This is a genomic window from Methanofervidicoccus abyssi (assembly GCF_004310395.1).
GTDB lineage: Archaea > AGJL01 > Methanococci > Methanococcales > Methanococcaceae > Methanofervidicoccus > Methanofervidicoccus abyssi.
In genome coordinates, this window is sequence record NZ_BFAX01000001.1 from 115,344 (window position 1) to 173,014 (window position 57,671).

Consider the following 57,671-nt stretch of genomic DNA (forward strand, 5'->3'; position numbering starts at 1 on the left):
CAAGACACTGTTGTAGATAACAGTTGCAGTATCTGTAATACTGGCCCTTCCCTGGACCTCTTTCTCTACTGAAAAACATATTTTACATAACTCTTTCTTTGGAATGGAGATGGCGTTGGTAGATAGAAAAGATTTTATCGTAGTAGCTACCACAGAAGCAGAAGATCCCAGCCCACAACTTATAGGGATATCGGAGGATATGTCTAACTTAAATGGTTTAAAATCTTCGTACCCCCTATCTTTTAAGTAATTTACTATGGATTTAATGGCGCAGAGGACGTATTTTACACCACTATTGTAATTCTTTAGATCTAATTTAGGGATATTCTCTATATCCAAGGTAAGAGATCTTCCTAAATCCTTAAGATTTATAACTATATCCTTCTCACTTTCAAAGATCTTCCCCCTGGTTCTTAGATCTACAGCCATGGAGATGGCACCGTAACCTTCAACTACAGCATGTTCTCCAAAGAGTATAACCTTAGAAGGTGCCTCAACTGTGCCCACAAATGCCCCTTTTATCATTTCCACCTTATCAACCTCCTTAGGATAACTTCATCCCTATTTTCCACCTCCTCATCAAATTCTGCCACTAAGTATCCCTTGGTTCCAAAGGTTCCTTTTATTCTTCCCTTAATATTTTTTTCAGGGATTACTACTTCATATCCAATGAATCTCTCAGCTTCTTCCTTAGAGTTAGCCAAACCTACGACAAGTATTCTATTTTTATCTATCTTAATCCTACCTCTCTTGAAGATCATTCTTTTAATATTCAACTCCTCAACTTTTCTAAAATCTACTATCTCACCTTTACCACATATCCTTAAGGTTGTAGGTGGTAGATCCAGCCTGGTTATAAGTATATCCTCTCCTATCTCTGCTACAGCCTTTTCCTCCAATTGAAATACACAGTAGCACTCCTCTCCTCCTTTAATCTCTCTTAAGATGATGTTTTCCATACTTCCATCTATTTCCATCTTCTTAAAAGGTATCATCCTTGCAGGTATTACCAACATCCCTATATTTAAATGTATTCTCATCCTAGGTTTCAAAGGATACTTAAATAGAGGAGATATTTTTATCCTTGCAACTATACTATCTACAACCTTTAACTTAGTATCTAGGGACGTTAGGACACATCCCCTAAACAACTCCTTTGAATCTACTCCCTGAACAGCCATCCCTATCCTATCCCCTGAATAAGCTTCATCCACATTCTCCTTACATTTCTGAATACTTTTAACCTTTACAGTACTATTCAGTGGTAGTATCTTTAACTCATCCCCTACTTTCACCTTTCCTCTAAGTACAGTACCTGTGATAACTGTACCGATACCTTTTATTGGAAATGCATGATCTATGGGCATTTTAAAGTAGTCTTCAGTGTTCCTTACTATTTCCATTTTATCTAGCATTTCCCTTATAGTATCTTTTAACACCTCTATCCCAATACCTTCCTTTGCAGATATCTTGAGAATTTTACTTCCCTTTAAATTCTCCGTTGAGCTGAGTATAGCCTTCATGAACTCTTCAGTTCTTTTAACTTCTTCCTCGGAAGCGATATCTATTTTGTTTATAACTACTATAGTAGGTATGTTGAAGTAGTCCAGTATTAGGAGGTGTTCTCCAGTTTGGGTTTTTGGCCCTTCTTTAGCATCCACTACCAAAAGAGCTAGATCTATGATCTCGGCAGCACCAACTACCGCCCTTATGAGATCTGCATGCCCAGGAGCATCTACTAAAGTAACTAGATAATTCTTCAATTTAAAGAAGGAGAAACCAAGATCTATGGTAATGCCCCTTCTCTTAGATTCTGGTAATCTATCTAAGGAAGATGTTGAAGGTATCTCTGTTAGGATCTTTGCCAAGGTTGTCTTCCCATGGTCTATATGTCCAAATATACCTACGTTTATATTCTTCACCATTGATATCACCATAATTCTTTATAGTACTTCTATCTGGTGATTGATTAAAAAATACTTAAGTTCCTAATAGGAATCGTGATAAAAATTAATAATTATAAGAATAAAAAAATAAAGATAAATAAATCAAAAAACAGACATTCTTAAAATACCTAAACACTGAAAAAGAAATACCTTGAGAGATAAGTATGGATTTTATTCCCCTTTTTATGGTAATTTATTATTTTATTTTTCTATTCTATCATAAATATATAAGGCTTTTATTTATTTTTTAAATTGTTACTTTTAGTAGCTATCAATAATCATTGTACACAATGTTATATTAATTATTTACAGGGGAGATATTATGGAGATTATCCCAGTATTGGATATAATGAGTGGTATAGCAGTTTGTGGTAGAGGTGGAGATAGGAAAAACTACAGGCCCTTAAAAACAGTTTTATGCAACTCATCAGACCCTCTGGAGGTGGCAAGAAGATACAGAAGGGAAGGGGCAGAAAAGATATATATTGCAGACTTAGATGCTATAACGAAGAAGGGCAACAACTTCTGTATAATAAAGAGTATAGAGGGATACAAAATTTTAGATGGGGGTATTACCTCGAAGTTGGAACTGGAAAATCTTAGATCTTTAAATATATGTGATAAGGTCGTTGTAGGAACAGAAACCTTAAGAGATTTAGATCTGTTAAATGAAGACATAATACTTAGTTTAGACTTTAAGAATGGCGAGTTGTTAAGTCCCATAAACTATACCTTAGAAGAGATCTTAGATAGATTAAATAGCTCTATACCTTTAATAATACTGGATATATCTTCTGTAGGTACCCAAAGAGGTATAAATTGGAATCTGGTGGAAGAAGTTATGAAGAAGGTGGAAAATCCTATATACGTTGGTGGTGGGGTAAGAGATGAGAAAGATCTTAAAAGATGCTACGATATGGGTATTCAGGGCGTACTTATAGGCACTGGGATACACAGGGGCACTTTAAATCTAAGGGAGATAATTGAGAGATATAGGGATTAAGGTGGTATGTTGCTAAGAAGAATAGATGCAATAAGGATACTTATGGAATATATAAGAGATGAAATAGTAGTCTGTAATATAGGATTTCCCAGTAGGGAGTTATACCATATAAAAGATAGACCGGAGAACTTCTACATGTTAGGATCTATGGGTCTCTGTTCTTCTATAGGCTTAGGTTTAGCTCTATCCCTGAATAAGAAGGTAATAGCTATAGAAGGGGATGGATCTCTACTTATGAACTTAGGTGCCTTATCTACCATAGGCTATACACAGCCAAATAACTTTATGCTCTATATTATAGATAACTCAGCCTATGGTTCTACAGGTAATCAAAAAACACATACAGTAAATACCAGTCTATGTGGAATAGCAAGGGCCTGTGGAATAGATGCTGTGGAGGTATCCCAGGAAGAAAATCTAAGAAGAATAATAGAAGAAGCTCTCAATGATAACAAAACTAAGGTTATAGTAGTTAAGGTGGAACCCTACAACGAGAAGGTTGAGAACGTCCCCCTACATCCTATGTATATAAAATTCAGATTTATGGAGAGTATTAAACGCCATAGAAAAAGCTAAGAATAAAGTTAAAATTTTCTGCCTATTTATCTTTTAGTATTTTTAGGTAAAGAAAGGGAAAAAAATCTACAGTGGTAGGAGATATCACTATCTATCTCTAAAATATTAATGAAGTTCGTAATGGTAGATTTACTCTCAAAAAAGTAAGATTTTAAAAATAAAAAAACTCTTATCCCAAATATAAAATTTTAAAATTTTCTGGTAAAAACTGTTGACATTACCGTATTTTCGGTTTATTATTATACCATTTCATAAATCTATCTTATCTTGTAGTCTTATCTTAACAGTTTTGGCATGATTGTGTAGTCCCTCGATCTCTGCAAGGGTTATAACAGTCTCAGATATACATTCCAATCCTTCTTTACTAAGTTCCTGTATTGAAATCTTCTTTAAAAAGTAATCTACACTTAAACCTGAGTATATCCTTGAGCAACCTCCAGTTGGTAGGACGTGGTTTGTTCCAGTAGCATAGTCCCCAACAGGTACTGGTGTGTACTCCCCAAGGAATACACTCCCTGCATTCTCGATATATTTGAGAATCTCTCTGGGATTTTCAGTGATGATCTCTAAATGTTCAGGAGCGTACTCGTTGGAGAATTCAATACACTCCGTAATATCTCCGTAGAGTATAGCCATATTTTTAAGGGATCTCTCTAAGATATTCCTACGTTCTGTATTCTTCATCAACTCTAAAATCTTATTCTTTATAGAAATAGCCTTCTCCCTGGAAGTGGTAAGTAATATACAGGAGGAGTTGGGATCGTGCTCTCCCTGGGCTAGGAGATCCATAGCGACATACTCATCTTTTGCCTCTTCATCGCATATTATCAACACCTCAGAAGGTCCTGCAGGGAAGTCTATCTTCACCTCACTACCACTTACCAACATCTTTGCACATGTTACATATATATTTCCAGGTCCAACTATTATATCCACTTTAGGTATTGTTTCAGTACCGTAGGCTAAGGCCCCTATAGCCTGGGCACCTCCTACTTTATATATCTCATCTGCCCCTGCAATATGGGAAGCCACTAGAGTAACAGGGTTTATCCCCTTTCCATAAGGTGGAGATACAACCACTACCCTTTTAACTCCTGCTACTTTGGCAGGTACAACAGTCATAAGTACAGTAGAAGGATAAAACGCCCTTCCTCCAGGTACATAACACCCTGCACTCCTTACAGGCCTTACTATCTGTCCAGTTTTTATTCCATCTTTTTCAATCTCCCATTCTTTAATGCTTTCTAACTGTATCTCGTGGAACCTCTTTATATTTTCGTACGCCCTCTCTATGGCAGATACAACCTTATAATCTACTTTCTCGTACGCCTCTTCTATCTCTTCTTTATAAACCTTAAAGTCCTCAATATCTACTCTATCAAACTTCTTAGTGTATTCCCTTAAAGCTTCATCCCCCCTATTTTTAACGTTGTCAAGTATCTCCTTAACTGTTGGTATTATTTCCTCTAGGTTCATCTTATTTCTATTTATTATACTGTATTTTTCCTCTTCTGTTAATTCCTTAATTCCCTTAACTATCATACTATCACTTTATTATCTCCATAACACTTATCTTCTCACAAACTCTTTTAATAATATCTTCCTCATTTTTGAAGTACTCTTCTTTAATGTTGTATATTTTTCTAATCTTCTCCAACTTTTCAGGGCTTAGGTCCAATACAGAGTTATCTATCCTTCCACCTGTATGTTTTAATATCTCCCTCAATGTACTTTCATCTTGACATACTATGCAGATATTTCTTCCCTCTCCAGTTTTCACTCCTATCATCTCTATGGCGGTAGATATCTGTCTCTGTGCAGAAGCCCTTACAAGGATCTCCATCCAGAAACTGTTTGTAATAGGTTCTTTAGACTTCACCTGATTTATAACATGTAGAATGTGTTTTTCTGTTGCTATAACTTCTCCGTTTAATATTTGAAAGGGGAGATCCAATTTAAATATATCTTCCTTTATAACACAGTCCCTCACACCTACGACTATCATAGTTATCACAATCCTAGTTCTATCAGAGTGGTATCTTCTAACCCCATTAGTATATATAGAATCGCTGTCCTTTGATGAATCCATATAATCAATGTTATTTGAAGATCTATTTCATCTCTTAAGTGTTCAGGATATTCAAGGAGAATATTTAAAATTTTACATTTATTTGTGTTTTAAAGATCTTATGATTTTTAACAATCTTCTTTGTACTATTATTATTTTATAATTAAATTTATTTAATTCTATTTTGAAATTTATTATTTTATTTAAAACACCCTAGATGAACTGTTGGTTAGTGTAAACAGCTGTAATACACATACTTATATTTTTATAATAAATTGATCATAAGATGTATATATGGTGCATATTAAGGACGAAATAGGAGTGTTAGGAATAGATGATGGACCTTTCAACAAGGGAAGTAAAATAGTAATTCTGATAGGTACTTACTTCAGAGGCAATAAGATATTAGATGGCGTTTATTTTAAAAGGATTAAAAAGGACGGTATGGATTCTACGGAAAAGATTGTTGAAATTGTAAAAGGAAAACATAGGAAAAAGATAAATGTAATTTTTTTAGATGGTATAACTTTTGGAGGTTTTAACATTGCTGACATTCATGAGATATACGAGAAAACTAACATCCCAGTAGTCGCCATAATGAACAACCTACCAGACTATGGGAAGATAGAGAAAGTTTTAATGAAATACTTTAAGGACTACGAAGACAGAATATCTATATTAAGATCTATGCCAAAACCTGAGAGATTTGAAGATATATATGTCCAGTATGTAGGAATAGAGAGAGAAACCCTGGAATTGATTATTAAAAAGACTAGATTGAGAAGTAAGGTTCCCGAGTGTTTAAGGGTTTCTCATATCATAGGAAGGGGATTTCTCCACCTCTAAAATTCCAATCTTAGTAGTAGGGATTTTACATCTAAGTTGTGAGTATGAGCATCTTCTCCGTGTCCAGGTAGTATCTTAGATATACCTTTCTCTTGAATTATTCTGTGGAGTTTTAAGATTGAAGATTTTAACTCCTCTAAGTTTCCAGTGGGAAAATCCCATCTACCTACACTATAGGCAAATAGAGTATCTCCCGTTATCATATAGTTACCACATATTAGAGAGATACTACCCTTTGTATGCCCAGGAGTTTCTACAACTTCAATATTACATCTTTTTAACTCATCTAATACTTCCTCTAAAGGTATCACCTCCTTTGGTGGGATCATCTTACTGTTAAAGAGCGAAGAGAGTGTAATATCACTACCTCTCTTTAATACCTCTACCTCTTCGTTGTGAATTATAACTGGCACATGGAAGTATTCCTGGTAGAGGTAGTCCCCTCCTGTATGATCATAATGACAATGCGTATTTATTATAAAGTCTATATCCTTTACGATATTTTCTATTTTCTCCAAAGTAGGAAAAAAGCCTTCTGGCATTCCGGGATCCACAAGGATATTTTTTCTACCTACTATAAGATACTTGTTGCACTCGTATCCTTTTCCCTCTATTTTATATACTCTCATGCTATCTCTTCATTATTTTTTTATCTTTTTTATCATAATTTTTTAATTTCAGAATAAAATATGGACATAATTATATACTTGGCAACAATTGTTATAAAAATTATAATAATAAGGAGGATCTAAAATATTAAAAAAATAAAGAGGGTAATTATGGTAGATAAAGGAGATATAATAGAAAAAATAGCAAAAAACACTGTCGAGATAGTAACTGTTGAAGAGTTGAAAAAAATCTTAGAGAAACAAGATAAAAAAGCCTATATCGGATTTGAACCCAGTGGTAGAATACACCTGGGCCACTATCTACAGATTAAGAAGATGATAGATCTACAGAATGCAGGTTTTGAGATAGTAATCTTACTGGCTGATCTCCATGCCTACCTTAATCAGAAAGGTAGTATGGAGAAGATACACCAGTTGGCAGAAGAAAACATAAGAGTATTTAAGGCTATGGGATTATCTACTGCAAAGTATATCTACGGTAGTGAGTTTCAGTTAGAGAGAGATTACACATTAGACGTCCATAGAATAGCTCTAAAAACTACCTTAAAAAGGGCTAGGAGGAGTATGGAGTTGATAGCAAGGGAAGAAGAGAATCCCAAGGTTGCAGAAGTGATATATCCGTTAATGCAGGTAAACGACATAAAACACTTAAAGGTAGATGTGGCAGTTGGTGGTATGGAACAGAGAAAGATTCATATGTTAGCAAGGGAAGTACTACCATCCGTAGGGTGGAAGTCTCCAGTTTGTATTCACAACCCTGTACTCACAGGTTTAGATGGAAAGGGAAAAATGTCTTCCTCTAAGAATAACTTTATAGCAGTAGATGACGACCCAGATACTATTAGATCCAAAATAAAGAAGGCTTACTGTCCTATAGGTGTTGTAGAAGGGAATCCTATATTAGAGATGGCAAAATACTTCTTAGAGTATCCACTAACTGTGGAAAGACCTGAAAAATTTGGAGGAAATATTTACGTTGAAAACTATAATATGTTGGAGAAGTTATATAGGGAGAAAGATATTCACCCGATGGATCTAAAGAACACTGTTGCAGAAAAGATTATTGAGATACTTACTCCCATCAGGGAAAAGGTGGAATAAAATTAAATACTCAAAAGAGTGTAGCAGGAGGTATGAGTTTATTTATCCTTATTATATCCATGGGTAAGTGGATTTATACTTTTTGATTTTTATCATAATTAATATTTAGTTTAGTAACCTGTCTAATTGGGAAGATCTTCTCATTTCCCCAACAATTATTTTTAAATAGTTAATAAATAATAAGATATAATAATTATACCAACTTCAATGGGATACCTATGGAAGAAGACAGAAAAATCAGAAAGTTACTTCACATCTTAAAACATACGGAGGAACACTTAGAAGAATTAATAAAATACATCGAGGAGTGTAATTACAACTCTGAACCCTATAAAACCATATACAACAAGTTAAAAGAAGAAAATGATAAATTAAGGGAAAAACTTAAAGGTTAAGATATCACTCTATCTATCATATCCATCTCCAAAGCCAACCTTATCTCCCTTGCTATCCTCTGGCCCATACTTAGGGGCTCTCCATGGTAGAGGAAAGAGTAAGGACTTCCATTCATAAATGAGTTTGTTCCCCCGTCTATTCTTGCACTCATCTCAAATACTATTAATTCCAAGTTTTCATTACACAGTGTCTGGAGACAGAAGGGCCCTATCATACCTGGAGGTACTATCTCCTTTGATTTTGCTACCAATCTATCTCCCATTTCAAAGACTTGAGGAAGAAGACTCTCCCTAATAACCACTGGGATATTACCTGTAATTACATAGGAAGGTTCTATATCCAATTCCAACTGATCCCTTGCTGGGATCCTAACTAACCCGTCAATATTGCTCTCATACCTACGATCTATACCCATAAGTTCCACTGTATCTTTAAGGGGGGAATAGAAGTAGTGAAGACAGAAGTTCGTCCCAACAACGTACTCTTCTATATGAACATTCTCCACATCTTGCTGAGAAATTACTCCCTTCTCTTTTAGTGTATTTATCTTTCTCCTAAACTCCTCCTCAGATGTGCAGATGAAGTATCCCCTTCCACCTCTTGCCCCTGGGAATTTAACTATCACTGGGGTATCTATCTCCTCTGGACTGTTGTATTTTCTTGGAATCCTTAAACCACTCTCCCTTAGGAGTTTCCCCTCGAGATCTCTCTGAGATTCCCATCTAAGTATCTTTCTATTCCCAAAGATAGGTACCTGAAACTCCTCCTCCACCTTATCCAGTCCACAGTATGCGATAAAGGAACCATGAGGTATTACTATAGTATTCATCTCTCTTAACGTCTCCTGTATTTCGTCCTTAGAAATATCTGAAAACCTGTCTACATACACAAACTTATCTGCTACCTTGAATCTCTTATAGGGAATATCCCTGTCTTTAGTGGTAATTACTACAGTGGAGAAACCTTCCAACTTAGCACCTTTAAGTATATGGAGGGAAGTATGACTCCCCAAAGTGGCTATAGTGATCTCATCTCTGTTGTATTCGTCGAATATTTCCAAGATCTCCCCTTTAGAGATTACCATTTTTTCACCTACGGTATATCGATCTTTGACAGAAATTTTTAGTATTCAGAAACATCAAATTTTTAGTTTTTATTATTTTAATCAATTTTTAATAATTTTATTTTTCAGTTAATTTTATTATCGATATAATTAATAATTTTAATTGTCTTTTAATCTCTCCTGATGTAGATAGTCTCTGTTGGGAATGCCATCTCTATACTTTCTCTGTCAAACGCCTCCTTGATTTTAAAGTTTATCTCATCTATGGTGTTGAGGTAGTAGTCAAATCCAAAGTTTCTTACGAAATACTCCACCCTGATATCCAGGGAGTATGTGTTGAACCTGTAAAAGGTTATCCTTATAGGAGGTAATGTACCAGGATGATTTTCTATTATCTCTCTGATGATCTCCTTTGCCTTCTTTATCTTTTCCACTGGTGTATCGTAGGTCAATCCAATATATACAAGTACCCTCCTCTTCCTCATCTCGGAGAAGTTTTCAATATTTACATTTACAAGGTTAGTATTTGGCACTACTATTAGGGAATCGTCAAAGGTCCTTATTTTTGTACTCCTTACTCCTATATCTTCAACTATTCCCTCTCCACCTTCAAACTTTATCCAATCCTTTATCTTGAAGGGTTTATCTACAAATATAAGAATACCTGCGATAAAGTTTTTAATAGTATCTTGGGCTGCCAATGCAACTGCCAAACCACCAATACCTAAACCTGCAAGAAGTGCTGTTATGTCATAACCTATCGTCTTTAATGCTGTAAGTATTCCAAGTATCACTATAAGTATCTTTAACAATTTCCTAAGTGGAGATATTAGTTGATCGTCAAATTTAGTCTCTGAGGCTTCTACTATGGGCTGGATGTAGTATTCCACTATATCATCTAAGAGATTCAGTGCAAACCATGTGGAACATAGGATAATAACAACTTTAATAGAGTTGTCTAAGATGGTGTGTAGATTGTCTGGAAGTGTTAAAAACTTAAGTCCAAGGTATATAGATGCTGCAAGTATAAATATCATTCCAGGAAATTCAGCGGCATCTAAGAGAATGTCATCAAATTTTATCCTGGATTTATTTACTAGATCCCTTAAAAATCTCTTAATAACATACCTGTATAACTTCATTAACAGGATTCCAAGGATAACAAAGAGTGAAAACGATATATACTGGTAGAGTGTATTTTTAAATATCAACGTATTTAGGATATCCATTACAATCCCCATGTATTGGTGTAAATAACAAAAATAATTAACAGTTTAAACTGTATTATAATAAATTAAACTGTATTATAATAAAAATAATATGGTAAAGACTCTTAAAAAGATTGATAGGAATCTCGTCTCACTTCTCCAGTACTACTGTAGCTCAATAAATAAGAGTTTATTTTGCATTAATTATAGTTAATTTTAAAAATTTTATTCGGAAGTATAAAAATTTATAAACTAATCTTTTTAATTATATCGTTGTCTTTTAATCTCAGTATTCTAAGTATTCTCAACACATCTGTTTTAGATATAATGCCCCTTAATCTGTCATTTTTATCCATGACGTAGACTCTATCGGAACTACCTAACTTAAATATTACATCATTTAAAGTAGCATCTTCTGGTACCGTTACAGGTGGTTTCATAATATCTCTTATAGCTATCTGATCACTCACGGTAGTAATATCGTTAAAAGATACAGTTCCAACAAGTTTTCCATTTTCTATAACTGGATATCCCATATACCTATACTTAAACATCAGATACACTAAGTCTCTAACAGAATCTGTGGGGGAGACAGATACTATTCTAGGATTCATAATATCCTTTGCCTTTATCTTATCGAATATTTCCTCTGCAACCAGTGCATTGTATTCTTGAGAAGCTCCATAATATATGAAGAGTGCAATGAGGATTAGTATAATATTGAAGGAGAGAACACCAAATAGGAGGAGAAGAAAAGAGAAATACTGACCTACTATGGATGCTATTTTGGTGGCCTTTAAGTAATCCATCTTTGAGGCCAGAAGAGCCCTAAGTATCCTACCTCCATCCATTGGAAAGGCTGGAAGAAGATTAAAAACTCCCAAAAAGATATTTAAAATACCGACTGTAGTGAGGAGGGGATAATTTATACCATTTATACGTAGTATAGGGCCTCCTATAAGGCTTGAGAGGACAGTCAAAGTAATACCTAGGAGGATACTAACTATAGGACCTGCGATGGCTATTTTCAACTCTCCCTTCTTAGGGATCTTACTCATCATTGCCATACCTCCAATGGGGAGGAGGAGTATCTTCTCAATATACACCCCATGCTTTTTAGCTACGTAGGAGTGGGCTAACTCGTGTAATACTACAGATGCAAAGAGGAATATATAGAGTATGAGACCATCCAAACCCCAGAAATAGTACACCAGCACAAGAAGAAGTATAAAGGTTATATGAAGCTCTATAGGGATACCCATAATTTTAGCTATTCTAAATGACAGCATAATACCTCCTTTAATGTTTTATATCTAACCCTCTTCTTTTTAATTCTTCGTATATTTCATCTGGAACCTCTGGACACTTCAACAGCTGGAGAGCTTTATCTCTATCTATTAATCCATACCTAACCATGGCGCAGATCCTTCTGAATTCAAAACTGTAGTCGTACTTCTTATAAAACTCCCTTATTGCAGGTGCTAGGACTAGACAGTTGGTAGTGTATCCTCCCAACTTAGAATCTTTCCAAGGGAGTTCCTTTAGGATTTTACGTCTCTCTTCATCTGTTAACTTATAACCTGCCAGTAATCTTACAACAGTTATTCCTCCCTCTAACCTTTTCAGAGAGGAAGTTCCAAAAGGCAACTCGTGGCCTGTAACTATTACGTCGATATTCAACATCCTTGCAATCTTCCATATTTCCCTCATTATACGCTCGGAACATCTCCTACAGGGGGATTCTCCCCTCGAGATAGTATCTTTGAAGAGTTCTGTAAAGTCCCTATTTAAAACCATCCAATCTATATTTAGATATCTTGTAATATTACGGCAGTTTTCTATAGCTTCATCTGAGATATACTTATTATCCACCGTGACACATAGAGGATTCACCTTGAACTCTTTGATCAGGAGATAGAGTGCCACCGTGCTATCCTTCCCTCCAGAGAGTGCTACTATACAGTGGTATCTATTTTTCTTTTTCGTATTTTTTAGTATTTCTTCTATTTCTTTTTTCATCTTTTGTGGATCCCTCGGATATTTGATGGAGTAGTAACATTCCATACAGATATTTTTTCCTTCGTAGTTTATTACCTTGGAGGTTTTACTGGTATTGAGGCAGATCTCACATTTTAATTCTTCTTTGTTGCTGGATTTTAAGAATTTGTTATTTTCCATAGTATCATAAACTTTAGTATTTAGTTTATGTTTATTATACTTTATCTTATCTTATTCCTTCATTAAAAACTGATAAAATATATTATAAGTGTAATTAATAAAATTAATAAAAGAGAAATTGTTATTTTGTCCAAGTAATCAGAAAGATATTCTGAGAGAATAGATATAAAGGGTTTAACATCCTTATTGTTTTTATTTTACGTTATTATTTATTATTTTTATTTTTTATTATATTTTACATGGTAGAACTATCCTAACTATAAAATCTGTCCTAACAACCTATCCCTGTTATATATAAAAGCCCTTAACAATCCCACACATCCTGTGATCATAACATCTCCACCAGGGTAAGCGTACTTCCCGTACCTTTTGAACATCTCTCTATTTGGTCCTGTAATCAGCACCTCCTGAGGTTCTATCCCTTCTAACACTACAGCACCATGGCCTCCATCTTCATATATATCCTCGTTTCTCAATATGCCCTCTGCAAGTCTATCAACTATATCCATCAACTTCTCAGGTGTAAGCATATTAGTATGGTGTTCAAATATACCTCTTATCTTTCCATCTTTTATGGAGACTCCTAACGTATGGCCGTTGCCAATATCTAACCCTATAAATTCCTCTATTCCCTCATCCATGGCATAGTCCAATATACCACAGATGGAGGCTATCTTACTGTCCATCACAAACCCCCTATAGCTGTTCTCTTTCAAGGTTTCTAATATACTATTAAACCTGGAAAATATACCTCCTTCCTCTACTATTATATAATTCAAAGGGTTGGAAAATCTCTTCAGTTGTTCCCTGAAGTAGTTAAACCTTGTAATTCTATCACTTTGCCCTTTAACAAATCCGTGATCCTGGCACGCAACAGCAACTACATCTGGCTTAAATTCTATCCCCACCTCCCAAAATATCTTTTTAAACATCTCGAAATCCAAATCTCCAAGTATTATATCTGGAGGATCCACACTATCCCTCAGTGTTATTCCCCTCTTTACCACCTCCTCTAAGTCGTCCCTAACAGTCCTTGCACATCTTTTAGTCATTATAACTTTATATCCCTTCTCTATATGTTGAAATATAGCCCTATTAACAGGACCTCCACCCATTACTTTACCGTCTATCTTTAGATCTTTCTCCATCTCCAAGATCTTATCAGCAACTATCCTCGTAGGTGATGGGAGAATTAACTTTATAGCGTTTTCAATATTGTCTCTCTCCATGTTTAAGTAGAGAATATCCTGGGTGCCTTTACCGATGTCTATACACATTATATCCATAGATTTCACCTAGTTATAATATCTGCCATGAGTATAACTTTTTAAAGTATAATAAAAAATTTATAATAAAAAAATTAAAAATAATATATTAGAATACTTTAAGAAAAAGATTAACAGAAAAATCCTGTTTTCAGTGCTCAATATAGTTTAGAAGAAGAAGTTATTTAAGTGTTTTAAGAATTTTTACTGTTTTATTTTAATTATTCTTCTTTTATAATTATTTTTATTGAAGGCAGTGGATGGTTATTGTTAATTTAAAAAGTATAGTATTGTCTATATATGTTCAGATAATTTTTTGCATTGTTTTTATTATTCTTTTTATTCTTTTTCATTCTTAATGGAGAGGTTGTAACTTTCTGATAGTATCTTAACAATACGCTCTCCACTTCTACCATCTCCAAAGGGATTCTCCCAGTTCCTATTCCTCCTAAGCATAGAATCTACCGCTTCTAAAATGTTTTCCCTTTCTATATCAACCAGTATATTACTTCCAACCTCTAAGGTTTCTGGACGTTCTGTGTTCTTTCTCAGGGTGATACAGGGAACTTTCAATATACAGGCCTCCTCCTGTACCCCTCCACTGTCCGTTAGGATCAACTTAGCATACTTTTCTAGGATAAGGAATTTAAAGTAGCCTGTAGGTTCCAGCATCTTTATATTTTTGTTCTTTTTTAACTTATCCCAGAGATGGTACTCCTTCAACTTACCCTCAGTCCGAGGATGAAGGGGAAATATAACTGTTTCATCGTAGTATTCTGCTACCTTAAGTATCCCCTCTACAATACTTTTCAATTTCCTACTGTTATCTGTATTCTCTGCCCTGTGGATGGTAAGTAGAAAGTAATCCCCACCTTTAACTATATCCAACATCTCCCCTTCAAAGATCTCCTCCTTCTTCTCTTCTGCAATTTTGATATTCTGAAATGTAGCATCCACTACGGTATTCCCAACCAGAAATACATTCTCTGTTATACCCTCCCTTCTAAGATTCTCTTCTGCAACTTCTGTAGGTACAAAGAGGTAGTTGGAGATGTGATCAGTTAAAACTCTGTTTATCTCTTCTGGCATACTTCTGTCGTAACTCCTCAATCCTGCCTCAACATGGGCAACTTCTATCCCTAACTTTGTAGATGCAAGAGCACCTGCAAGGGTGGTGTTTGTATCTCCCTGGACAACCACTATCTCCGGTTTTTCCCTTATTAGAACCTCCTCTATCCCTTCAAGCATCATCCCTGTCTGTTTTCCATGGGAAGCAGATCCTACCTTTAAGTTGTACTTAGGCTCTGGAAGGTTCAACTCTTTAAAAAAGATACGATTCAAGTTCTCGGAGTAGTGTTGATTGGTATGTATAACAAAGTAGTCTATGTTTTCTTTTAATTTTTCCAACTCTCTTATTACGGGAGATAACTTTATTATCTCGGGGCGAGTTCCAAGTACGATTCCAATTTTCATTCTAAAACACCAATGAAGTATTTTCAATATTGATCTTTCCTAACGAGAAATTAATAATTAAAAAAATAATAATATTTTTGATCTGAGTTAAATAGAGGGAAGAATAGAGATACCTATTTTTTCAGGATTGACAACCAACATATTTATAAATCATTTAATCTACTTTTTATATAACCTACCACCTCCTCTATCTTTACCCTCTCCTGTTCCCTGGTGTTTCTATACCTAACTGTAACTGTCCCGTCCTCTAAAGTTTGACCATCTACAGTTATACAGAAAGGTGTTCCTATTTCATCCATCCTCATATATCTTCTACCAATTGCCCCTCTATCGTCATATTGAGCAACTATACCTTCCCTCCTAAGAGCATCCTTTATACTCATGGCTATCTCGGGCATCCCGTCTCTATTTACCAGTGGGAACACACCAGCCTTAATAGGTGCTACCTTAGGTTTCAGATCTAGATATACTCTATCTTTCTCTTCTCTGTAGGAGTGCTCGAGAAGACAGTAGAGTATTCTATCTATACCGTAAGATGGCTCAATTACATGGGGCAGGATCTTCTCTCCTTGTATCTTTTTAACAACCTTCTTTATCTTTACATAGTCCTCAAGGATTTCAAACTCTTTAACTTCTCCATCTTTATCAACCTTCAGTATATACCTACCCTTTTCCTTTAACTCTTTTACCATTCTCTCCATTTCTTCAATATCCATCTCCTTCAATCTCTCCTCTACAAGTTTTAAATCCCTCTTAAATATCCTTCCAACCTCTCTGTAGTTCAACTCTATTTCGTAGGTTTCAACTTCTCTGGGTTCATCGTATTCAACGAATATTCTCAGATCTACACCGCTGTGGTTCATATGAGCCCTTAGATCGTAATCTGTCCTATCTGCAATACCTACACACTCTATCCATCCAAACCTCTCCGTATATATCTCTGCATCCCAACAGTCAATTGCATAGTGAGCCATCTCATCTGGCAAGTGTTGTCTAAACCTCAACTTTTCCACATCTATACCTATATCCATAAGGAACTTCTTGGTAAGGACTATAAAGTATCCTATTGCCTCATGTCTAACTATTCCCTTCCTTACTGCTTCTCCTATAGTTATCCTTATTATCTTCTCATTCGGATCTATAGATTTATCCATCTGCCTATCTGCTGGAAGTAGAGGTACAATCTCATCTTCCACTTCTTTAAATTTCTTATGGGTTTTCTCCTTGGGGTGGACGAAGAACTCTCCCTCAGCCTGGTTAAATTCCCTCAGCCTTATAACACCCTGCCTCGGTGATATTTCGTTTCTATATGCCCTTCCGATCTGCGCCACTCCAAAAGGTAGTTTATTCCTAAAGAACCCTGCCAGCCTCCTAAATTGTATAAATATTCCCTGGGCAGTTTCTGGCCTCATATACCCAGTTCTCTTACCTCCTGGTCCTATGGATGTAACGAACATAAGGTTATATCTCTTCACTTCTCCCAACTCACCTCCACACTTTGGACACCTTATATTGTACTTCCTTATAAGGTCCTCTAATTCCTTTAGGGACTTCCCTTCTATATTTACGGATACACACTCCTCGATAATATGATCTGCCCTGAAAGAATCCAAACACTTTTTACACTCTACAATTGGATCTGTGAAATTATCTATATGCCCCGACGCCTTTAAAACCTCGTAAGGTGTTATAGTTGGAGAGTCTATCTCGTAGAACTCCTCCCTTACAACGTAATATTCCCTCCAGATGTTTATAATATTGTTCTTAAGCATGGTGCCAAGGGGACCATAATCTACAAAACCTGCAATTCCCCCATATATCTCAAAAGAGCTCCAGAGATAACCTCTTCTCCTAGCCAGATCCATTATCTTTTCGTACTTATCACTCTTCATGATATCACCTGATAATAATTTTAATTTTTAAGTTTCAAATAACAAAGTATAATATTTATAATATTACATAAAGTAATTAAAAAGGATAATAAAAATATTTTATAGTCAGGGGCGAAACTATTTATCTTAAACAATAAACTATTGACGATCCCAAATAAAAATAGTAATTAATTATATGAGGAATAATTGACAATCATGAAAAAATAATAAGTTAAAGAAATAATCCTTGCTTTTTAAGAGTTTTCTATCTTTTTTGTTGATTAATTTTTTACTATATTTTTGTTGAGATTCTCAATGGACGTTGTTGGTTTAAAGAGTTTATTACTATAAATGCCAATCCTGTTAGGAAAACATTCCTTCCTCCAAATAAGTTTTCTTCTCCAATACTATTTTTTTAACAATCTTTTCCCAAATTTTTATTATTTTTTATAATTATTTTAATTTTTTATAAAAATTTTTAATGAAAACTGGGAAGGGGCTATTTACTCTTTTTATCTTCATTCTCTCTCATAATAACTAATTCTTCAACCTGTATGATAACGTTCTTAAGTACTATTTTTACATTGGGAGGCAACCCCATAAATCCACCAGGTAGGGAGATAGTAGGTACTGTTATTTCACCTTCAGATGGTACAGGTGTTACATATTCTACTCCTATCTCTTTCGATCCTTCTACTTTAGACTCTACAGACTCATCTAATTCTACAGACTCCTCCACTTCAACTTCACTCTCCTCAGAAATTGATGACCAGTTCTCCACTACTGGATGATTTCTCTCTTTCAAAAACTTCTGGAGTTCGTCTATATTAGATACCTCTTCCTCAGTTGCTATCTTATCTCTTAGATCCTCAGATATTGCATCTATTACTTTCTCCTTGAGATCCTTAGGCATCCACACTATCCTCTTCCATCCCCCATCTGCCTGGAGGAACTTAGGAGATTTCATATAAGCAATACTTATACCACAGAAACCTTCAACCTGTTGCCCTCCACTGCACTGCCCTGCTAAACTTGAGAATGGGACACCTATTGGAGTTTCCCCCTTGTAAGCCCTATGTACTATACCAAATCCATCAACTTCAGGGATATAGAAGGCGATAGCCTCGAAGCATCCACAGGAGGTGCAAGGTTTCTCTAAAGCACTGTGTAGGGCAACAGATTCTATAGCCCCCTGGGATTTGCTACACACTATATCGTTAACTCCCTGGTAGATACCTTTTATATCATCGAGACATTCTCCCTTAGGTATCTCGAATATAGGCCCCTCTGGATCTATCTTGGCAGCAGCCCTTGCATCTAAGTAGTTTATACCTCCACAGAGTGCAGGTCTATCTGGAGTTATAACACACACATGAGTAGGTGCGAAACTCTGACACATGATACAGCCGTAGAATACATCTACATCTTCCTCGTGAATGTTCCTCGTCCTCTCATCTCTTTCAGCGTATATTTCCTTAGCCTTCTCCAACTCTTCCTTAACCTTCTCAGGATCAGTAATTATCTTAACATCCACATGTTTAATGAAGGGAAACTCTCCTTTGAACATCTCCTTTAAAACTTCTCCTATGTGTTTCAACCTCAATCCCTTATTGAAGGCATCCTTACTTATTCTTATCCAGATGTTGTCCCTCTGGTTCAGATGCATAACTCCTTCGATGTAATTGAAGAACTCATGAACCCTTCTTTCCAACACACCTTCTAAGTCTTCCTCTAATCCATCTCCACTGACATTTACTATAACTGCAAAAGGTACTCTACTCCCCTCTTCAATCTTATCTAGATCATCCCCTATAACTTCCACCTTATCAGAAGCACTATCTACAACCTTAACCAGCTCAAAACCATAAGATTTAGGTCCCGCCAGTTCTACATACATATCAGGTTTTCTTATCCTCTCCCCCTCATTCATTGGCCCTACAGATACAGGAATATCCATCTCTTTCACCTATATAATTGTATTATATATTTATCATTATCAATCATTATAATTTAGGGTTATATCTACTATCTTACTCTATTTATATCTTATTGTGAAAAATATGGAATATAGTAATAACGACATATATTTATAATGAATTAGTCTATAACAGAATTAGTAATACCAGTAGTAAGTGAAATTATGAGTAGAACAACCTACGAAATCGTAGAGTTAATATACGCCCTGAAAAGACAAAGAGTAATAATATACAGCGTAGGTGTGTTATTTTTAATATCTTTCTTAGTTTCCTATATACTGATTTTAAACATCCCCTGGGTACAGAATTTTGGAAAAGAGATGCTTATGGAGTTTTCAACATCTCTTAATTTGAGAAATATGGGAAATATGGACATGGAAAGGATATTTTTCTTAATAATGGAGCATAACTTCTATGTAAATATGTTAAACTACATACTCAACATATTTTCGACTTTTGTGATAGTATTCAACGCTTTCATCCTGGCGTACGTTCTCTCTATCAGTAACCCATTAATGTTCGTTCTCCTTATATGCCCTCATGGTATTGTAGAAATCCCTGCTTTAATATTGGGAAGTAGTGCAGGTATTGTTCTCTTTACATCTTTCATAAATAGATTAAAGGGCAACAACTTCGAAGCCAGCGCTCAGTTTTGGGACTCTCTAAGATTATTTTTTGTTTCCATGGTATTGTTTACAGTGGCAGCATTTATCGAGAGTTTTATCACCTTTGGAATTAAATCTTTACTTCTATAACTCATGAGTGTAAACCTTTTAAAAATAATAAAGAGTAGTAATAATTAAAAAGAGATCTCATCCTGTTTCACCAGTTATTTATTGTATATATGTTTATTTAAGATCCTCGATGATTGTTGTTAGTTTAAAGTTTTGATTAAAGTTTTGGTTTGCTATCACAAAAATAATAAAAAAATGAAAAAAAAACTCCTGTTGGTATGAGTTACATCTATATTGTTAAGAAGGAATTAATAAATAATTATCATTAATAATGAAATTAAAATTATTTAAACCTCATGTTTCTTTACATGCTTAGGACGATCCTTCTCCTTGTCTATCTCTATACGTTTTAGAACAGCATCTAAGGCATCTTTTAACACTTCGATAAAGTCCCATCTCTGTTTCTCTGTTACCAGTACGATATCTTCTCCTTCCATTTCCATTCTCTTACTTGTGGATAACTTAGGACGTCCTTCCCCAACATAGAGTTTTCTTGGAGTTTTAACATATACTTTAACGTGGTAGTAGGATACGTCCCCACCTTTAGCATGTTCTTTCTTTACAGCTATCTTTATCCAGTGGAGTTTCCCTGAATATTTAACTATTTTCTTAACTTCTGTCATTAGTATTCTCTCTGCCAACTCCTTCATACTCTCATCAAATTCACCGTAGATCTCCACCTCTACAACCCTTTCCTTTCTCAATTCCCTGATATATTTCATTATATCTATTCTTGTAACTATACCTTTCAACATTCCCCTCTTCATAATAGGTACTCCCCTTATGTCGTACTTCTCCATAATTCTGGCAACCTCTGGGACGGTAGAATCTACCTCTGCACTGATTAGTGGAGTATTCATAATAATGGAGACTGGTTGAGACATCCTTGGGATTTTCTCTCCTACCACTTCCCCTACTGTCATTCTTCTTTTAGGTTTGTATATTTTTCTGAGTATGTCATCCTCTGTAACCATTCCTACAGGGTTACCATCCTTATCAAGTACTATTAATCTACCTATGTTATGTTTTCTCATTAAACTCCTCGCCTTTCCTATACTCTCATTTTCATATATGGTGATAGGATTTCTTGTCATAATTTTTGTTATCTTAACATCCTTTAAAAGTTCAGATTTACCTACCCTACTCATTATATCGTAATCTGTAACAATACCTACTAACTTCCCTTCATCGTCTACCACTGGTGCTGCCCTCTGGCCACTGTCTATTATCTCACATACAGCATCTATTACTGGAGTATTCTGATTTACGCAGTGAGGTTTAAACATGAGAGTCTCTACATTTTCATTTATCGATGATGCTAAGAGTAGATCATGTATAGTTACTAAGTATATATTTTCTTCCTCGTCTAACACTATCAAGTTGTGGAAGTGATGTTTTTCCATTATCCCTATAGCCTTGGATATAGGAGTATCTGGAGTAATTGTAACAGGATCCTTTGTGGCAATCTCTATTATTGGTTCATTTAACATTTCTCTCACCTCGAAGTTATTAAGGAAATTATATATCTTAAGAATATTTAAAGTTTTTTAAATCAACATCTAAATGTGGGAAGATGTCTTCTGCAATAATTCCTGTTTCACCTTTGAAATCTGCAAAATCACGGTTAAAGAAAATTTTGACACTGGAAGAGAGGAAAAATCTTATAAAAAATATGCTTCTGGATGTTTACACTGGCTTAAAAAATGCCTGTAGTAGTATCTACGTTGTAAGTAGAGATAGAGAAGTACTTTCGTTCTCAAGGGAGTTGGGAGTTATACCTATACCGGAGGAAAACACAAGAGACCTTAACGATGCCCTCCAATATGCCATTGAGAAGATAGAAGACAGTACAGTAGCGATAGTGCCTGCAGATGTGCCTCTCCTTAGGAGGGAGAATATTGGGAGGTTGATAAAGAAGGTAGAAAATAGAAAGAGATCTGCACTTATATGTCCATCGAGGGGAGGGGGGACAAACCTACTGATTTTAAATCCTAAAGATATTATAAAACCTTCTTATGAAGGTTTCAGTTTTTTAAAACATCTTGAACTTTGTAGGAGAAACAGGGTAAAATTATATATATATCCTTCTTTTTACATCTCTATAGATATAAATACTCCAGAAGATTTAGGTGAGATCTTTATCCATGGAAAAAATACCTATACTTACAGGTATCTAAGGGAGTTAGGAATATCCACCTTCCCCAGACACTCCTCAGCTGGGAGGTTTGTAATTGTTAGAGATTAGAGTATCTAAATTAGGTTAATGTCGAAATCTCAATAAAGATTAATAACACTAAAATTATTTGGTTGGGCAAAAATATGGAAAAAAATATTTCTGAGTACATTATAAATTATATCAAAAATAAAAAAGGCTATATTGAAAACAGTAACGTAGTAGAGGTCGGAATAGGTTATTACTTTAAGGTGGCAAAAATCCTCAAAGGTTACGGGATAGAGGTTACAGTAGTAGATATAAAGAGGGAAGTGGTAGAAAGGGCAAAAAGGGCAGGACTGAATGCACAACTAGACGATATATTTAATCCTAAATTGGAAGTATATAAATACGCCGATCTTATATACTCCATAAGACCTCCCAGGGACCTTCAACACCAACTCCTGAAAATTTCTAAGAACTACGAAGTTCCACTACTTATAAGACCCCTATCTGGTGAGTATGTTATAGATGGTTTAAAGTTGGTCAACTACGGGGGTGAGGTGCTCTATATATATGAACGGTAAAGATTTATATATCTTATTTCCAAAAAGTTGCTATTATTATATTTATAATTTTTAGCGTAATCTTTATATAATAGATATTAAATAGTAGGTTTGCTTTAATTTTGTCTTTAAGGTATTTTTCGAAACACAGTAATTTTTTAATACAACTTACTGTTTTATAAAGTAGTTATTTACAGGAGGCTATAAATATGGACAGAGAAAAAATATTAAAGGCTGTAAAGGAGGCCCGTTCTTCTGCCAAGCCTCGTAACTTCATACAGTCTGTAGAGTTGATAGTAAATTTAAAGGAGTTAGATCTTACAAAACCTGAAAATAGATTGAAGGAGCAAGTAGTACTGCCCCATGGGAGAGGTAAAGAGGCTAAGATAGCAGTTATAGCAAAGGGTGATCTGGCAGCACAGGCTGAGGAGTTAGGTCTCACTGTAATAAGACAGGAAGATTTGGAGGAATTAGGGAGAAATAAAAAACTTGCTAAGAAAATAGCAAATGAACATGACTTCTTCATAGCCCAAGCAGATATGATGCCTCTTGTAGGTAGGTTGTTAGGTCCAATACTGGGACCAAGGGGGAAGATGCCCCAACCTGTGCCACCAAATGTTAATTTAAAACCCTTAGTAGAGAGACTCAAAAAGACTGTAGTTATAAACACAAGGGATAAGCCCTTCTTTAAGACGTTGGTAGGTAATGAAAAGATGAGTGATGAAGAACTAGCTGAGAATATAGAGGCGGTTTTAAATGTACTACCTAAGAAGTACGAGAAGGGGCTTTATCACGTCAAAAGTGCCTACGTTAAATTAACCATGGGACCGGCAATCCCAATAGAAAAGTAGGGGGATAAAAATGCCAGCGGTAGAATCTAAACATAAAGTAGCCCCTTGGAAGGTAGAAGAGGTAAATAGGCTAAAGAAGTTACTTAAGGAGGGTAAAGTTGTAGCCCTGGCAGATCTTATGGATGTGCCTGCCAGGCAACTACAGGAGATCAGAGATAAGATTAGAGGTAAGATGATACTTAGGATGTCTAGAAACACTCTCATAGAGAGGGCAATTAAGGAGGTTGCAGAGGAGGCTAACAACCCGGAGTTTGGCAGACTTGCCGATTATATAGACAGAGGGGCTGCTATCATAGTTACAGATATGAATCCCTTCAAACTCTATAAAACACTGGAGGAGAACAAAATCCCTGCACCTATAAGGGGAGGAACTGTTGCTCCTTGTGATATAGTTGTAGAGAAGGGATCCACTGGAATGCCCCCAGGGCCATTCTTGGGGGAGTTGAAGAGCGTTGGAATACCTGCAGCTATTGAAAAAGGTAAGATAGCTATAAAGGAGGATACGGTAGTAGTTAAAAAGGGAGAAGTAGTGCCCCATAAAGTTGCAGTAGTTCTCGCCACTTTGGGTATAAAACCAGTTAAAGTTGGTATAGATCTCTTAGCAGCCTATGAAGATGGTGTTATCTATACACCAGATGTACTGAAGATAGATGAGGAAGAAGTCATTCAAAATATACAGAAGGCATTTACTAACGCATTTACCCTATCTGTCGAAGCAATCATTCCAACTGCAGAAACTATAGAAGTTATTCTCCAGAAAGCCTTTAACAACGCCAGAACTTTATCCATCGAGAGTGCATACCCAACAAAGAAGACTGTTGGAGATATTCTTGCCAAGGGGCACTCTCAGATGCTTGCCCTTGCATCAGAACTTAGTGATGACGCCTTAGATGAAGAGTTGAAGGAGTTGCTCTCTTCAACCAGTACATCAACTACCGAGAAGGTAGAAGAACAGGAGGAGAAAGAAGAGAAAAAAGAAGAGGAAAAGAAGGATGAAACCTCAGCTGCAGTTGGATTGGGCTTGCTCTTCTAATAGAAAATGTTATATATTAAAAGATCAATGTAAATAGAGAATAAATCTCTGGAGGTGTATAAAGATGGAATACATATATGCTGCATTAATACTACACTCAGTAGGTAAAGAGATCACAGAAGATGGGATAAAATCAATACTCTCTGCAGCAGGAGTAGAGGTAGATGAGGCAAGAGTTAAGGCATTAGTAACTGCATTGGAAGGTATAAACATTGATGAAGTCCTAGAGAAGGCAACTGTAGCTCCTGTTGCAGCTGCTGCTCCAGCACCTGCACCTGAGGAAGAGAAGAAGGAGAAAAAAGAGGAGAAGAAGAAAGAAGAGAAGAAAGAGGATGCTGCAATGGCTGCAGCTGCAGGACTTGGCGCCCTCTTTATGTAAACTTTTCTATTTTTTTATAATCACCTATATTTATATATTTAGATATGTTGTAGAATAATCCTATAAATATTTATATTAAAATGTTTTTTATATATAATGAAAATTTTGCACTAAGGTGGAATTGTGGAACCTAAAATAAACATTGTAAATGTTGTGGTATCTACAAAGATAGGAGATGATATCGATCTAGAACATGTTGCAGATGTATTGGATAACGCAGAATATGAACCTGAGCAGTTTCCAGGTTTAGTCTGTAGATTAAACGACCCCCGGGTGGCACTGCTAATATTTAGAAGTGGAAAGTTAAACTGTACAGGAGCTAAAAGTAAGGAAGAAGCTGAAATTGCCATAAAAAAGATTATAAAACAGTTGAAAGAGGCAGGTTTTGATATCGAGGAAAATCCTGAAATCAAGGTACAGAACATGGTTGCCACTGCCGAGTTAGGCACTGAACCAAACTTGGATGAGATATCTGCCTTAGAGGGAACCGAGTATGAACCTGAGCAGTTTCCAGGTTTAGTTTATAGAATGAAAGATCCTAAGGTTGTGGTGCTTATATTTGGAAGTGGAAAGATTGTTATTACAGGTTTAAAGAGAAAAGAAGATGCTTACAGAGCCTTAGAAAATGTTCTAAATATGTTGAAGGAATTAAAAGAGACGTAGGGATAGATGTGATAGTTGTAGTAGATTACAACGCAGGTAATTTAAGGAGTATTGTAAAGGCTGTCGAGATATATTCAGGAAGGGAGAATATTAAAATCTCCAAGGATCCAGAAGAAGTATTAAGTGGAGACAAAATAGTATTCCCAGGTGTAGGGAACTTCAAAAGTGCAATATTGAATCTATCTAAAAAATACGGTAAGATGTCCTTAAGGGATGCCCTACTTGAGAGTATAAAGAATAAAGTACCATTCTTAGGTATCTGCTTAGGTATGCATCTACTGATGGAAAGTAGTGAGGAAGGGGGAGATTCAAAGGGACTGGGCGTAGTAAAAGGCAACGTTGTAAAATTTAGAGGTGTGAAAAAGATACCTCATATGGGTTGGAACAGTGTAGAGTTGTTGAAAGATACACCTCTATTTGAAGGTATAGGAAATAACCAGTACCTCTACTTTGTACACTCCTACCATGTAAACCCTTTAGATGAAGATGTTGTAGTTGGTATATCTGAATACGGTTATAAGTTTCCCTGTGTTATTCAGAAGGAGAATGTATATGGGACACAGTTTCACCCCGAAAAGAGCGGTAAGATAGGTTTGAAGATAATAGAAAACTTCATAGAGTTGATTTAATTTTTATTAATAATAATTATAGGGATTAAAATTTAAAAAAAATCACCTAGTTACTTCTTAGTTACTTCTTTCTCTTTAGAGGTATGTGATCTCACCATCCTTATAGATGGGTCTCTATCTCCAGAAAAATTCTCCTTTCCATGAACACTTCAGGAATATTTCAAAGAAAGGTATAATAATATAGTTTTTATTTCTTTCTAACTATTTTTTATTAATATAAATTTAAAATGTAATACTCGACTATAAACTCCTCTTTAGATAAACAAAAAAATATTTAAATAATAAACTAATATGTTATTTGTCACTTCTTAAAAAATTGAAACACAGTAGGTGATAGATTGGGGAGAGTTAGACAGGCATTTATAAAGAGGGTAGGTAACGAACTTATAGAAAAATTTGGGGATAGATTTACAACAGACTTCGACACAAATAAAAAGATCGTCGAGGAGGTAGCCCTTATATCTACAAAGAGGTTGAGAAACAGAATTGCAGGGTATATTACTTCAAAGATAAAAAGATTAAAAAAATAATTAACTCTGGAGATGATTTTTTATGGAAGGGGTATTTCCTGCAATAATAACCCCATTTAAAAACAACTCTGTGGATTACGAAGGATTGAAAAAAAATATAGACTTTCTAATAGAAAACGGTGTCAACGGTATTGTAACAGTAGGTACTACAGGTGAATCTCCAACTCTCTCTTACGAAGAACATAACAAAGTTATTGAGAAGACTGTCGAATTTGTAGATGGAAGAGTAAAAGTTATTGCAGGTACAGGCTCAAACTCCACAAGGGAAGCCATAGAACTCTCCAAATTTGCCAGAGATGTTGGGGCAGATGCCCTACTCTTAGTAGCACCCTATTACAACAAACCTACCCAGGAAGGTCTAAAGAGACACTTTGTAAAAGTTGCAGAAACTGTAGATCTCCCTATAGTTCTCTACAACATACCTTCGAGGACGGGAGTGAATATTGCACCTGAGACTGTGAAGTTTCTTTATGAGGAGTGTAGTAATATAGTTGCTATAAAGGAGGCAAATCCTAACCTCTCCCATGTATCGGAAATTATAAGTATCTGTAATATAGACGTGCTATCTGGAAACGACGAATTAACCCTCCCAATAATAGCGTTAGGAGGAAAGGGAGTAATAAGCGTCCTCTCGAATATCTTACCAAAGGAGTTTGTAGATATGGTTAATTATGCCCTAAAGGGCGACTTCTCTAGAGCCAGGGAGATACACTATAAACTCTACAATATTATGAAACTTATGGCTGTGGAGACTAATCCGATACCTATAAAAACTGCTATGAATATGTTAGGTATGCCTGCAGGTGAGTTACGACTGCCATTATGTGAAATGTCTCAGGAAAACAGATTGAAGTTGAAAAAGGCTCTTGAAGATATAGGACTACTAAAAAGTTAGATAAGGGATAAGATGGTAGATAGGGAGAAGGTGGAGAAGGAGGCAGAAGAGATCGTAAGGAGGTTTTCCGAAGTTCTTGAGAGGTACAGTTTCGAGGAAGTGGAAGAGTACTACATACTTGAGTGTAAAAACGTCCTGAGGATGGATGCTGAACCCTCAGTAGATCCATCTTTCAGAGAAGATGTTCTCAAGATAGCCCCAAAAACAAGAGATGGTTACATCGTCGTTGAGAAGAGCAAGTGGGAATAAACAGAAACATTTTTATTTTAGTACTGTGATTATTAAAGAGAAAATTTTAAAAAATAGAGGAGCGTGATAGCATAAAAAGAAGTTCAAGGAGATGGAAAAAGAAAGGTAGGATGAGATGGAGACACTATAAGAAGAGATTAAGAAGAAGGAAGAGAGAAAGAAGGAACAAGAAATAATTAATTGGTCTCTAACTTATATCCCTTAAATCCTCCAATAAGTCTCCTAACCTTGTAACCAGCTAACTTAAGGATTGTGGCCATTATCTGACTTCTTAACCCACCCCTTGCACAGAAGATTACAATAGTTTTATTTCTATCTAACTTTTTTATCTCCCCAAATATTCTCTTTAGATTTTTCTCTACGATGTCAAGTGCCAGATCTATGGCCTTCTCTTTTCCCTCTTTTTTGTAGATTTTCCCTATGGTTTCATATTCTTCATCTAAGAAAAGGGGTATATTTATAGCGTTAGGTATAGTACATCTTTTATACTCTCTAGGACTTCTAATATCTATTACTATTACATCCCTCTTATCCATTCTCATAAACTCATCTAAGGTAATAACATCCTCTACCAATTCGCCACCTATATTCTCCAAGAAATTTTTTATATCTATTCTCTCGAAGTAGATGCTGTATTCCCCATATTTCTTTACACCGAAACCTTCGCCTTCAAGAAACTCCTTAGAAGATCTCAGTATGAAGGATGCCAAATCTCCACTTAATTTTCCAGCAAGTATTTTACTACCGTCTGTTATCATCTTTCTCCCTGTGTTTAGCACTATGGCTAAAACTACATTCCTCCTGAAGGTTATCAGTCTTGCTAAGATCTCCTCTTCCATGATATCCCATGATACCTTAACTTTTCTTCTATAAATTCCTCTATCTTTTTTACAGACTCCTCTACATCTCTGTTATATACTACCAGATCTGGCTCTATCTTCTTGATACTTCTTATATAGTGAGATCTATACAACTCTTTTTCAATTAACTCTGCAGCCTCGTAATACCTATCATCCTTAATTTTCTCCATTATTTTATCTATCTTCTTTATAATATCTGGGTTTTTGAAACTTCTTCTCAATATAAAGATCCTCTCCAGTAGAAGTTTTTTCTCTTCTTCGTTCTTAGGTTTATACCAGGATACTAACTTTTCTATCTGATACTTATATGGACAGTCTATAAGGATCTTGTATGTGTAGTTTTTAACATCTGCCAGTAATTCAGGTATTTTCAACTTCTTTATCCCTCCTATCTTCCTACCTTCGTACTCTACAATAAAGTATCCTGCCTTCTGACCCTCTTTGATCTTCTCATAGATCTCCCTGTCAAACTCCTCCTGACTTGCCATATTTAGATGGTAGAGATCTCCCAGAATACTACCTCTTGTTCTAGCTATACTTTCTATATTTATTACAGGGTGGTTTCTCTCCAACTTTTGAAGTATCTCGGTTTTTCCACAGCCAGTTTTTCCAAACAATCCAAAAATAACTACCATAAAACATCACTATAAAAGGTGAATAAATAACTATATAATCGTCAGATTAAACCTAATATATCATAACGAAATATATAACAGTTAAGAGAAAGAAACATTCTTATTTCTATTCACGTTGAAGTTGTTAATCCTCTCTCACTTCATCCACCTGTCGGGGTATGTAGGAACAAATTAAGTCTTGAAAGGGCATTGGCTGATATTATCTCTTCGTTTTAGGTTACTTTTTAATCTTTTTATAGAGCAAATTACTTAACCTAACAATATCTTCAACCCCTAATTTAAATACTCGTTCTTTCATGTTGAAGTCTAAACTATCTATTATCCCCTTCAGCTCCTTCTCTTCTAAATCTATTTCATGTGCCGAATCAAGTAATGCTCTCTTTACAGTTTTGTTCTTATGTTGAAATAGAGCTCTAAGTAAATTTTCAAAGAACTGAGAGTCCTCCAAAGGAAGGATATCTTCAGGTTTCTTTTTTGTGATCTTCACAACTGCAGAGTACACCTTAGGTCTTGGAAAGAAAGCCTGGGGGGGCACCTTACATACAAACTCCACATCTGCGTAGTATTGTATAGCTACACTTAATCTTCCATAATCCCCAGTACCCTTTTTAGCCATCATCCTCTTAGCAAATTCATACTGATACATAAGAACAGCCACGTCAAAGTCATACCTTAGAAGTTTAAAAGTTATAGGAGAAGATATCTGATAGGGCAAATTTGCCACAACCTTGTTAAAATCTAAGGTATTAAAATCTACTTTCAGAGCATCTCCCCATACAACCTCGACATTCTCGTACTTAGAGGTTATCTCCCTTGCAAAGGGCCCTAACCTTCTATCTAGCTCGATGACATACACCTTTTTAGATCTCTCCGCTAACTCCCTTGTCAATATTCCCTTTCCAAGTCCTATCTCTAGTACCCTATCCTCCCTATTTACCTGGGCAGCATCTACAACCTTTTTTACTATATTTATATCCCTTAAAAAACACTGTCCTAACTTCTTACTGTATTTCATGATATCACAGGGTGTGTTGTCAGATGCTATATAACTCTTATATACAAGTCATAAAAATAATAATAATTTAATAAAGTTAGAGTAAAAAAATAGTTATAAATAAAAGAGAAAAAACTATTAAAAATTATCAGAGGTCTCACTATAGTTTCCAATACATAATGTAGTTCGGAGATGGGATTTAGTTTTATTTTTCACTGTATTTTTTTATTTTTTATTATTTTTTTGTTTTAATTTTGTTTATGGCTATAATTATTTTTATAAACTATATTATTATATTATTCTAAAACTGAGGGAACAGGTCTTTGAAATATTATAAATATAAATAGGTGATACCATGGTAGAAGTGTCTATCATAGGGGGGTCTGGATATACAGGGGGAGAACTGTTGAGGATTCTCTCCAACCATCCAAAAGTAGAGATAAGGTATGTAACCTCCAGAAAGTTAGATGGAGTACCTGTAACTAAGATACACAAAAACTTAAAGGGCATGGAACCTTTAGAGAATTTAACATTTAAAAACATCCCCCCTGAAGATATAGATTCAGATATTGTATTCTGTGCCACACCCCATGGAGTATCTATGAAGATAGTGCCAACTCTCTATGAAAAGGACGTAAGAATTATAGATCTCAGTGGAGATTATAGATTTGAGGATATAGAGATTTATGAAAAGTGGTATGGTATAAAACATACGGGAAAACTTGATGCAGTATACGGTCTACCTGAAATCCACCGGGAATCTATAAAGAGGGCTAAACTTGTTGCGAACCCCGGATGTTTCCCAACAGGAGCTATTCTACTCTTGACACCCCTGGTTAAAGAAGATATTGTTGAGGAGAATATCGTTATAGATTCAAAGACTGGAGTAAGCGGAGCGGGGATATCTCCTACAGACACCACTCACTTTCCTAACATAAATGAGAATGTCATACCTTACAAAATTACCTCCCACAGACATACACCAGAGATAGAGAAGGAGTTGAAAAAGTTATCAAATAGAGATATAAAGGTATTTTTCACACCCCATTTAGTACCTATTACAAGGGGTATACTTACAACGGCTCATGTGTTCTTGCGTGAAGAGATAGATAAAGAAGGGCTAATAGAAATATACAGAAAGTTCTACAGGAGAGATCCCTTTATAAGGATATTTGAAGAGGATATACCATCTCTAACTGGGGTTAGAGGTACTAACTTCTGTGATATTGCCATCGAGGTGGATAAAAATAGAAGGGCGGTTTTAGTCTCCGCAATCGACAACCTGGTAAAGGGAGCCAGTGGGCAGGGAGTACAGAATATGAATATAATGATGGGATTTGATGAAAGAGAAGGTTTGTGGTTTGGGGGTTTAGCTCCTTAAAATTTTTTATTGGATTTTATCTTAATATTTAATGGAAAATTTAGGTTTAAATCTGATCATAACTAAGATAGGGGGAATAATGATACTACATCTCAGGCCTTCACCAATAGCTGCATCCATGTATCAGTTAAGGGACGTAGGAGCAGATGCTATAATACTTCATGGTCCAAGTGGATGTTCCTTCAGAACTGCCAGGCTGTTGGAGTTAGATGGTGTTAGAGTATTTACAACTGGAATGGATGAAAACGACTTCATATTTGGAGGTAGTGAGAAGTTAGATTATACTGTAAAATATGTTATAGATTATCTCAAGAGGAATAATAAAAAGAAGAAGTATATCATAGGTATAGTTGGTACCTGTCCCAGTATGATAATCGGAGAGGATCTACACCTACCCTGTAAGAAGTACTCTGATGACAGTGTTATCATTGTCCCAGTGGAAGTGCACAGTGGAATGGGAGATAACACTATAGGAGCTATAAAAGCTATGGAGGCCTGCCTACGTGCAGGTTTGATAGATGAGAAGGAGTTTGAAAGACAGAAGTATATCTTACAAAAGGCTACAGAGGTGGAGAGAAAGAGAGGGATGGCTAAGAATAAATACTTAAAACCTACTAATGAAGACGATCTGGAGAAAGTTATAGAGGTTTTTAAAAATTTAAAAAAAGGTGTAAGAGTACTCTGTGTACTAAATGCCAAAAAGGAGACTGGATACCTCTTTGCCCATCCTTTAATAGAGATCAATAGATATATGGAGAGGAGAGGGATAGAGGTAATAAACATAGCTAACTTAGATCCAAATGTAGGTCTTAAAAAGATAAGGGAAGACGCCAAGAATATACTTAGAGAGTACAGGAAAAGGAAGATAAATATAGATTACATTACAGGGGGTTTAGATGAGTATCCTATAACTGGAGAAAAGGTTGTAGATATAGTGAAGAAAGTTGGAGGAGATTTAGTGGTAGTCTCTGGAGTACCTCATGCTGTGCCGATTGAGGAAGTAAGTAAAGGTAGAATAACTGTAGGTATAAGCGATGGACCTAGACTGTATTACCCGATAAAAGAAATGTATCACTACAGTATAATTGAGTTAGATGCACATGCAAAGGTATTAGGTAGGAGAACTTTAGTGAAGTCGAGATTCGGGGAGGTACTAAGATTTATCTCAAATGATTAGTAAATTTTTAATTATTATACATTAATCAATTATAAATTACAATAATTAGAATAAAAATTGTTACTAAAAAGAATTCTTTTTATGAAAATGTGGATTTATTAAAAGTATGTCCTAACTCAGGGTTTGAGAATTTCAAGGCTTTTAAAGATGGAAGATTCTATGTGTCAAAACCAGATTTATGTATGGAGACAAAGGATCCTGTAGGATACATGAGAGATTACGCTAAGATGATACATCCTGAGCTGTTCCCCGATGGGGATAATAATTTAAAGTATTTTGAAAAAATTGTAGTAAATTTTCATCTACAATAGATCTTCTTAATCAAATATCTTCTTTCCAGTGCTCAGAAGAGGCTTATATATAATTTATTATTTTTGATTTTTATTTAAAATATTTAAAATATATATAAAATCGGGATAGAATGAATCTAAGGAAAAAGATAGTAACTTCTCTCCTTTACCTCTTAGGGTTGGTTATTATTCTCGTTATAATACTCCACGTTGGAATCTCAAAAGTTGCCTCTGTACTGCTGTCTATAAATCCTTATATATTTTTATTAGGAGTACTTCTCTATTTCTTAGGGTGCTTTATTCTTACCTTAAGATGGAAGGTTATTCTATCTATAAGCAATTATAAGGTATCTCTTAAGAATCTCTTCCTACTGATTATGATGGGACAGTTTATAAACAATGTAACTCCCTCAATGAGAGGTGGAAGTGAGCCCTTTAGAGCATACTATCTTTCAAAGTTGGAACACATCCCAAAGTCTATATCCTTCTCCAGTGTAATAGTTGAAAGGATTTTAGACACTGTTGCTTTTTTAATACTTTCTCTCCTTGTGATTCTTTACTTTATGATAGAGGGAATTCCCCTTGTAGAAGAACTTGTATTGGTGTGGTTACTAATAAGTATACTCATGGCACTTAGTATATACATCATAATGCATAGATCCCTTCCCTACAGAGTGGCGTCGAAGTTGATTGGTTTAATATCTTCTATATCCTCTAAAAGTATACCTGAAAGGGAGATACATAGGTCTATAGAAGATCTACAGCAGAATATACTTTTTCTCCACAACAACAGAAAAAGAATGATACTACCATTTATCCTTACTTTCCTCTGGTGGTTCCTCGATATATTCAAAAATTACATACTCTTTTTGTCTATCGGTTATAGAGTATCTCCTATAGCACTGTCTTCAACCTACTTAGTCTCCCTACTTGTAGGTATCCTTCCTACACTGCCAGGTAGTCTCGGAGTATCTGATGCTGTATCTATAACTCTCTACTCCTACTTTGGAATTCCCCACTCTATTTCCACTGCAGTTACCCTCTTAGATAGGGTAGTATCTTACATAATACCTACAATATTGGGATTTGTTGCATACTATTTAATAAAAAGGATGACGAATAAGGTGAAACAGTGATTATAAGGGTTATTACTGGGAAAATTATGAAATCCTTAGAAGCTTTTAAGGGGTCAAAACCCCTATATGACAGGGACGGTCTTTTAATTGTCAGAGGTATCTGTAGGGATAGAAGGTTTGAGGAGTACAACTCAATTAGAGATTATTTAGAAGATAAATTAAAGGAGAACGGTTTTGAGATTGTAAATGACAGAGAAGATATAGAGTTGTTTGTAGATAAGATAGATAAAAAATTGAGAGGTAACAATAACTCTATATATCCCGATGCTTTTGGTTTCGAGAGATTAAAAAGATCTTTTGAGGAAATGGGATGTCTCTGTGATTACGTTATAGGTAGAAAAGGAGATATCATAGTGGGAATAAGTATGTGGTATGATAAAGTGAAGAAGGAACCTAAATTTGTAGAAGTAATATGTTGTTAAAAAATGATAATTCAAATACTATTAATATAGCAACCATCGAGATCTCAATATCCTAAATAAAAATAATAATTATTAAGATAATAATTATTAAGGAAATAGACAGAGATAGGATTTGTAGTAGGAGAGTCGAGAAGTGTAGGGAGTTCTGTTAACTTTTATTATTTTTTTATTTTTACTTTTTAACAATAATCGTTAGTCTTCCTAAATATCAATAAATCGACAAATGTCTAAATAAAATTTATTCTAAATCGAAACTTTTATATAATTAATGAAAAAATCATAAACTATGGATAAAATAAAGAGGCATATCATAGGAGATATCGCACTATCTGATAATATTGGGAAAGGTCTAAAGAAGTGGAGGGAGATATTTAACATCCCCCAGATAGAAGTTGCCAAGTACCTTATGGTATCTCCTTCTGTTGTAAGTGACTACGAGGCTGGTAGGAGGAAGAACCCAGGTATCAACATTATAAAGAGATACGTTGACGCTCTAGTGGATATAGACAAGAGGAGGGGAGGAGGTACTATAAGGGCTCTCCAGAGGATACTTAATCCATCTTCCATGGAACCTATCCTTCAGATAAAGGAGTATAAAAGTCCAGTTAGGATCTCGGAATTCCTGGAAGTAATAGAAGGGGAACTCCCAAATTATCCCAATAACGAAGAGGTCCAAAATTACCGTAGGGAGATGGAAGAGAAGTTAAATAATTACATATTTGGTCATACAGTTGTAGATAGTGTAAAGGCTATATTGGAGATGAGTGGACAGGATTTTCTAAACCTCTACGGTTGGACAACTGAGAGGACTCTGATATTCACAAATGTATCTACAGGTAGGAGTCCTATGGTTGCCATAAGGGTAAGTTCTATAAAACCTAGGTTAGTGGTTTTTCAGGGGGTATCTTACTTGGATAAACTGGCATTGAAATTGGCGGAGATAGAAGGTATTCCACTGATCGTTACTAAACTTTCGGTGGATGAGTTGTTGGAGAGGTTAAATAAGATAAATTAGGTGATCCGATGAAGGTTGGTATTATAGGTTATGGAAGTTATATTCCCAAATACAGAATAAAGGTGGAAGAGATTGCAAAGGTCTGGGGAAAGGATCCAGAACCTATAAAGAAGGGTCTCATAGTTTATGAGAAGAGTGTACCAGGGCCAGATGAGGATACTGCTACTATAAGTGTTGAGGCTGGAAAGAACGCCCTTAAAAGGGCAGGTATAGATCCCAGGGATATTGGAGCAATCTATATCGGTAGTGAGAGTCATCCCTATGCAGTAAAACCTACTTCTACCATAGTTGCGGAGGCTCTAGGTGTTACACCAGATCTAACATGTGCAGATCTAGAGTTTGCATGTAAAGCTGGAACTGCAGGTATTCAGATATGTATAGGGCTTGTTGGAAGTGGGATGATAAAGTACGGAATGGCAATTGGGGCAGATACTGCCCAGGGAGCACCTGGTGATGCCCTTGAATACACAGCTGCGGCGGGAGGAGCCTGTTATATAATAGGGAGTAAGAAAAAGGAGATAATTGGGGAGATAAACGGTACCTACTCCTTTACAACAGATACTCCAGATTTTTGGAGAAGGGAAGGAAAACCCTATCCAAAACATGGTGGTAGATTCACAGGAGAACTAGCCTACTTCAGACATGTGATAAATGCTGCAAAAGGTATAATGGAGAGGATGGGCACAACTCCAAAAGATTATGACTACTGTGTATTCCATCAACCTAATGGTAAGTTTTACATAAGGGTCGCCAAGTACTTAGGGTTTAAAGAGGAACAATACAGAGACGGATTACTTACACCTTACTTAGGAAACACCTACTCTGGTGCTGTACCCTTAGGTCTATCCAACATCCTGGACAGTGGGAAAGAGGGAGATAGGATACTTGCAGTATCCTATGGAAGTGGGGCTGGAAGTGATGCCTTCGATATTATACTTACCGATAGGATAGAGGAGGTAAAGGATAAGGCACCTAAAACCATAGACCTACTTAATAGAAAGAAGTACATAGATTACTCTATATATCTCAAGTACAGGAGAGGTATAAAGGTATAAAGGGATAGTATGAGGGATGTAGTAATAATAGGATACGGCCAGACAAAATTTGGAGAGCTCTGGGAATCCTCCTTTAGAGATATAATAGTTGAGGCAGGAGTTAAGGCTATTGAAGACGCCAACATAGATGGTAAGGATCTAGATGCCATCTACGTTGGAAACATGAGTGGAGGTCTCTTCGTAGGGCAGGAACATATATCTTCCCTTATTGCAGATTATGCAGGTTTAACGCCCCTTCCCTGTACAAGGGTTGAGGCAGCCTGTGCTTCTGGAAGTTTAGCCCTTAGGAGTGCATACCTCTCTGTGGCAAGTGGGCACCATGATGTTGTACTTGTAGGGGGAGTTGAAAAGATGACGGATATTACAGACGCCACTTCTGCAATAGCAGCAGCTGCAGACCAGGAGTGGGAGGCATTTTTCGGTGCAACTTTTCCTTCCCTATACGCCATGATGGCGAGGAGATACATGTACGAGTACGGTCTCACCATGGAAGAGTTATCCATGTGGAGCGTTATAGCCCACGACCATGGATCTAGAAATCCCTATGCCCAGTTTAGGTTTAAAACCACATTGGAGCAGGTTATAAATGCACCTCCTGTTGCAGAGCCTTTAACACTTATGCACTGTTCCCCAGTATCAGATGGTGCTGCAGCTCTTATAGTATGTGATGTAGAGAAAGCTAAGGAGTTCGTCTCCAAGGACGATATGATATATATAATAGCCTCCACTCAGGCTTCAGATACCATCTCTCTCCACAGCAGGGAGAGTATAACAACCCTCAAGGCTGCAAAGGTGGCGTCAGAGAAGGCTTATAAGATGGCGGGGATCACTCCAGAGGTAGTAGATGTTGCAGAAGTTCATGACTGCTTCGCTATAAACGGGTTGATACTACTAGAAGATCTAGGCTTCTGTAAGAAGGGAGAGGCTGGGAAGATCGTTGCCGAGGAGAAGGTAAGGGTAGATTGTGAGGATTTCGTTACAGTTAATCCCAGTGGAGGTTTAAAGGCGGCAGGACATGCCCTTGGGGCAACAGGTATAAGACAGGTTGGAGAAATATACTGGCAGTTGAAGGAAGATAAGAACTGTAAGGATAGGCAAGCTATTATAAAACATGGTTATGGAATAACTGCAAATGTTGGAGGAACTGGAGGAACTGTATGTGTCCATATACTCTCTAACAGTAGAAAATAGGTGAAAAGATGTGCAACCTTAATCTCTATTTAAATGACCAGTTGGTTATGGAGGATGTTATGCTTGTGGAGAAGAGGGGTGATAAAATTGTCGCCACAGATCTCTTTGGGGAAAGTAAGGAGTTTCAGGGAGAGATCGTTAAGATAGACCTAAACAACAACAGGATACTGATAAGAGGTTAATACTGGTGATACCTTGGTAGTGAGAAGTTGGAGACATATAAAGGAGAGATACTGCCTCATTGGAACTAAATGTAAAACCTGTGGTAGGATATTCTTTCCATCTAGAAATATATGTCCCTACTGTAGGAGGAAGGGAGAATTAGAGGAGTACAAACTCAGTGGAAGGGGAAAGGTATATACTTACTCTGTAGTGCATGTTCCACCTAAGGACTTCGAGAGGATGGCACCTTATGTAATAGCTATTGTAGAATTAGAAGAAGGCCCAAGAATAACTGCCCAGATAGACTGCAAACCAGATGAAGTATATATTGGCATGCCTGTAGAGGTTGTATTTAGGAGAATAAAAGAGGATGGAGAAGATGGAATAATTCATTACGGGTATAAGTTTAAGCCCGTGGAAGGTTAAAACAAAAATTTTTCTGATACAACTGTTAAAAAATTTTCTATGTTTTATGATATTTTCTATAACTTTTCTAGAAATAAAAGCCCTGTTTTAATCTTATAGGCAATAATTATCATTATTCTTAATTAATCATGAATAAATGATCATTTAAATAAAAAAATAAAAAAATTAAAAAGAATGATCTTCTGATATATCTTAATACAACTTTTAATACTACAAATTTATAACCATAATTCTTTAACCCACTGGAGAAAATAGAATTATTTTCGTTATTTATTTAATTGTTATTTATTTTAATAATCCATATATCACAAGAACTCCTAAAGGTGGTCCCCACGAAATGGGAGATTACCTTCGAAGGGATCACTTACAGATGTGTGAAATGTGGATACTGCTGTAGTTGTAAAAATTGGAGAATATATCTTCCATACTTCGACTATATAAAATTGAGGGAGTATTACTCAAAGTATATAGAAGATAGTAAAATACTCCACTTTAATAAGAGGTTGAAGATCGGTAAAAGAGGGTGCATCCTATTAACCGATGATAACCTCTGTAGGATCCAGATAGAAAAGGGATACTCCTACAAACCTACAATGTGTAAACTCTTTCCCTTCAGTTTTAGAGTAAAATGGAATGGAGATTTTCTACTTATCATTAAACATTACTGTAAGGGTATAATGTTAGGGGAGTGTAGTAGAGAGGTAATCAACTACGCTATAGAGTGTTGTGAGGAGTTATACCTGGATCAGCTGGAGAGAATAAGACTTATGGGAATGGAAACTTCTACACGGTGTAAGTTAGATGAAAGGGAGTATATCACCTGGGAAGAGAGGGAAGAGTTTGGAAGGTATATATTTAGTAGTCCTAACTTGGATGAACTCTGTAGAAGATGTATGGAGATAGTGGATCTAAACGTATCCAAGGATATTATATATATTAAGAGAAATATAGAAAGGAACGTTACTAAGAGATATAACAATTGCAACTACCACTATTTTATTAACAGTGGCGTAAAATACACCCCTAAAAGGAAGAAATATGTAGAGACTAATAGGTTTGGATTTATAGAAAAGGAAATTATAAGATATTTAGGAGAATTAAATAAGAGGGAAATTTTTAGGAAATTATCCTTTAAAGAGGAATTATATAGATTAGTTATGATAGGCAAAAAACTTAGTAGGTATAGAAATATTTTTGAAGGGGAAGGGGTAATTGATCACGATCTTACAATAAATGGATCTCTATAAAGTATATCCATATTGCAGTTGAGACTAAACTGAGAAATAATTATTTTTGAAATCTTCAATAAAGTGGTATAAGTATGTTCTATAATTCGTTTTTTTATTTTATGTTTTCCCTTCCATGTATTTTCCATAGATATGCCATGGTTTTTATATAATAGGCTATATTAGTATATATATATCAGTTTTATGGGTTTTTATAATTTTTTATTAACATATTTATTGGATTTCGACATAATGAAGTTTCTTAATTTTCCAAGATAAGTATAGTATATATAGATTATATATAAGATTATTAGTGTAGTAGCATACATAGGGTGATACAGTGGAGAGTTATATTCAAAACCTATTCGCAGAGAGGATTGGTGGAAAGAATTTTGGTAAAGAAGAGGTAATCTATAAATTCGAAAAGATAAAGAGGGCTAAATTAGAGGCTATGAGAAAGTATCCAGATGTAGAGTTAATTGATATGGGTGTAGGGGAACCAGATGAGATGGCAGATCCTAGAGTTATAGAGGTGCTCTGTAGGGAGGCTAAGAAGTATGAAAATAGAGGTTATGCAGATAACGGGATACAGGAGTTGAAGGATGCCGTCCCAGAGTATATGGAGAAGGTGTATGGTGTAAAGGGTATAGATCCTGTAAATGAAGTTATCCACTCCATAGGTTCAAAATCTGCCCTAGCTTATATAGCTGCTGTATTTATAAATCCAGGGGATATCACTCTTACAACTGTACCAGGTTATCCAATAACTGCCACCCATACAAGATGGTACGGCGGTAAGGTATACAACCTCCCACTCTTAGAGGAGAATAATTTTCTACCTGATCTAGAGAGTATTCCAGATGATGTAAGGAGGAAGGCGAAGATACTCTATTTAAACTATCCAAATAATCCAACAGGCGCCCAGGCAACTGTGGAGTTCTACAGGGAGGTTGTAGATTTTGCACAGGATAATAACATCATAGTGGTGCAGGACGCAGCTTACGGTCCTCTAACGTATGGTAGTGAGCCTCTCTCTTTCTTATCCATAGAAGGGGCAAAGGAGGTAGGAGTGGAGATACATAGTTTCTCAAAGGCATTCAATATGACAGGTTGGAGATTGGCATTTCTCGTAGGAAACGAGTTGATTATAAAGGGTTTTGCAACTGTGAAGGATAACTTTGACAGTGGACAGTTTATTCCTATCCAAAAGGCAGGTATATACTGTCTAAAGCATCCTGAGATCACAGAAAGGATAAGGAAGAAATACGAGAGACGACTTAGAAAGATGGTAAGGATATTTAGAGAATTAGGATTTGACGCCAAGATGCCTGGAGGAACCTTCTATCTCTATCTGAAGGCACCTAAAGGTACCAGGGATGGTAAAGTATTTAGAAACGCTGAGGAATTCTCCGAGTATCTTATAAGGGAGAAACTTATATCTACCGTGCCATGGGATGATGCAGGGAGCTATATAAGGGTAGCAGCCTGTTTCCCTGCTTTTAAAGATGGTAAAGTATCTGAAGAAGAAGAGGATAGGATACTTGAGGAAGTAAAGAACAGACTTTCAGACGTGGAGTTTATATTTTAAGAAATTAAAAAATAATTATAAAAATAATTATTAAAATTAAAAACAATAACTTAAAACAATAATTAAAAGAAATAAATAATAAAGAATAACAGAAAAAAGATACAAAAAACCTATTGAGAAAAGATTTAATAGAAATACTACTACTTCTCCAGCACTCAATATATATCCCAGGTAATAAGAATTATTTTGCTTTTTCCACCTGTTATGTTCTTTATTTTTGGTAATTATTATTTTTAATTTTATAATTTCTAATTATTCTCTGTTTATAATTATTATTTTTTTAACAGTTGCTGTCTGTTTGTTTAAAAAAGTCTGTTCATAAACTCATAAACTAAATAATAAAATAAAAAAATTCTACTCCTGAAGATTGGAAGAAGGCGATCTCCTGGATAGGATGTAGTTTTTACTTCATATTTACTAATTACTTCCATTGGGATTTTTATAATTTTTATTTACTCTAATGAGAACAGAAGATTGTATTACTATTTATGACTTATTATATTTCACTACACTACCATAAAAATAAACTATACAACTCCTCCTCTCAAACAACCTAATTACTGAAAAACAAAAGCAAAATCAAACCAAAAACTATTCTATATATTCCAAAGGGTACAAAGTTATATCTCTTTACATACTTCAAAAACAGTCTAACTGTGATTAAGGTTATAAAGAAAGTAATCACAAATCCCAGTATCAAGCTGTATATATCTCCAGTGTTTAACTTTCCAAGATTCTTATATATACTAAAAAGTGTAGCAGTTAGCATTACAGGTATTGCACATAGGAAGGAGAATTCTGTAGCTGTTTTCCTATCTAAGTTAGATAATAATCCCCCTACAATGGTGGCACCTGAACGGGAAGTACCTGGAATAAGGGAGAACACCTGAGCAATACCTACTATCAATGACTGTCTGTAAGTTATATCTTCTAAACTTTTAGTAGTACTTTTATTTTCCCTGTAGAACTTCTCAACAATGAGGAACACTATACCTCCAAGGATAAAACTTAGGGCTACAGTAGTAACAGAGAATAGATTTATTATCTCTTTATAAAAAAGTAATCCAACTACACCAGTTGGTATAAAGGATACAATTATCTTCTTCCACAGGTTTAAACTCTTTCTAAGTTTTTCGGCGTACTGGTAGCATACTGCAAGTATTGCTGACAACTGTATAGTTATTTCAAAATTTATATGGATACTATTTTGGGGGATATTGAGTAGTCGAGATAATACTATCATATGACCTGTCGATGAGATAGGTAGGAACTCTGTGACTCCTTCTACAATACTCAGAGTTATCACCTGAATTATATCCATAGATACCGCCTTAGCGAGTTTTAAATTAGTTATAAGTGAAATTTTTAACATTCTCTTTTATTCGAGATTATAAAAATAAAAAAATTAAAAATTTAAAACCTAAACTTTTTATTGTTTTTAATATATTATTTTTGTCTCCTTATTTTAGGTGTCTGTACGAAAGGTTGTGCCGGTATATATAATGTTATGTATATTTGGATAGATGTTATCATCTCTACTAAAAAAATTGAGAACAACATTTTAGAAAAATATATTAATTAAAGGATAGAACCTAGTTGATAAAACCTGTTCTTAAAAGGTTTTAAAGTACGAAAAAGCATTAGTATCATTAATAAATTTTTATGATAAATAATAAATTTATGATAATAATAAAAATATAATTATTTGAAAATATAATTAAAAAAGGATTAACAGAAGAGTTATTATTTATATTAAAACCTTACTATCTAATCTCCATCTCAAACCCTACAACTGGATATTCTAACTGGAAGTTAAGTATCACCTGAGGATTTATCTCTCCAAAGTATCCAATAATCTTATTATCCCCCAAATCAACTATTTTAACACATCTCCCAGGTATAAATGATGGATGGTTGTAGTTCTCCAGTTTATACTCTATATTTAACTCCCTCATTACACTTTCCCCATAGCTCTTTACTTCGTTGAAGTTCGTACTGGGATGGGTTATGACAAAGGCTAACTTTGTAATATTTCTACAATTTCCTTCTTCATCTACTACAACAACATCTCCTACCTCAAATATCTTCTGGGGCAACTCATTTACCTTGTTTATATATAGGGTTTCTAAGAGGAGTGGTAGTATCCAGGTTCTAACAACCCTGTGCTCTATAGATGCAGGTTTCAACACTTCGACGTATTCCTTCTTATCTACCTCCATATCCATCCTTTTGAAGAGCACTTCCTCATTTGAAAGTGTTAGATTTACAACTTCGTAGAAACCATGTCCTATCATAATACTTCTAACATACTCCAACTTCTTCTCCAGGGGATGTTTCTCTCCCACCGTAAATACCTCTGGGAGTGTCCCTGTAAATCTGTCGTATCCGTAGTTTATTGCAATCTCTTCTATGAGATCTACCTCCTGGAGTATATCTACCCTATAAGGAGGTACCTGGACTGTTATACTATTTCTATTGTAGTTATACTCCCCTTCCATCCTACCTTTTCTCAGAGTGTTTATTATCTCTCCGGGATTCAGGTTTAGCCCTAATCTTTCATTTACAAGATCTACAGAAACCTCGTAAGTTTGAGGTGTAAGATCTGGATACACCTTAGAGTAATATTCTCCACCTTCCTTCTTTATGTTTAATTTAACTGAGTGTATATTACCGCCCCTGTCTGCAAGGGCACAGAGAATAATATTTAAAGTACTTTCAACACTATGGATCTCAGTTCCTGTGACGTCTATCAGTAGATTTCTCGTCTCAGTTGTTACCTTTGTAAGATTTCCATTTATTATAGGAGGCATGGAGAGAACATTTCCATCTCTATCCAATATTATTGGATACCTATCTTCAGGGACAAGATGTCTGTATTTTATCCCCTTCTCGTGTTTCTCCAAAATCTCTTTTGGTGTCATTTCCCTATCCCATCCTAAGGGCTCAAACTTCAACTCATCTCCAGACACCTCTTTATAGTAGAAGGGAGGAGTTATCTTATCCAAATCGTGGATACCTATCGCAACCTTCCTCCTATCCCTTCCTATTGTCCAGTGAAGTTTCTCCTGGAGATCTATTAAACTCTCTAAGAGATAACTGTCAATATTTAGGTTTTTTACAATAGCAAAAGCACAGTAGGGCCTACTACTTACTCTTTCAACAAATACCTCCACATCTGATGGATAAATCTGATACCTCGGCATACCTACCTCAATACCTATAAAACCCCTGAAACCCCTAGCAAGACCTTCAACACTTAGATAGTCAGGCCTGTTGGGATTTACAGAGAATTGAATTACTTTTTCTTTCCTACCATCTTTAACTTCTTCGAATATTCTTTCAACCTCTACGCCCATCATCGGGAACTTCTCCTCTACAGTCCTATCTGAGAGGCTTATATTAACTAATCTCTCCAGATCCCTCTTTACAACCTTTACAGTTGGCATAACATCACCTTTTAGTAGTAGTCAGACTCCATTAACCGCCTTATCCTATTTACACCATCTATCTCCTTAATAACCTCTACAACTTCTTCAGGTACTAAATGTTCCCATCTCTCCCCTTCTAACATTCTCCTCCTTATCTCCCTACCAGAGTACTCACTTCGATTGTACAACTTAGGTTTTTTAACTGTATACCCTTTCTCCATAAATAGCTCTCTTACTAAAGGATTACCTGAATACACCACATCAAATGGAGGTGTTAGAGCTTCTACGTATGATACCCAGATGGCGTTAAACTCTATATCATTTATAGGGATTACATAGTATGGAAAATTATATTTCTTAAGGGTTTTAGTTATCATTATTATTCTCTCTCCCGCTGTAAAGGGATCGTTAAGAGTATGACTCTTCTGAGCACTTCCAATCCCTATAATAAGTTCATCTACTTCCTTTGATATCTCTTCTATAATAGAAAAATGACCCTTATGGAAAGGTTGCCACCTCCCTATTAAAAACCCTCTCAACCTTTCACCTTGGAGTAAATATCCTTTTACACCTTGGACAGATCACCTTTGAGCCTACGTAGTAGAATCTGTATCCACATTTACATATGGTATTTTTGACCTTTAGATCTCTTAAATGAATGACTATGTATTTATTTATATCATCCCCATTTTTAATTAAAGGAGAATCCCTAATTAATGCTGATTCCAAAGTTTTCGATATATCTATGTCTAAGTCTTTAGCTATTTTAAGTATTTCTTCATCTATCGGCATACTTGTCCTATCTTTTTTGTTCATTTTAAGAACCCTTATGTTAGTATATAATCAGTATACTGGTATTTAGAAATAGTATTTTAAGTTTTCTGCCTAAACAAAAGATGATGAATACAAACACAGAAGAATCTCAATCAGGTAACCATAAATGACAGAAGAAAAGAATACAAACACAACTTTTTCTGTAATTGAGGGATACTCTTCAGAACTCAGTCTTCTTTCTAAAGAAGATATACATTACAAGATTTTCAGAAGTTTCTTTGGGATGATTGGATTGAAGAAGTGTTAACTAAACATACTTTGTAGATATGCTAAATGACATGAAACTTAAATTAGGAGAAAATGTGGAAAAATGAACGACAAAACAGATTATTAGAGATTTTTACAAAGAATGGATTAAGGAAAAATACAGGGAAAAAATATATAACAGGATTCAGGAGGCAATCCACAAACTACCACCAGAAGAACTCAAAGAGATTATTACGCTTATTATCAAAAATGATCCAGGAGTTGGACTAAAAATTGCAAAATTGATTAGAAAGTATTGGGGTAGGTCAAGTGGGGAATATTAAAGTTAATTTTTCAGAATTAATTCACTTACTCAGGGAGGTTACTAAGAGACTTATGCAAGTTAAAGATCTCTGATATTGTGGAATACCTAAAAAAGACATTCAACATTAATATATTTACCAGATTAAACATCTTCATTCCATTAACTGATAATAAAAAATAGAAAGAACTAACTAGCCTTTCTCTTGAATACTTGGAATATTATATGAAAAATATCACAGATCTACCCAAGAAGTCTCGTAAAAGGTACCGTTAACCACTGTGTATACAGGTACTCCTTTAACTTTCCAATTCTCAAAAGGTGTGAATTTAGACTTAGATTTAAACCTTTCCCCTTTTATTGTAATCTCCCTCTTTAGATCTATAACAGTTAAATTTGCCTTTTTTCCTTCCTTTAATCTATTGTCTATATGGAATATCTCCCCAGGTTTGTTAGATATGAGATTTACAAGACGAAATAGGGAGATTACACCTTTATTTACAAGGTTCAACATCAAAGGTAGAAATGTCTCAACACCTGGAATACCTGAAGGACATTCTTTTACATCTCTACTTTTCTCCTCGTAGGTATGGGGGGCATGATCCGTCGCTACAATGTCTACACTTCCATCTATCAGTCCTTTCATAAGTGCCCTGTTATCTTCTTTAGTCCTTAGAGGAGGGTTGAATTTACCAAATCCCTTTAACTCCTCGGCCATATCAATATTTAGGTATAGGTGATGAGGAGTAACCTCCAACGTGATTTTAACATTCTTAAATCTTTCCCTTACCTTCTTTATCAGATCCAGTCCCTCCTTTGTAGAGATATGACAGAAATGAATATGGGGTTTTCTAAACCCTAACCTATCTATCTCCTCTAAATATCTCAGAATCTCCCTTATTCCTTCCACTTCACTCCTCTTATCCCTAATTCTACAGTGATCTATCCAGGAGTTTAAGGGGTATCTTTTTTTATTCTTTTCTATTACATCCTTATGTTCAGCATGGATTGTAAATACCTTATCCTGATTGAGAATACTCCTTAACTTGCTGTAGTCCCTTATAAATAGATCTCCAACAGATTCAACCATAAATATCTTGTAGGATTTTACCTCTTTTATTCTATCTAAGTAGTTATTCTCAGTTACACCGTAGTTAAACTCTATGTTCACTTTACTCTTCTCCTTTCCTTCTCTATGCTTCTTATAGAATCTTTCTTTTGTAGTAATAGGGGGGTTGTCATTTGGCATATCTATAACATATGTTATACCCCCATTTATGGCAGCCTCGCTACCTGAAATAAACCCTTCCTTCCTGATATCGTTGTATCTAAAATGGACATGAGCATCTATAATTCCCCCCATAACTATCTTATTTTTTAGATCAATTACTCCATCTTTTTTGTTGATATCTTTCCTGATTTCTTTTATAATTCCATCTTCGATTAGTATGTCTCCTTCTATAATTCTGTTATTCATTAATATCTTACAGTTCTTTAGAATCAATTTTGTCACCTGAGATAGGAATTATTGCCTTTATTAGGATATTCCTGAGGTTTTGAAGAGGAGATTGAAAATTTCTCTTCGTTGACAGGAGTTACTATTGGAATCACCGTTTTTCCGAAAATTTCCCAATAAATTCTCATTCTGTAATATTTATTTTATATCCGCTTTTCATATTTTTAAACTTATGAGTAAAAATAGTTTATTACAGTAACAAACAAAACTTTTTAAATTAAACAACTTCAAATAAAAATATTGATAATAATTAAAGTAAAAAGATTAAATAAAAAAGACATAAAAAGAAAAATTTAACAGGAATCTTGTTCTCACTTCACCAGCACTCGATGTAGCCCAAGAAATTAGAGTTATCTACTTTTTTACCTATTATGTTCTTTATTTAGGCGTTTTATAGATTTTTATTTTATGATTGCGAAACTAAATGTTTTTTAGCATTTAACAGTTTTTTATTTTTTTATTCTATTTTTTATTTTGTTATAATAATAATTGTTAGTTTTTTATTTTTGATTGGGAAGTGTGATTATAAAAAATTTTGTCTGAAATCCTAAACACTTAGAAGGATTGAGACTCCTACTGTTGACAGAACCTTATTCCAAAATTTTAGTGAATCTAGACTCCTTTGAAAAAGAAGAATAAGAGGTTCTATTATATTTTATTTTCTAATAATGTCTAAAGCGATCCGAGGGACGATGGTGGATTTTACTTTTCTTACTTTTCAACCAATTCAATTTATCTTAGTTCCTATACTGTAATCTCCTATTAAACCTCTGTATATATTACCTCTTTTATTACCGTTGAATATTAGTACTTTAACCCCCATCCTATAGGCCTCCATTACTTTCAGATACATACCACCAGTTACATCTTCCTTTTCAGAGGTCTTTAAACATTTCACAACTTTTCTGATATTCTCTGAGTTGATACACTTTATAACTCTACCTTCTAGATCTAACACTCCATCTACATCAGAGGCATGGAGACTTATATCTGGTTTCAACTTTTTACTCAGATAAGGTAGTATATGATCCCCAGAGAATATTTTATAATCTTTCTTATTGGATATTACAATATCCCCATGGATTACGGGTACCAGCTCTCTCTCTACCATACCTTCTATTACATAGGTATCAAAATGGACTTCTTTACCTCTAAAGGCCACAAAGGAGGAAGGTTGTATAGAAACTCCTGGGACACCGTACTCATGAAGGGTATCTATTACCAAAGTATTGAACCTCCTCATGGCTTTCTGAATTTCCCAAAAACCACTATCCATATTTTCAAATCTGCCGTTTTTGATATACCTCTTTGCCACAGGGTGACCAAAGGAACCTCCCCCATGGATAAGTATCAACTTTAACTTTTCCTCTCTTTTTAAGTAGTAATCCATAGCCTCCCTGATCTCCATAGCCATCCTTTCTAAATTATCCCATTTAATAGAGTAAGGGATGTTTTTATTACATAGGACACTACCTCCAATTTTGAGGATTGCAAACATGTTATCCCATACTACAATTTTTTATAAGTTATATTAATGATAATGACAATAAAAATTATAACAACATCCTTTCTAATATATATCTGGTGAAAGTATGTTTATAAATGGTGAGTGGATATTTAGGAATGATTTAGAAGTTTTCAACCCTTATAACTTAGAAATCATAGGATATATACCATCCTTGAGTAGAAAGGAAGTTAAGGAGGCTATATCCATAGCTCAGGAACATAAAGAAGTGATGAAAGAGTTGTCTCCCTCTAAGAGATATAGTATTCTCATGGATATAGCAAGGGAGATCCAGAGGAGAAAGGAAGAACTCGCAAAGATTATATCCTTAGATGCAGGGAAACCTATAAGGCAGTCTATAATAGAAGTGGATAGGTCTATAAGTGTATTTAAACTTGCAGCCTTCTACGCCAAGGAGATGAGGGGAGAAACTATACCCTTGGATGATGGAATAATAATAACAAAGAGAGAACCTGTTGGACTTATCGGTGCCATAAGTCCCTTTAACTTTCCGTTGAACTTAGTGGCACATAAGATAGCCCCTGCTATAGCAACTGGTAACGTAGTAGTACTTCATCCATCTTCTAAGGCTCCAATGGCGGCAGTTGAATTAACTAAGATTATAGAAAAGATACTTAAAAAAAGGAATGTCCCTTTAGGTGTTTTCCATCTGCTGACTGGTAGAGGGGATGTAGTTGGAGATGAAATAGTAAGAAACGAAAAGGTAAATATGATATCTTTCACTGGGAGTGTTGAGGTGGGGGGGTCCATTACAAGAAATGCAGGATTTAAAAAGATATCCTTAGAATTAGGGGGTAGTAACCCAGTTATTATACTTAATGATGCTGATATAGATATGGCTGTTGAATCTACAGTTAGAGGGAAGTTTTTAAACGCTGGCCAGGTGTGTATATCTGTAGGTAAGGTATTGGTTGAGGAGGAGGTTGCAGATAGGTTTATAGATAAAGTAATTAGGGAAACAAAAAAGTTGAAAGTTGGAAATCCACTTATGAGGGAAACAGATGTAGGACCACTTATCACGCCTGAAAGTGCTAAGAGGGTGGAGGATCTTATAAAACAGGGGGTAGATGAAGGAGGTAAATTGCTCTACGGGGGAGAAAGGGAAGGGAATATAGTATATCCAACAGTTATGGAGGTAGATTCCGACAACATATTATGTAATGTGGAGATCTTTGGACCTGTGTTGCCTATAGTTAGGGTAGAGAGTATAAAGGATGCTATAGAAATAAGTAACAGCACCATATATGGACTACACGCCGGGGTATTTACAAGGGACATAAATAAAGCTTTTAAGATAGCAGACAAATTGGAGTGTGGAGGGGTAATAATAAACAACAGTCCAACATTCAGGGTGGACAACATGCCCTTTGGAGGTGTTAAGAGAAGTGGATTAGGGAGGGAAGGTGTGAAGTATGCTATAGAAGAGATGACTGAGATAAAGACTGTTGTAATAAAAAATATTAAGTATTAGCTTCTCAATAGTATATTTAAAAATAATATTTTTAAAAATAATATTATAAAATACTAAAATATTATTTCTAAACTTCAAAGGTGATGGTAAATGTCTATTAGATGCCTCTCTATTCTCATTTTAATTACTTCTGCCCTACTTTTAAGTTGTAATGCTATAGATACAGAGTATAAATGGGCCTCAACAATACCTATCTACTACGTTCCCCTTTCCTCTATTAACAGTGAGGATGAGTTGAATTACTACCTGGACAACGACAATATAGTTATTTTTTACATAGACAAAAAATATAACATAGAAAGAAAGGATTGGATACTAGATAAACTCCTTAATAAATTCAATATCAGTAGGATTGTCCCAGAAAAGATTCACGGTTATGAAGAATACCCTGTGAACAACACCCTATATGTTCTTAACAATAAACTGATGTATAATGAAAAGTGTATATTCGAGATCAAACCTAAGAAGATACTCATAACTTACAACATTGATCCAGACAGTAAAGAGATAATGGACTTTGTAGGATATTACGTATCTAAGAACAACGGAACATTTGCCTATATAAATAAAGTACCTCCTAGATACAAACATATCCTTATAACGGGTGTAGCTGTGCAAAAAGCTGTATTAGATGATAAGGGAGATTATATAATAGATGTGGCAGGGCGTAAATTGAAGGTAGATTGGAGAGACGATGGATTTATAAATAAAAAGATAAAACATTTAAAAACACTTTCAAAACTCCTAAATATAAACATCACTTACATCTCCACAGGTGATGAACTTTTAGATGTTATCGAGAAGAGTGATATAGATAAAGACGAGTTGGAAGATTTACTTAACGACTATTGGTTTAAGAAAAGGTTTAATAATACCTACTTCCACACCTATGTAAGTTCCTCTGATAAGGGATACTACACTAGAACTCTGGACATCTTATCCATGGGGTACTATCCAAATATATACGTCTATAAGACATCTGAAACCTTTAAAAATGATCCTATAGGAGGTTTCTACCCAGAAACTGTATCATACGTAGGAACTGTTAAAATAGGATACTGGAGAAAGGAAATAACCTCTGAAAATGAGTACTATGACTATATAAAAGATGAACCTAGTACGGATAAAAATGGTGGGATCTCCATCTGGTATTATCAGGGAGAGCCTGTACCTTTAACCTTAGATTCTAAATTAAATGAAGATAGATATAAATACTTTAATCACTGGTTTGTAAAGAACTACGGCAACGCTTTAGCTAAGGGAGTAAATGGATTGTTATTACCTTCAAATAATAGTTATCTCTTGGATGCAATACTTGGAAAAGATAATAGAGAGTTAAAGTGGAAGTTGAATATAGGAAATAAGGTAGAGTATATAGTAATACCTGGAAAGGGAGAACCTACTATAGAAAATAACATTACTATATTTAAGGTACCTGGTGTATTTGAAGATTTATATGGAGTGCCCTTTATAGAGGAATGTTATATACCTCCAGAAGGAGAAATGCCTGGTGTCTATATAGGAGATATAGCTGAGTACAACTACAGTATACTCTACCATTGGAAAGATAACTGCACCTGGATCTGTTCATTTAGAGATTACGCCCGATGGATAAACAACTACGTGAAATGTGATATCTATATAAGAAACAACAGTATAGTTCTACAATCCAACATTCCTATGAAAGTGACTGTATACAGTAAAAATGTTGTCTATCCAGAGAACGTATCTGTCGAGGAATACAATAATAAGTTAAATAAAGTAGTTCTATACCTCTCAGGGGGATCCTACAGGATAAAATAAAATTTTTCATTATTACCAATTATAGTGAAAAATAGAAGAATTTTCTTTTTTATTTTTTAACAATTTTTATATTATTTTAGTCTCTTATTAATGTTTGACTATAAGTTTTTAATTTAGGTTTATTATTTATTATTGATAATATTATTGATTATAATCCCACTGGTGATATGATGGATGTATGGATAGATTTTACAAATTCGCCTCATGTTCACTATTTTTCCCAACTTATAAGGAGGTTTGAGAGAGAAGGGATCGAGTATTTTATAACCTATAGAAGATTTAAAAACCTAGAGTCTATAGTTAAACTCTACAGTTATAACTCCTGTCCTATATTAGTGGGATCTCATGGGGAAAGATTGGAGGAGAAACTTATAAACTCTGCAGAGAGGATTATCAAACTGACAAAGATAGTATTGGAAAATAATCCCCAAGTGGCTATTGCAAAACACTCAGTTGAACTTCCAAGGGTGGCATTTGGTTTAAATATCCCTACTATATTTGTAGTAGATAACGAGTATGCAGAGGCTCAGAATAGATTGACGTTACCTATAGTAGATGAGATTATCACCCCTCAGGGTACTAATAGATGTCTGTTAAGGAGACAGGGAGGTGAAAATTTTTTAACCTTTGAGGGCACCTGTGAAGTAGCACATGTTAACTCCAGGCTGAACAACGTACTACCGCTGGATAGGGAGATAGTAGAAAAAATGGGGTTAAGTAGAGATCTTCCCCTTATAGTGATGAGACCTTGTCCAAATTCCTCCTACTGTAACGGCAAAAGAGATATACTGCCCTATATCATTAGGGAGTTAAAGAGGGTTGTAGACTGTAATATCGTAGTATTTCCAAGGAGTGAGAAACAGAAGAGAACATACTCACTCTTAGGGGCCACCATACCTGAGGTTGTAGATACTATATCTCTACTCTACCATGCTGATGTCATGGTTGGTGCGGGAGGGACTATGAATAGAGAAGCTGCTGTTATAGGAGTGCCTACTGTTTCATGTTACCCTGAATGTATCCTTGGTGTAGATAACTATCTAATAGAAAGGGGTAGAATGGTACATCTACTATCCGTTAAGGAGATTGTAAGTTATATAGAGGATAACATTGGAAAGAGGAATAACAGTATCAATTTGGAGGATCCTACAGATCTGATGTTTGAGAGAGTATGTAAATACTTAAAAAGATAAAAAGGTGGGAATTATGTTCAAATTTAAAAAAAAATTTCTATTAAGGAGTCCAATATAATGATAAAAACAGAGAATATGGTATACATCGAGATAGCCAAAGGTGTACTACTTAGAGAAAGACTACTTCTTGAAAACTATATAGCGAGACATCCGGAGTTTTTAACAAGTTATGAACCTTTAGAAGTTGAAGAGAGTGCTCCAAGAATTGTGAAACTTATGGCAAGGTCTGGAAAGAATGCAGATGTTGGCCCTATGGCAGCAGTTGCAGGGTCTATCAGCCAGATAATCGTCGAGGATGTCTCTAACTACGGATGTAGAAATATTATCTCCAACAATGGGGGGGATATAGCACTGAAGTCTACCGAGAATATTGTTGTTGGGCTATACGCTGGAAATTCACCAATTTCCAGTGAGATTGGATTTAAAATAGATAGAGATAGGATAATTGATGGTTACGGCGTATGTACTTCATCCGGAACTGTGGGTCACTCTGTAAGTTTTGGAAATGCAGATGCAGTAGTAGTCTTTGCAGAGGAGAGTAGTATTGCAGATGGAGCTGCCACCAGTATAGGAAACTTTGCAGTTGGTTCACCAGAGGAGGCTATAAACAGATCGTTGGAGAGAGCAGAGTGTATTGAAGGTATTGACGGAGTCTTTGTAGTTGTTGGAGAGTATGCAGGTAAAGTTGGAAAAGTCCCTAAATTGGTAAAAACAGATAAAAAGGTTACCTATGGAGAACTCTTTGAGATGATTTGATAGGTGTTTAAAAGAGTATCTAACTTCCATTGATAATATGATATGTTTAAGAGTAGGCTTTTTTATATAAAAAATAATTGTTATTCCAAAGGAAAATTTAAAATAATTAAAATAATCAATAGAGAAAATGTATAATAAGATATTACTTAATAGGTACGAACATAGATCCTCTGGTAGCACCTACTCCTGGAGCACCATGTTTAACAATTTTCCTCGTTAGGGAAAACTCTCCCAAGTATCTTCCAATAGCTTCTGGTACTATTTTTACTTCTTTAAACTCTTGTCCGTTATATACACCAAAGGTTAGCCCCACCATCTCTGGAATAATTATAAAGTCCCTACAGTGGGTTCTTATTATCTTAGGTTCTTTACCTCTATTCAACAATCTCCTGGCCCTTCTAATCTTTTTCAACAACTTTCTATGCTTTGGGTTTATACCTCTAGCTAAACTCCTCAACAAACTCCTCCTCTGTCTTGCTGGTAGAAGTTCTGCAAATTTTTTCAGTGGCATCTCTAGAAGCTCATCTAAGGTATACCCTCTATATTTAAATTCTCCTTTCCTTATTAAAGTTTCCTGTTTTTTCTTCCTCGCCCTTCTTCCTCTAGATTTCCTAGCCATGTTTTCACCATTTTATATTATGTTTTTTATCTCCTTCTTCCAGTTCTCCTAGCAGCAATATGTCCAACCTTTCTACCTGGAGGTGCATTTCTCGAAATTGTTGTAGGCTTACCAACATGTTGATGCCTACCTCCACCGAATGGGTGATCTACTGCGTTCATTGCCACTCCCCTTACCCTTGGCCACACTATAGCCTTGGCCTTCATGGCGTGGTACTTCTTACCTGCCTTTGTGAAAGGTTTCTCCTTCCTACCTCCCCCTGCAACAACACCTATTGTAGCCCTACACATTGGATGTAAAGCCTTTATACATCCTGATGGAAGTTTTACCATGGTTTTATCGCTATCGTGAGCGATTATATAGGCATAGCATCCTCCAGCCCTAACTAACTTACCTCCATCTCCAGGTATAGTTTCTATGTTATATACAGGGACACCTTCAGGGATATGGCCTATTGGTAGTACATTTCCAGGTTTTATCTCTGCCTTTACTCCACATTCTATTATATCGTTAACTTTCATACCTTCAGGAACCAGCATCAATCTCTCTTCACCGTTGTCAAACTTCACAGTGGCCACTGGAGTGCTTCTTCCAGGATCATGTAGGATATCTGTTATTACTCCTACTATTTTACCGTTTTTCTCCAAATTATCAAACTTCCTGTACTTCACCTCTCCCCTCCTCTTATGGGTAGGAGAGGTATATTTTGGAGTTCCCCTACCTCTATTCTGGGATATTAGTCTTTTTCCCATAATATCACCTTAAAAAGATTAATTAGTAGATACCTAAGTTAGCTGCAACCTCTGTAGCGTCGTATCCATCTTTCAATTTTATATAGGCCTTTTTCCTTCCCTGTGGTGTAATAAGTACATTCACCTTACTTACCTTTACATTGAATAACTCCTCAACAGCCCTTTTGATGTCACTCTTAGTAGCTCTCTTATCTACGTAAAACACTAACTTGTTCTCTTCCTCAATAAGTCTCATAGTCTTTTCACTTACTACAGGCATCTTGATAATGTCAAAAGGATCCATAAAACCACCTCATTAAAACCTCTCCCTGATCTTCTCTATAGCCCCCTCAGTCCAGAGTGTAAGTCTTCCAGCATCTCCTCCAGGTGCTATATGGAGTATCCCTAAACTATCTGCAGTGATCACATCTACACCAGGTAGATTTCTAGCACCTTTGACTACGTTACAGAGATCACTTACAACCACCAATACACTCTTAGGTTTTCTATACCTTCTCCCCCTCATTTTACCCTTTCCAGCCCTGATCTTGATACCGTTTTTTGCCCTCTCAACATCTTTATTTAAACCTAAGTTTTCAAATACGTTAAACACTTCCCTGGTTTTTAATATACTTTCAAATTCATTCTCCACAACTACTGGGATAGAAGGTATATCGTCTATAATATGTCCCCTGTTCCTTACCAACTCAGGGTTGGCAGAAGCTGCTATAGCACTCATCAATGCCTTTCTTCTCTCCTTCTTGTTTATCTTTTCATGGAGTATCTTCTCCACCTTTGGGGGGTGGCATCTTCTACCTCCTACAGCCTGAGGTACAAATGCAGCCCTACCTTCTCTAGTCCTCCTAACCCTTGCCATACCATGTCCTTTACCTATGGACTTTGCAGAAGTCCTCTTACCTGCCATTGGATCTACTCCCTTTGGCTGGAGTCTTGCGGTAAATGCAGATAGAAAAGCCCTTCTTATTAAATCAGGCCTATATTCCGTCTCAAATACAGGTGGTAGTTCTATCTCCCCCTTTTCAGAACCATCTAGTGTATAAACCTTGGCAATCATTTTAACACCTTTAAGTTTTTATTTTTTAATTACCCTGCTTAGACTCCCTACTTAAATATGTTATCTCAGGTAATCCAAACTTGTCTTCTGGACATCTTATAGCACTTCTCAATACAATAAGCCTCTTTGGAGGTCCTTGCACTGAACCTTTAAGGATCACGTAGTTGTTCTTAATTATACCGTAGTGTAAGAATCCTCCTTTTGGAGTTACCTCTTCTCCGTTATTTCCTATCTTCAGAATCCTCTTGTTGTATTCCGTCCTTTGATGGTATCCCATCTGCCCAGCCATAGGTACTGTCCACATAACTCTTTTAGGTGTCCAGGGTCCTATAGAACCTACGTGCCTACCAACTCCCTGCCTTCTGTGTTTTCCA

The 57,671-nt window shown here is 35.6% G+C and carries 61 protein-coding genes (2 of these 61 cut by a window edge); 33 read left to right on the forward strand and 28 right to left on the reverse strand.

Going from position 1 to position 57,671, the window contains the following annotated elements:
- Both mvk and selB read right to left on the reverse strand, forming a co-directional pair.
- Positions 1-525: the 5' portion of a mevalonate kinase gene (gene mvk, locus MHHB_RS00605; protein ID WP_192893790.1), read on the reverse strand. 474 nt of this gene lie to the left of the window's left edge; 525 of the gene's 999 nt are visible here — the first part of the coding sequence; its start codon is at positions 523-525; its stop codon lies beyond the left edge, outside the window.
- Positions 522-1,925, reverse strand: a complete 1,404-nt coding sequence (gene selB, locus MHHB_RS00610; RefSeq protein ID WP_229701892.1) for a selenocysteine-specific translation elongation factor — start codon at positions 1,923-1,925, stop codon at positions 522-524. The genes mvk and selB overlap by 4 nt, the downstream gene beginning before the upstream one ends.
- Positions 1,926-2,268: 343 nt before the next feature.
- Between selB and MHHB_RS00615 the strand changes: the two genes are divergently transcribed.
- Both MHHB_RS00615 and comE read left to right on the forward strand, forming a co-directional pair.
- On the forward strand, positions 2,269-2,949 hold the full coding sequence (locus MHHB_RS00615; protein ID WP_131006684.1) for a HisA/HisF family protein: 681 nt from the start codon (positions 2,269-2,271) through the stop codon (positions 2,947-2,949).
- A 6-nt stretch (positions 2,950-2,955) separates the two neighbouring features.
- Positions 2,956-3,525, forward strand: coding sequence for a sulfopyruvate decarboxylase subunit beta (gene comE / locus MHHB_RS00620; protein ID WP_131006685.1), 570 nt, complete (start codon positions 2,956-2,958; stop codon positions 3,523-3,525).
- 249 nt (positions 3,526-3,774) lie between these two features.
- On the opposite strand, the gene hisD is transcribed toward comE, so the two are convergent.
- Together hisD and cgi121 are read right to left on the reverse strand one after the other, a co-directional pair.
- On the reverse strand, positions 3,775-5,067 hold the full coding sequence (gene hisD / locus MHHB_RS00625) for a histidinol dehydrogenase (RefSeq protein WP_131006686.1): 1,293 nt from the start codon (positions 5,065-5,067) through the stop codon (positions 3,775-3,777).
- Between the two features lie 4 nt (positions 5,068-5,071).
- Positions 5,072-5,614, reverse strand: coding sequence for a KEOPS complex subunit Cgi121 (gene cgi121 / locus MHHB_RS00630; protein WP_326830411.1), 543 nt, complete (start codon positions 5,612-5,614; stop codon positions 5,072-5,074).
- Between the two features lie 273 nt (positions 5,615-5,887).
- Between cgi121 and MHHB_RS00635 the strand changes: the two genes are divergently transcribed.
- Complete coding sequence (locus tag MHHB_RS00635) at positions 5,888-6,439, forward strand: endonuclease dU (protein ID WP_192893783.1); 552 nt, start codon at positions 5,888-5,890, stop codon at positions 6,437-6,439.
- On the opposite strand, the gene MHHB_RS00640 is transcribed toward MHHB_RS00635, so the two are convergent.
- Positions 6,436-7,068, reverse strand: coding sequence for an MBL fold metallo-hydrolase (locus tag MHHB_RS00640; protein WP_131006687.1), 633 nt, complete (start codon positions 7,066-7,068; stop codon positions 6,436-6,438). The two genes, MHHB_RS00635 and MHHB_RS00640, sit on opposite strands and share 4 nt — an antisense overlap.
- A gap of 150 nt (positions 7,069-7,218) precedes the next feature.
- On the opposite strand from MHHB_RS00640, the gene MHHB_RS00645 reads away from it, so the two are divergent.
- Both MHHB_RS00645 and MHHB_RS06475 read left to right on the forward strand, forming a co-directional pair.
- Positions 7,219-8,169, forward strand: coding sequence for a tyrosine--tRNA ligase (locus MHHB_RS00645; RefSeq protein ID WP_131006688.1), 951 nt, complete (start codon positions 7,219-7,221; stop codon positions 8,167-8,169).
- A 218-nt stretch (positions 8,170-8,387) separates the two neighbouring features.
- Complete coding sequence (locus MHHB_RS06475; RefSeq protein WP_192893784.1) at positions 8,388-8,564, forward strand: hypothetical protein; 177 nt, start codon at positions 8,388-8,390, stop codon at positions 8,562-8,564.
- Here MHHB_RS06475 and MHHB_RS00650 read toward each other — a convergent pair.
- The 8 genes from MHHB_RS00650 to cdhC form a co-directional block, all read right to left on the reverse strand.
- Entirely contained in the window at positions 8,561-9,649 is a 1,089-nt protein-coding gene (locus MHHB_RS00650) for a formate--phosphoribosylaminoimidazolecarboxamide ligase (protein WP_131006689.1), read from the reverse strand. The two genes, MHHB_RS06475 and MHHB_RS00650, sit on opposite strands and share 4 nt — an antisense overlap.
- A 149-nt stretch (positions 9,650-9,798) precedes the next feature.
- Positions 9,799-10,857, reverse strand: a complete 1,059-nt coding sequence (locus MHHB_RS00655; protein ID WP_131006690.1) for a mechanosensitive ion channel family protein — start codon at positions 10,855-10,857, stop codon at positions 9,799-9,801.
- A 224-nt stretch (positions 10,858-11,081) separates the two neighbouring features.
- A complete protein-coding gene (locus MHHB_RS00660) occupies positions 11,082-12,125 on the reverse strand; it encodes a site-2 protease family protein (RefSeq protein WP_131006691.1) in 1,044 nt (347 codons plus the stop codon).
- 10 nt (positions 12,126-12,135) lie between these two features.
- Positions 12,136-13,014: a 7-cyano-7-deazaguanine synthase gene (locus MHHB_RS00665; protein ID WP_131006692.1), complete on the reverse strand. Its 879-nt coding sequence runs from the start codon at positions 13,012-13,014 to the stop codon at positions 12,136-12,138.
- A 257-nt stretch (positions 13,015-13,271) separates the two neighbouring features.
- The gene (locus MHHB_RS00670; RefSeq protein ID WP_131006693.1) at positions 13,272-14,300 is read right to left on the reverse strand and encodes a DUF1786 domain-containing protein; all 1,029 of its coding nucleotides are present in this window, start codon (positions 14,298-14,300) and stop codon (positions 13,272-13,274) included.
- A gap of 318 nt (positions 14,301-14,618) precedes the next feature.
- Positions 14,619-15,752, reverse strand: a complete 1,134-nt coding sequence (gene wecB, locus MHHB_RS00675; RefSeq protein WP_131006694.1) for a non-hydrolyzing UDP-N-acetylglucosamine 2-epimerase — start codon at positions 15,750-15,752, stop codon at positions 14,619-14,621.
- Positions 15,753-15,895: 143 nt separating this feature from the next.
- Positions 15,896-17,644: a glycine--tRNA ligase gene (gene glyS / locus MHHB_RS00680; protein ID WP_131006695.1), complete on the reverse strand. Its 1,749-nt coding sequence runs from the start codon at positions 17,642-17,644 to the stop codon at positions 15,896-15,898.
- Between the two features lie 478 nt (positions 17,645-18,122).
- Positions 18,123-19,580, reverse strand: coding sequence for a CO dehydrogenase/CO-methylating acetyl-CoA synthase complex subunit beta (cdhC, locus tag MHHB_RS00685; RefSeq protein ID WP_131006696.1), 1,458 nt, complete (start codon positions 19,578-19,580; stop codon positions 18,123-18,125).
- 183 nt (positions 19,581-19,763) lie between these two features.
- Here cdhC and MHHB_RS00690 point away from each other — a divergent pair, with 183 nt between their 5' ends.
- Entirely contained in the window at positions 19,764-20,354 is a 591-nt protein-coding gene (locus MHHB_RS00690; RefSeq protein ID WP_131006697.1) for a stage II sporulation protein M, read from the forward strand.
- Between the two features lie 266 nt (positions 20,355-20,620).
- On the opposite strand, the gene MHHB_RS00695 is transcribed toward MHHB_RS00690, so the two are convergent.
- Positions 20,621-21,823, reverse strand: a complete 1,203-nt coding sequence (locus MHHB_RS00695; protein WP_131006698.1) for a CBS domain-containing protein — start codon at positions 21,821-21,823, stop codon at positions 20,621-20,623.
- An 83-nt stretch (positions 21,824-21,906) separates the two neighbouring features.
- On the opposite strand from MHHB_RS00695, the gene cofC reads away from it, so the two are divergent.
- The 10 genes from cofC (at position 21,907) to gatC (ending at position 28,280) form a co-directional block, all read left to right on the forward strand.
- Entirely contained in the window at positions 21,907-22,578 is a 672-nt protein-coding gene (gene cofC, locus MHHB_RS00700) for a 2-phospho-L-lactate guanylyltransferase (protein ID WP_131006699.1), read from the forward strand.
- A gap of 74 nt (positions 22,579-22,652) precedes the next feature.
- Complete coding sequence (locus MHHB_RS00705) at positions 22,653-23,072, forward strand: UPF0146 family protein (protein WP_131006700.1); 420 nt, start codon at positions 22,653-22,655, stop codon at positions 23,070-23,072.
- 188 nt (positions 23,073-23,260) lie between these two features.
- Positions 23,261-23,902, forward strand: a complete 642-nt coding sequence (locus tag MHHB_RS00710) for a 50S ribosomal protein L1 (protein WP_131006701.1) — start codon at positions 23,261-23,263, stop codon at positions 23,900-23,902.
- A 10-nt stretch (positions 23,903-23,912) separates the two neighbouring features.
- The gene (locus MHHB_RS00715; RefSeq protein ID WP_131006702.1) at positions 23,913-24,935 is read left to right on the forward strand and encodes a 50S ribosomal protein L10; all 1,023 of its coding nucleotides are present in this window, start codon (positions 23,913-23,915) and stop codon (positions 24,933-24,935) included.
- 64 nt (positions 24,936-24,999) lie between these two features.
- Positions 25,000-25,314 (forward strand): 50S ribosomal protein P1, encoded by a 315-nt coding sequence (gene rpl12p / locus MHHB_RS00720; protein ID WP_131006703.1) that lies wholly within the window; start codon positions 25,000-25,002, stop codon positions 25,312-25,314.
- A 123-nt stretch (positions 25,315-25,437) separates the two neighbouring features.
- Positions 25,438-25,977 carry a TATA-box-binding protein gene (locus tag MHHB_RS00725; protein WP_131006704.1) on the forward strand — a complete coding sequence of 180 codons (540 nt, stop codon included), beginning with the start codon at positions 25,438-25,440 and terminating at the stop codon, positions 25,975-25,977.
- An 8-nt stretch (positions 25,978-25,985) separates the two neighbouring features.
- Entirely contained in the window at positions 25,986-26,606 is a 621-nt protein-coding gene (gene hisH, locus MHHB_RS00730; protein WP_131006705.1) for an imidazole glycerol phosphate synthase subunit HisH, read from the forward strand.
- Between the two features lie 338 nt (positions 26,607-26,944).
- Entirely contained in the window at positions 26,945-27,136 is a 192-nt protein-coding gene (locus MHHB_RS00735; RefSeq protein ID WP_131006706.1) for a 30S ribosomal protein S17e, read from the forward strand.
- Positions 27,137-27,158: 22 nt separating this feature from the next.
- Positions 27,159-28,031 carry a 4-hydroxy-tetrahydrodipicolinate synthase gene (gene dapA / locus MHHB_RS00740; protein WP_131006707.1) on the forward strand — a complete coding sequence of 291 codons (873 nt, stop codon included), beginning with the start codon at positions 27,159-27,161 and terminating at the stop codon, positions 28,029-28,031.
- A 12-nt stretch (positions 28,032-28,043) separates the two neighbouring features.
- A complete protein-coding gene (gene gatC / locus MHHB_RS00745; protein ID WP_131006708.1) occupies positions 28,044-28,280 on the forward strand; it encodes an Asp-tRNA(Asn) amidotransferase subunit GatC in 237 nt (78 codons plus the stop codon).
- Positions 28,281-28,456: 176 nt separating this feature from the next.
- Here gatC and MHHB_RS00750 read toward each other — a convergent pair whose 3' ends face one another.
- The 3 genes from MHHB_RS00750 to rsmA all read right to left on the reverse strand — a co-directional run bounded on the left by MHHB_RS00750 (position 28,457) and on the right by rsmA (position 30,790).
- Positions 28,457-29,119 carry a selenouridine synthase SelU-like subunit gene (locus tag MHHB_RS00750; protein WP_131006709.1) on the reverse strand — a complete coding sequence of 221 codons (663 nt, stop codon included), beginning with the start codon at positions 29,117-29,119 and terminating at the stop codon, positions 28,457-28,459.
- Positions 29,101-29,775: a selenouridine synthase SelU-like subunit gene (locus MHHB_RS00755; protein ID WP_131006710.1), complete on the reverse strand. Its 675-nt coding sequence runs from the start codon at positions 29,773-29,775 to the stop codon at positions 29,101-29,103. The genes MHHB_RS00750 and MHHB_RS00755 overlap by 19 nt, the downstream gene beginning before the upstream one ends.
- Positions 29,776-29,992: 217 nt before the next feature.
- Entirely contained in the window at positions 29,993-30,790 is a 798-nt protein-coding gene (gene rsmA / locus MHHB_RS00760; RefSeq protein ID WP_131006711.1) for a 16S rRNA (adenine(1518)-N(6)/adenine(1519)-N(6))-dimethyltransferase RsmA, read from the reverse strand.
- 334 nt (positions 30,791-31,124) lie between these two features.
- On the opposite strand from rsmA, the gene argC reads away from it, so the two are divergent.
- The 12 genes from argC (at position 31,125) to MHHB_RS00820 (ending at position 41,838) form a co-directional block, all read left to right on the forward strand.
- A complete protein-coding gene (gene argC / locus MHHB_RS00765; RefSeq protein ID WP_131006712.1) occupies positions 31,125-32,150 on the forward strand; it encodes an N-acetyl-gamma-glutamyl-phosphate reductase in 1,026 nt (341 codons plus the stop codon).
- Between the two features lie 79 nt (positions 32,151-32,229).
- Positions 32,230-33,327: a Ni-sirohydrochlorin a,c-diamide reductive cyclase catalytic subunit gene (gene cfbD, locus MHHB_RS00770; protein ID WP_131006713.1), complete on the forward strand. Its 1,098-nt coding sequence runs from the start codon at positions 32,230-32,232 to the stop codon at positions 33,325-33,327.
- An 89-nt stretch (positions 33,328-33,416) separates the two neighbouring features.
- The gene (locus MHHB_RS00775) at positions 33,417-33,638 is read left to right on the forward strand and encodes a hypothetical protein (RefSeq protein ID WP_192893785.1); all 222 of its coding nucleotides are present in this window, start codon (positions 33,417-33,419) and stop codon (positions 33,636-33,638) included.
- Positions 33,639-33,748: 110 nt separating this feature from the next.
- Complete coding sequence (locus MHHB_RS00780; RefSeq protein WP_131006714.1) at positions 33,749-34,753, forward strand: flippase-like domain-containing protein; 1,005 nt, start codon at positions 33,749-33,751, stop codon at positions 34,751-34,753.
- Positions 34,750-35,175, forward strand: coding sequence for a DUF2120 family protein (locus MHHB_RS00785; RefSeq protein WP_131006715.1), 426 nt, complete (start codon positions 34,750-34,752; stop codon positions 35,173-35,175). The genes MHHB_RS00780 and MHHB_RS00785 overlap by 4 nt, the downstream gene beginning before the upstream one ends.
- Before the next feature lie 286 nt (positions 35,176-35,461).
- Positions 35,462-36,190 carry a helix-turn-helix domain-containing protein gene (locus tag MHHB_RS00790; protein ID WP_131006716.1) on the forward strand — a complete coding sequence of 243 codons (729 nt, stop codon included), beginning with the start codon at positions 35,462-35,464 and terminating at the stop codon, positions 36,188-36,190.
- A gap of 8 nt (positions 36,191-36,198) precedes the next feature.
- Positions 36,199-37,245: a hydroxymethylglutaryl-CoA synthase gene (locus MHHB_RS00795; RefSeq protein ID WP_131006717.1), complete on the forward strand. Its 1,047-nt coding sequence runs from the start codon at positions 36,199-36,201 to the stop codon at positions 37,243-37,245.
- Between the two features lie 9 nt (positions 37,246-37,254).
- Complete coding sequence (locus MHHB_RS00800; protein WP_131006718.1) at positions 37,255-38,436, forward strand: thiolase domain-containing protein; 1,182 nt, start codon at positions 37,255-37,257, stop codon at positions 38,434-38,436.
- Positions 38,437-38,444: 8 nt separating this feature from the next.
- Positions 38,445-38,618 carry a CooT family nickel-binding protein gene (locus MHHB_RS00805; RefSeq protein WP_131006719.1) on the forward strand — a complete coding sequence of 58 codons (174 nt, stop codon included), beginning with the start codon at positions 38,445-38,447 and terminating at the stop codon, positions 38,616-38,618.
- Between the two features lie 13 nt (positions 38,619-38,631).
- On the forward strand, positions 38,632-39,024 hold the full coding sequence (locus tag MHHB_RS00810) for a Zn-ribbon domain-containing OB-fold protein (RefSeq protein WP_131006720.1): 393 nt from the start codon (positions 38,632-38,634) through the stop codon (positions 39,022-39,024).
- A gap of 374 nt (positions 39,025-39,398) precedes the next feature.
- Positions 39,399-40,271: a YkgJ family cysteine cluster protein gene (locus MHHB_RS00815; RefSeq protein WP_229701893.1), complete on the forward strand. Its 873-nt coding sequence runs from the start codon at positions 39,399-39,401 to the stop codon at positions 40,269-40,271.
- A gap of 319 nt (positions 40,272-40,590) precedes the next feature.
- Positions 40,591-41,838 carry an LL-diaminopimelate aminotransferase gene (locus MHHB_RS00820; protein WP_131006722.1) on the forward strand — a complete coding sequence of 416 codons (1,248 nt, stop codon included), beginning with the start codon at positions 40,591-40,593 and terminating at the stop codon, positions 41,836-41,838.
- Between the two features lie 553 nt (positions 41,839-42,391).
- On the opposite strand, the gene MHHB_RS00825 is transcribed toward MHHB_RS00820, so the two are convergent.
- The 4 genes from MHHB_RS00825 to MHHB_RS00840 all read right to left on the reverse strand — a co-directional run bounded on the left by MHHB_RS00825 (position 42,392) and on the right by MHHB_RS00840 (position 46,082).
- Positions 42,392-43,159, reverse strand: a complete 768-nt coding sequence (locus MHHB_RS00825; RefSeq protein WP_131006723.1) for an undecaprenyl-diphosphate phosphatase — start codon at positions 43,157-43,159, stop codon at positions 42,392-42,394.
- A 442-nt stretch (positions 43,160-43,601) separates the two neighbouring features.
- The gene (pheT, locus tag MHHB_RS00830) at positions 43,602-45,284 is read right to left on the reverse strand and encodes a phenylalanine--tRNA ligase subunit beta (protein WP_131006724.1); all 1,683 of its coding nucleotides are present in this window, start codon (positions 45,282-45,284) and stop codon (positions 43,602-43,604) included.
- 11 nt (positions 45,285-45,295) lie between these two features.
- Entirely contained in the window at positions 45,296-45,805 is a 510-nt protein-coding gene (locus MHHB_RS00835; protein WP_131006725.1) for a nicotinamide-nucleotide adenylyltransferase, read from the reverse strand.
- A gap of 4 nt (positions 45,806-45,809) precedes the next feature.
- Positions 45,810-46,082 carry a type II toxin-antitoxin system CcdA family antitoxin gene (locus MHHB_RS00840; protein WP_131006726.1) on the reverse strand — a complete coding sequence of 91 codons (273 nt, stop codon included), beginning with the start codon at positions 46,080-46,082 and terminating at the stop codon, positions 45,810-45,812.
- 124 nt (positions 46,083-46,206) lie between these two features.
- On the opposite strand from MHHB_RS00840, the gene MHHB_RS06450 reads away from it, so the two are divergent.
- Positions 46,207-46,347, forward strand: coding sequence for a hypothetical protein (locus MHHB_RS06450; protein ID WP_153801561.1), 141 nt, complete (start codon positions 46,207-46,209; stop codon positions 46,345-46,347).
- A gap of 496 nt (positions 46,348-46,843) precedes the next feature.
- Here MHHB_RS06450 and pyrC read toward each other — a convergent pair whose 3' ends face one another.
- Both pyrC and MHHB_RS00850 read right to left on the reverse strand, forming a co-directional pair.
- Positions 46,844-48,112, reverse strand: a complete 1,269-nt coding sequence (gene pyrC, locus MHHB_RS00845) for a dihydroorotase (RefSeq protein WP_131006727.1) — start codon at positions 48,110-48,112, stop codon at positions 46,844-46,846.
- A gap of 739 nt (positions 48,113-48,851) precedes the next feature.
- Positions 48,852-49,622 (reverse strand): isopentenyl phosphate kinase, encoded by a 771-nt coding sequence (locus MHHB_RS00850; protein ID WP_131006728.1) that lies wholly within the window; start codon positions 49,620-49,622, stop codon positions 48,852-48,854.
- 94 nt (positions 49,623-49,716) lie between these two features.
- Here MHHB_RS00850 and MHHB_RS00855 point away from each other — a divergent pair, with 94 nt between their 5' ends.
- The 4 genes from MHHB_RS00855 (at position 49,717) to MHHB_RS00870 (ending at position 54,872) form a co-directional block, all read left to right on the forward strand.
- A complete protein-coding gene (locus MHHB_RS00855) occupies positions 49,717-51,120 on the forward strand; it encodes a lactaldehyde dehydrogenase (RefSeq protein ID WP_131006729.1) in 1,404 nt (467 codons plus the stop codon).
- Positions 51,121-51,210: 90 nt separating this feature from the next.
- On the forward strand, positions 51,211-52,923 hold the full coding sequence (locus MHHB_RS00860) for a hypothetical protein (RefSeq protein WP_131006730.1): 1,713 nt from the start codon (positions 51,211-51,213) through the stop codon (positions 52,921-52,923).
- Between the two features lie 170 nt (positions 52,924-53,093).
- Positions 53,094-54,116 carry a DUF354 domain-containing protein gene (locus tag MHHB_RS00865; protein WP_131006731.1) on the forward strand — a complete coding sequence of 341 codons (1,023 nt, stop codon included), beginning with the start codon at positions 53,094-53,096 and terminating at the stop codon, positions 54,114-54,116.
- 33 nt (positions 54,117-54,149) lie between these two features.
- On the forward strand, positions 54,150-54,872 hold the full coding sequence (locus tag MHHB_RS00870; RefSeq protein ID WP_268220343.1) for a UPF0280 family protein: 723 nt from the start codon (positions 54,150-54,152) through the stop codon (positions 54,870-54,872).
- Between the two features lie 142 nt (positions 54,873-55,014).
- On the opposite strand, the gene MHHB_RS00875 is transcribed toward MHHB_RS00870, so the two are convergent.
- The 5 genes in view from MHHB_RS00875 to MHHB_RS00895 are tightly spaced (at most 26 nt apart) and all read right to left on the reverse strand, a layout consistent with a single transcriptional unit that may run on beyond the window.
- The gene (locus tag MHHB_RS00875; protein ID WP_131006733.1) at positions 55,015-55,491 is read right to left on the reverse strand and encodes a 30S ribosomal protein S19; all 477 of its coding nucleotides are present in this window, start codon (positions 55,489-55,491) and stop codon (positions 55,015-55,017) included.
- A 26-nt stretch (positions 55,492-55,517) separates the two neighbouring features.
- Positions 55,518-56,243, reverse strand: a complete 726-nt coding sequence (locus MHHB_RS00880; RefSeq protein WP_131006734.1) for a 50S ribosomal protein L2 — start codon at positions 56,241-56,243, stop codon at positions 55,518-55,520.
- 22 nt (positions 56,244-56,265) lie between these two features.
- Positions 56,266-56,526 (reverse strand): 50S ribosomal protein L23, encoded by a 261-nt coding sequence (locus MHHB_RS00885; protein ID WP_131006735.1) that lies wholly within the window; start codon positions 56,524-56,526, stop codon positions 56,266-56,268.
- Between the two features lie 12 nt (positions 56,527-56,538).
- On the reverse strand, positions 56,539-57,297 hold the full coding sequence (gene rpl4p, locus MHHB_RS00890; protein ID WP_131006736.1) for a 50S ribosomal protein L4: 759 nt from the start codon (positions 57,295-57,297) through the stop codon (positions 56,539-56,541).
- A 25-nt stretch (positions 57,298-57,322) separates the two neighbouring features.
- Positions 57,323-57,671 carry the final stretch of a 50S ribosomal protein L3 gene (locus MHHB_RS00895; RefSeq protein ID WP_131006737.1) on the reverse strand. The gene runs 653 nt beyond the window's last position, so only the last 349 of its 1,002 coding nucleotides appear in the window; its start codon lies beyond the right edge, outside the window; the stop codon is at positions 57,323-57,325.

Excerpts from the sequence above, each read along its gene's own strand:
- selB (WP_229701892.1), bottom strand. The coding sequence starts at position 1,925 with ATGGTGAAGAATATAAACGTAGGTATATTTGGACATATAGACCATGGG.
- MHHB_RS00615 (WP_131006684.1), top strand. The coding sequence starts at position 2,269 with ATGGAGATTATCCCAGTATTGGATATAATGAGTGGTATAGCAGTTTGT.
- comE (WP_131006685.1), top strand. The coding sequence starts at position 2,956 with ATGTTGCTAAGAAGAATAGATGCAATAAGGATACTTATGGAATATATA.
- hisD (WP_131006686.1), bottom strand. The coding sequence starts at position 5,067 with ATGATAGTTAAGGGAATTAAGGAATTAACAGAAGAGGAAAAATACAGT.
- cgi121 (WP_326830411.1), bottom strand. The coding sequence starts at position 5,614 with ATGGATTCATCAAAGGACAGCGATTCTATATATACTAATGGGGTTAGA.
- MHHB_RS00635 (WP_192893783.1), top strand. The coding sequence starts at position 5,888 with ATGGTGCATATTAAGGACGAAATAGGAGTGTTAGGAATAGATGATGGA.
- MHHB_RS00640 (WP_131006687.1), bottom strand. The coding sequence starts at position 7,068 with ATGAGAGTATATAAAATAGAGGGAAAAGGATACGAGTGCAACAAGTAT.
- MHHB_RS00645 (WP_131006688.1), top strand. The coding sequence starts at position 7,219 with ATGGTAGATAAAGGAGATATAATAGAAAAAATAGCAAAAAACACTGTC.
- MHHB_RS06475 (WP_192893784.1), top strand. The coding sequence starts at position 8,388 with ATGGAAGAAGACAGAAAAATCAGAAAGTTACTTCACATCTTAAAACAT.
- MHHB_RS00650 (WP_131006689.1), bottom strand. The coding sequence starts at position 9,649 with ATGGTAATCTCTAAAGGGGAGATCTTGGAAATATTCGACGAATACAAC.
- MHHB_RS00655 (WP_131006690.1), bottom strand. The coding sequence starts at position 10,857 with ATGGATATCCTAAATACGTTGATATTTAAAAATACACTCTACCAGTAT.
- MHHB_RS00660 (WP_131006691.1), bottom strand. The coding sequence starts at position 12,125 with ATGCTGTCATTTAGAATAGCTAAAATTATGGGTATCCCTATAGAGCTT.
- MHHB_RS00665 (WP_131006692.1), bottom strand. The coding sequence starts at position 13,014 with ATGGAAAATAACAAATTCTTAAAATCCAGCAACAAAGAAGAATTAAAA.
- MHHB_RS00670 (WP_131006693.1), bottom strand. The coding sequence starts at position 14,300 with ATGGATATAATGTGTATAGACATCGGTAAAGGCACCCAGGATATTCTC.
- wecB (WP_131006694.1), bottom strand. The coding sequence starts at position 15,752 with ATGAAAATTGGAATCGTACTTGGAACTCGCCCCGAGATAATAAAGTTA.
- glyS (WP_131006695.1), bottom strand. The coding sequence starts at position 17,644 with ATGAAGAGTGATAAGTACGAAAAGATAATGGATCTGGCTAGGAGAAGA.
- cdhC (WP_131006696.1), bottom strand. The coding sequence starts at position 19,580 with ATGGATATTCCTGTATCTGTAGGGCCAATGAATGAGGGGGAGAGGATA.
- MHHB_RS00690 (WP_131006697.1), top strand. The coding sequence starts at position 19,764 with ATGAGTAGAACAACCTACGAAATCGTAGAGTTAATATACGCCCTGAAA.
- MHHB_RS00695 (WP_131006698.1), bottom strand. The coding sequence starts at position 21,823 with ATGTTAAATGAACCAATAATAGAGATTGCCACAAAGGATCCTGTTACA.
- cofC (WP_131006699.1), top strand. The coding sequence starts at position 21,907 with ATGTCTTCTGCAATAATTCCTGTTTCACCTTTGAAATCTGCAAAATCA.
- MHHB_RS00705 (WP_131006700.1), top strand. The coding sequence starts at position 22,653 with ATGGAAAAAAATATTTCTGAGTACATTATAAATTATATCAAAAATAAA.
- MHHB_RS00710 (WP_131006701.1), top strand. The coding sequence starts at position 23,261 with ATGGACAGAGAAAAAATATTAAAGGCTGTAAAGGAGGCCCGTTCTTCT.
- MHHB_RS00715 (WP_131006702.1), top strand. The coding sequence starts at position 23,913 with ATGCCAGCGGTAGAATCTAAACATAAAGTAGCCCCTTGGAAGGTAGAA.
- rpl12p (WP_131006703.1), top strand. The coding sequence starts at position 25,000 with ATGGAATACATATATGCTGCATTAATACTACACTCAGTAGGTAAAGAG.
- dapA (WP_131006707.1), top strand. The coding sequence starts at position 27,159 with ATGGAAGGGGTATTTCCTGCAATAATAACCCCATTTAAAAACAACTCT.
- gatC (WP_131006708.1), top strand. The coding sequence starts at position 28,044 with ATGGTAGATAGGGAGAAGGTGGAGAAGGAGGCAGAAGAGATCGTAAGG.
- MHHB_RS00750 (WP_131006709.1), bottom strand. The coding sequence starts at position 29,119 with ATGGAAGAGGAGATCTTAGCAAGACTGATAACCTTCAGGAGGAATGTA.
- MHHB_RS00755 (WP_131006710.1), bottom strand. The coding sequence starts at position 29,775 with ATGGTAGTTATTTTTGGATTGTTTGGAAAAACTGGCTGTGGAAAAACC.
- rsmA (WP_131006711.1), bottom strand. The coding sequence starts at position 30,790 with ATGAAATACAGTAAGAAGTTAGGACAGTGTTTTTTAAGGGATATAAAT.
- argC (WP_131006712.1), top strand. The coding sequence starts at position 31,125 with ATGGTAGAAGTGTCTATCATAGGGGGGTCTGGATATACAGGGGGAGAA.
- cfbD (WP_131006713.1), top strand. The coding sequence starts at position 32,230 with ATGATACTACATCTCAGGCCTTCACCAATAGCTGCATCCATGTATCAG.
- MHHB_RS00780 (WP_131006714.1), top strand. The coding sequence starts at position 33,749 with ATGAATCTAAGGAAAAAGATAGTAACTTCTCTCCTTTACCTCTTAGGG.
- MHHB_RS00790 (WP_131006716.1), top strand. The coding sequence starts at position 35,462 with ATGGATAAAATAAAGAGGCATATCATAGGAGATATCGCACTATCTGAT.
- MHHB_RS00795 (WP_131006717.1), top strand. The coding sequence starts at position 36,199 with ATGAAGGTTGGTATTATAGGTTATGGAAGTTATATTCCCAAATACAGA.
- MHHB_RS00800 (WP_131006718.1), top strand. The coding sequence starts at position 37,255 with ATGAGGGATGTAGTAATAATAGGATACGGCCAGACAAAATTTGGAGAG.
- MHHB_RS00805 (WP_131006719.1), top strand. The coding sequence starts at position 38,445 with ATGTGCAACCTTAATCTCTATTTAAATGACCAGTTGGTTATGGAGGAT.
- MHHB_RS00825 (WP_131006723.1), bottom strand. The coding sequence starts at position 43,159 with ATGGATATAATTCAGGTGATAACTCTGAGTATTGTAGAAGGAGTCACA.
- pheT (WP_131006724.1), bottom strand. The coding sequence starts at position 45,284 with ATGCCAACTGTAAAGGTTGTAAAGAGGGATCTGGAGAGATTAGTTAAT.
- MHHB_RS00840 (WP_131006726.1), bottom strand. The coding sequence starts at position 46,082 with ATGAACAAAAAAGATAGGACAAGTATGCCGATAGATGAAGAAATACTT.
- MHHB_RS06450 (WP_153801561.1), top strand. The coding sequence starts at position 46,207 with ATGACAGAAGAAAAGAATACAAACACAACTTTTTCTGTAATTGAGGGA.
- MHHB_RS00850 (WP_131006728.1), bottom strand. The coding sequence starts at position 49,622 with ATGTTTGCAATCCTCAAAATTGGAGGTAGTGTCCTATGTAATAAAAAC.
- MHHB_RS00855 (WP_131006729.1), top strand. The coding sequence starts at position 49,717 with ATGTTTATAAATGGTGAGTGGATATTTAGGAATGATTTAGAAGTTTTC.
- MHHB_RS00860 (WP_131006730.1), top strand. The coding sequence starts at position 51,211 with ATGTCTATTAGATGCCTCTCTATTCTCATTTTAATTACTTCTGCCCTA.
- MHHB_RS00865 (WP_131006731.1), top strand. The coding sequence starts at position 53,094 with ATGGATGTATGGATAGATTTTACAAATTCGCCTCATGTTCACTATTTT.
- MHHB_RS00875 (WP_131006733.1), bottom strand. The coding sequence starts at position 55,491 with ATGGCTAGGAAATCTAGAGGAAGAAGGGCGAGGAAGAAAAAACAGGAA.
- MHHB_RS00880 (WP_131006734.1), bottom strand. The coding sequence starts at position 56,243 with ATGGGAAAAAGACTAATATCCCAGAATAGAGGTAGGGGAACTCCAAAA.
- MHHB_RS00885 (WP_131006735.1), bottom strand. The coding sequence starts at position 56,526 with ATGGATCCTTTTGACATTATCAAGATGCCTGTAGTAAGTGAAAAGACT.
- rpl4p (WP_131006736.1), bottom strand. The coding sequence starts at position 57,297 with ATGATTGCCAAGGTTTATACACTAGATGGTTCTGAAAAGGGGGAGATA.